This is a genomic window from Bradyrhizobium sp. USDA 4516, assembly GCF_054055915.1.
The window spans coordinates 280,766-337,021 of the sequence record NZ_JBSRXT010000001.1 but is presented as its reverse complement, the minus strand read 5'-3'; the positions used below and the strand labels follow the sequence as shown (position 1 = coordinate 337,021).

The 56,256-nt window shown below is 65.4% G+C and carries 50 protein-coding genes and 1 other RNA gene (2 of these 51 only partly in view); 29 read left to right on the top strand and 22 right to left on the bottom strand.

Annotation, left to right across the window (positions count from 1 at the left end):
• Nucleotides 1-2,368, top strand: partial view of an alpha-mannosidase gene (locus ACVI1L_RS01575; RefSeq protein ID WP_456782111.1) — the 3' portion only. Its footprint begins 701 nt before the window's first position; the window shows 2,368 of its 3,069 coding nt (coding positions 702-3,069); its start codon lies beyond the left edge, outside the window; its stop codon occupies nt 2,366-2,368.
• A gap of 119 nt (nt 2,369-2,487) precedes the next feature.
• Here the strand turns inward: ACVI1L_RS01575 and ACVI1L_RS01570 are convergent, their stop codons facing one another.
• The 3 genes from ACVI1L_RS01570 to ACVI1L_RS01560 all read right to left on the bottom strand — a co-directional run bounded on the left by ACVI1L_RS01570 (nt 2,488) and on the right by ACVI1L_RS01560 (nt 6,422).
• Nucleotides 2,488-3,702, bottom strand: a complete 1,215-nt coding sequence (locus ACVI1L_RS01570) for an ABC transporter substrate-binding protein (protein ID WP_456782110.1) — start codon at nt 3,700-3,702, stop codon at nt 2,488-2,490.
• Nucleotides 3,703-3,973: 271 nt separating this feature from the next.
• The gene (locus ACVI1L_RS01565) at nt 3,974-5,542 is read right to left on the bottom strand and encodes a DUF4403 family protein (protein WP_456782109.1); all 1,569 of its coding nucleotides are present in this window, start codon (nt 5,540-5,542) and stop codon (nt 3,974-3,976) included.
• 190 nt (nt 5,543-5,732) lie between these two features.
• Nucleotides 5,733-6,422 (bottom strand): L,D-transpeptidase, encoded by a 690-nt coding sequence (locus ACVI1L_RS01560; protein ID WP_076824069.1) that lies wholly within the window; start codon nt 6,420-6,422, stop codon nt 5,733-5,735.
• Between the two features lie 253 nt (nt 6,423-6,675).
• Between ACVI1L_RS01560 and ACVI1L_RS01555 the strand changes: the two genes are divergently transcribed.
• On the top strand, nt 6,676-7,896 hold the full coding sequence (locus ACVI1L_RS01555; RefSeq protein WP_253589609.1) for an acyltransferase family protein: 1,221 nt from the start codon (nt 6,676-6,678) through the stop codon (nt 7,894-7,896).
• 23 nt (nt 7,897-7,919) lie between these two features.
• Here the strand turns inward: ACVI1L_RS01555 and ACVI1L_RS01550 are convergent, their stop codons facing one another.
• Together ACVI1L_RS01550 and ACVI1L_RS01545 are read right to left on the bottom strand one after the other, a co-directional pair.
• The gene (locus tag ACVI1L_RS01550) at nt 7,920-8,702 is read right to left on the bottom strand and encodes a sulfite exporter TauE/SafE family protein (RefSeq protein WP_456782108.1); all 783 of its coding nucleotides are present in this window, start codon (nt 8,700-8,702) and stop codon (nt 7,920-7,922) included.
• 117 nt (nt 8,703-8,819) lie between these two features.
• Nucleotides 8,820-10,202 (bottom strand): TAXI family TRAP transporter solute-binding subunit, encoded by a 1,383-nt coding sequence (locus ACVI1L_RS01545; RefSeq protein WP_229191587.1) that lies wholly within the window; start codon nt 10,200-10,202, stop codon nt 8,820-8,822.
• A 138-nt stretch (nt 10,203-10,340) separates the two neighbouring features.
• Between ACVI1L_RS01545 and ACVI1L_RS01540 the strand changes: the two genes are divergently transcribed.
• The 3 genes from ACVI1L_RS01540 (at nt 10,341) to ACVI1L_RS01530 (ending at nt 12,966) form a co-directional block, all read left to right on the top strand.
• The gene (locus ACVI1L_RS01540) at nt 10,341-11,396 is read left to right on the top strand and encodes a glycosyltransferase family 4 protein (RefSeq protein ID WP_028332589.1); all 1,056 of its coding nucleotides are present in this window, start codon (nt 10,341-10,343) and stop codon (nt 11,394-11,396) included.
• Nucleotides 11,397-11,429: 33 nt separating this feature from the next.
• Entirely contained in the window at nt 11,430-12,119 is a 690-nt protein-coding gene (locus tag ACVI1L_RS01535) for a class I SAM-dependent methyltransferase (protein ID WP_316393684.1), read from the top strand.
• A 229-nt stretch (nt 12,120-12,348) separates the two neighbouring features.
• Nucleotides 12,349-12,966, top strand: coding sequence for a hypothetical protein (locus ACVI1L_RS01530; protein WP_057014961.1), 618 nt, complete (start codon nt 12,349-12,351; stop codon nt 12,964-12,966).
• 399 nt (nt 12,967-13,365) lie between these two features.
• On the opposite strand, the gene ACVI1L_RS01525 is transcribed toward ACVI1L_RS01530, so the two are convergent.
• On the bottom strand, nt 13,366-15,030 hold the full coding sequence (locus tag ACVI1L_RS01525) for an aminotransferase class III-fold pyridoxal phosphate-dependent enzyme (protein WP_456782107.1): 1,665 nt from the start codon (nt 15,028-15,030) through the stop codon (nt 13,366-13,368).
• 34 nt (nt 15,031-15,064) lie between these two features.
• On the opposite strand from ACVI1L_RS01525, the gene asd reads away from it, so the two are divergent.
• Together asd and ACVI1L_RS01515 are read left to right on the top strand one after the other, a co-directional pair.
• Entirely contained in the window at nt 15,065-15,931 is an 867-nt protein-coding gene (gene asd / locus ACVI1L_RS01520) for an archaetidylserine decarboxylase (RefSeq protein ID WP_456782106.1), read from the top strand.
• Between the two features lie 122 nt (nt 15,932-16,053).
• The gene (locus ACVI1L_RS01515; protein ID WP_456782105.1) at nt 16,054-16,854 is read left to right on the top strand and encodes an NUDIX hydrolase; all 801 of its coding nucleotides are present in this window, start codon (nt 16,054-16,056) and stop codon (nt 16,852-16,854) included.
• Here the strand turns inward: ACVI1L_RS01515 and ACVI1L_RS01510 are convergent, their stop codons facing one another.
• A complete protein-coding gene (locus ACVI1L_RS01510; RefSeq protein WP_456782104.1) occupies nt 16,855-18,660 on the bottom strand; it encodes a winged helix-turn-helix domain-containing protein in 1,806 nt (601 codons plus the stop codon).
• A 163-nt stretch (nt 18,661-18,823) separates the two neighbouring features.
• Between ACVI1L_RS01510 and ACVI1L_RS01505 the strand changes: the two genes are divergently transcribed.
• The 3 genes from ACVI1L_RS01505 to ACVI1L_RS01495 all read left to right on the top strand — a co-directional run bounded on the left by ACVI1L_RS01505 (nt 18,824) and on the right by ACVI1L_RS01495 (nt 20,562).
• On the top strand, nt 18,824-19,129 hold the full coding sequence (locus ACVI1L_RS01505; protein WP_057014965.1) for a nickel-binding protein: 306 nt from the start codon (nt 18,824-18,826) through the stop codon (nt 19,127-19,129).
• 78 nt (nt 19,130-19,207) lie between these two features.
• A complete protein-coding gene (locus tag ACVI1L_RS01500; RefSeq protein WP_141341958.1) occupies nt 19,208-19,615 on the top strand; it encodes a hypothetical protein in 408 nt (135 codons plus the stop codon).
• A 119-nt stretch (nt 19,616-19,734) separates the two neighbouring features.
• Nucleotides 19,735-20,562, top strand: a complete 828-nt coding sequence (locus ACVI1L_RS01495; protein ID WP_076824088.1) for a class I SAM-dependent methyltransferase — start codon at nt 19,735-19,737, stop codon at nt 20,560-20,562.
• A gap of 91 nt (nt 20,563-20,653) precedes the next feature.
• Here ACVI1L_RS01495 and ACVI1L_RS01490 read toward each other — a convergent pair whose 3' ends face one another.
• The 3 genes from ACVI1L_RS01490 to ACVI1L_RS01480 all read right to left on the bottom strand — a co-directional run bounded on the left by ACVI1L_RS01490 (nt 20,654) and on the right by ACVI1L_RS01480 (nt 23,423).
• Complete coding sequence (locus ACVI1L_RS01490) at nt 20,654-22,180, bottom strand: FecR domain-containing protein (RefSeq protein ID WP_456782103.1); 1,527 nt, start codon at nt 22,178-22,180, stop codon at nt 20,654-20,656.
• Nucleotides 22,181-22,340: 160 nt separating this feature from the next.
• A complete protein-coding gene (locus tag ACVI1L_RS01485) occupies nt 22,341-22,664 on the bottom strand; it encodes a hypothetical protein (protein WP_057015101.1) in 324 nt (107 codons plus the stop codon).
• A 144-nt stretch (nt 22,665-22,808) separates the two neighbouring features.
• Nucleotides 22,809-23,423, bottom strand: a complete 615-nt coding sequence (locus ACVI1L_RS01480) for a septation protein IspZ (RefSeq protein WP_253589615.1) — start codon at nt 23,421-23,423, stop codon at nt 22,809-22,811.
• Between the two features lie 740 nt (nt 23,424-24,163).
• Here ACVI1L_RS01480 and ACVI1L_RS01475 point away from each other — a divergent pair.
• From ACVI1L_RS01475 to ACVI1L_RS01455, 5 genes are all read left to right on the top strand, one after another.
• Nucleotides 24,164-25,798 carry a beta strand repeat-containing protein gene (locus ACVI1L_RS01475; RefSeq protein WP_456782102.1) on the top strand — a complete coding sequence of 545 codons (1,635 nt, stop codon included), beginning with the start codon at nt 24,164-24,166 and terminating at the stop codon, nt 25,796-25,798.
• 5 nt (nt 25,799-25,803) lie between these two features.
• Nucleotides 25,804-27,786 carry an autotransporter outer membrane beta-barrel domain-containing protein gene (locus tag ACVI1L_RS01470; RefSeq protein WP_456782101.1) on the top strand — a complete coding sequence of 661 codons (1,983 nt, stop codon included), beginning with the start codon at nt 25,804-25,806 and terminating at the stop codon, nt 27,784-27,786.
• A gap of 124 nt (nt 27,787-27,910) precedes the next feature.
• Entirely contained in the window at nt 27,911-29,146 is a 1,236-nt protein-coding gene (locus ACVI1L_RS01465; protein WP_456782100.1) for an extensin-like domain-containing protein, read from the top strand.
• Between the two features lie 113 nt (nt 29,147-29,259).
• The gene (locus tag ACVI1L_RS01460; protein ID WP_050425581.1) at nt 29,260-29,643 is read left to right on the top strand and encodes a response regulator; all 384 of its coding nucleotides are present in this window, start codon (nt 29,260-29,262) and stop codon (nt 29,641-29,643) included.
• Nucleotides 29,644-29,702: 59 nt separating this feature from the next.
• A complete protein-coding gene (locus ACVI1L_RS01455; protein WP_016845814.1) occupies nt 29,703-30,401 on the top strand; it encodes an ABC transporter permease in 699 nt (232 codons plus the stop codon).
• Here the strand turns inward: ACVI1L_RS01455 and ACVI1L_RS01450 are convergent.
• The gene (locus ACVI1L_RS01450; RefSeq protein WP_456782099.1) at nt 30,375-31,193 is read right to left on the bottom strand and encodes a substrate-binding domain-containing protein; all 819 of its coding nucleotides are present in this window, start codon (nt 31,191-31,193) and stop codon (nt 30,375-30,377) included. The genes ACVI1L_RS01455 and ACVI1L_RS01450 overlap by 27 nt on opposite strands.
• Nucleotides 31,194-31,333: 140 nt before the next feature.
• On the opposite strand from ACVI1L_RS01450, the gene ACVI1L_RS01445 reads away from it, so the two are divergent.
• Both ACVI1L_RS01445 and ACVI1L_RS01440 read left to right on the top strand, forming a co-directional pair.
• Entirely contained in the window at nt 31,334-32,038 is a 705-nt protein-coding gene (locus ACVI1L_RS01445; RefSeq protein WP_057014974.1) for an SDR family oxidoreductase, read from the top strand.
• Nucleotides 32,039-32,449: 411 nt separating this feature from the next.
• The gene (locus tag ACVI1L_RS01440) at nt 32,450-35,122 is read left to right on the top strand and encodes a flavin-containing monooxygenase (RefSeq protein WP_456782098.1); all 2,673 of its coding nucleotides are present in this window, start codon (nt 32,450-32,452) and stop codon (nt 35,120-35,122) included.
• Nucleotides 35,123-35,304: 182 nt separating this feature from the next.
• Here the strand turns inward: ACVI1L_RS01440 and ACVI1L_RS01435 are convergent, their stop codons facing one another.
• Together ACVI1L_RS01435 and ACVI1L_RS01430 are read right to left on the bottom strand one after the other, a co-directional pair.
• Complete coding sequence (locus tag ACVI1L_RS01435; protein WP_229193520.1) at nt 35,305-36,147, bottom strand: GNAT family N-acetyltransferase; 843 nt, start codon at nt 36,145-36,147, stop codon at nt 35,305-35,307.
• 267 nt (nt 36,148-36,414) lie between these two features.
• Nucleotides 36,415-37,056 carry a TetR/AcrR family transcriptional regulator gene (locus ACVI1L_RS01430; RefSeq protein ID WP_229193519.1) on the bottom strand — a complete coding sequence of 214 codons (642 nt, stop codon included), beginning with the start codon at nt 37,054-37,056 and terminating at the stop codon, nt 36,415-36,417.
• Between the two features lie 188 nt (nt 37,057-37,244).
• On the opposite strand from ACVI1L_RS01430, the gene ACVI1L_RS01425 reads away from it, so the two are divergent.
• The 3 genes from ACVI1L_RS01425 (at nt 37,245) to ACVI1L_RS01415 (ending at nt 42,470) form a co-directional block, all read left to right on the top strand.
• Nucleotides 37,245-38,531: an HlyD family secretion protein gene (locus tag ACVI1L_RS01425; protein WP_456782097.1), complete on the top strand. Its 1,287-nt coding sequence runs from the start codon at nt 37,245-37,247 to the stop codon at nt 38,529-38,531.
• Between the two features lie 47 nt (nt 38,532-38,578).
• Entirely contained in the window at nt 38,579-40,168 is a 1,590-nt protein-coding gene (locus ACVI1L_RS01420) for a DHA2 family efflux MFS transporter permease subunit (RefSeq protein WP_076824108.1), read from the top strand.
• Between the two features lie 502 nt (nt 40,169-40,670).
• Complete coding sequence (locus ACVI1L_RS01415; protein ID WP_456782096.1) at nt 40,671-42,470, top strand: ABC transporter ATP-binding protein; 1,800 nt, start codon at nt 40,671-40,673, stop codon at nt 42,468-42,470.
• 64 nt (nt 42,471-42,534) lie between these two features.
• Here ACVI1L_RS01415 and ACVI1L_RS01410 read toward each other — a convergent pair whose 3' ends face one another.
• The gene (locus ACVI1L_RS01410; protein WP_456782095.1) at nt 42,535-43,278 is read right to left on the bottom strand and encodes a sulfite exporter TauE/SafE family protein; all 744 of its coding nucleotides are present in this window, start codon (nt 43,276-43,278) and stop codon (nt 42,535-42,537) included.
• Nucleotides 43,279-43,484: 206 nt separating this feature from the next.
• Here ACVI1L_RS01410 and ACVI1L_RS01405 point away from each other — a divergent pair, with 206 nt between their 5' ends.
• Entirely contained in the window at nt 43,485-44,213 is a 729-nt protein-coding gene (locus tag ACVI1L_RS01405) for an alpha/beta fold hydrolase (protein ID WP_253589625.1), read from the top strand.
• Here the strand turns inward: ACVI1L_RS01405 and ACVI1L_RS01400 are convergent.
• From ACVI1L_RS01400 to ACVI1L_RS01390, 3 genes are all read right to left on the bottom strand, one after another.
• Complete coding sequence (locus ACVI1L_RS01400; protein WP_168859075.1) at nt 44,194-44,415, bottom strand: DUF2721 domain-containing protein; 222 nt, start codon at nt 44,413-44,415, stop codon at nt 44,194-44,196. The two genes, ACVI1L_RS01405 and ACVI1L_RS01400, sit on opposite strands and share 20 nt — an antisense overlap.
• Before the next feature lie 316 nt (nt 44,416-44,731).
• Nucleotides 44,732-45,259 carry a hypothetical protein gene (locus tag ACVI1L_RS01395; RefSeq protein WP_456782094.1) on the bottom strand — a complete coding sequence of 176 codons (528 nt, stop codon included), beginning with the start codon at nt 45,257-45,259 and terminating at the stop codon, nt 44,732-44,734.
• A gap of 184 nt (nt 45,260-45,443) precedes the next feature.
• Nucleotides 45,444-45,623 (bottom strand): hypothetical protein, encoded by a 180-nt coding sequence (locus tag ACVI1L_RS01390; RefSeq protein WP_057014983.1) that lies wholly within the window; start codon nt 45,621-45,623, stop codon nt 45,444-45,446.
• A 230-nt stretch (nt 45,624-45,853) separates the two neighbouring features.
• On the opposite strand from ACVI1L_RS01390, the gene ACVI1L_RS01385 reads away from it, so the two are divergent.
• Both ACVI1L_RS01385 and ACVI1L_RS01380 read left to right on the top strand, forming a co-directional pair.
• On the top strand, nt 45,854-46,873 hold the full coding sequence (locus ACVI1L_RS01385; RefSeq protein WP_057014984.1) for a patatin-like phospholipase family protein: 1,020 nt from the start codon (nt 45,854-45,856) through the stop codon (nt 46,871-46,873).
• Between the two features lie 4 nt (nt 46,874-46,877).
• Complete coding sequence (locus tag ACVI1L_RS01380) at nt 46,878-48,329, top strand: GntP family permease (protein WP_229191808.1); 1,452 nt, start codon at nt 46,878-46,880, stop codon at nt 48,327-48,329.
• Nucleotides 48,330-48,498: 169 nt separating this feature from the next.
• Here the strand turns inward: ACVI1L_RS01380 and rnpB are convergent.
• Nucleotides 48,499-48,913: RNase P RNA component class A (gene rnpB, locus ACVI1L_RS01375), an RNA gene on the bottom strand.
• A gap of 146 nt (nt 48,914-49,059) precedes the next feature.
• Here rnpB and ACVI1L_RS01370 point away from each other — a divergent pair.
• Together ACVI1L_RS01370 and ACVI1L_RS01365 are read left to right on the top strand one after the other, a co-directional pair.
• Complete coding sequence (locus ACVI1L_RS01370; protein WP_456782093.1) at nt 49,060-49,959, top strand: LysR family transcriptional regulator; 900 nt, start codon at nt 49,060-49,062, stop codon at nt 49,957-49,959.
• Between the two features lie 105 nt (nt 49,960-50,064).
• Entirely contained in the window at nt 50,065-50,499 is a 435-nt protein-coding gene (locus ACVI1L_RS01365) for a PAS domain S-box protein (protein ID WP_456782092.1), read from the top strand.
• Between the two features lie 236 nt (nt 50,500-50,735).
• Here the strand turns inward: ACVI1L_RS01365 and ACVI1L_RS01360 are convergent, their stop codons facing one another.
• Both ACVI1L_RS01360 and ACVI1L_RS01355 read right to left on the bottom strand, forming a co-directional pair.
• A complete protein-coding gene (locus ACVI1L_RS01360) occupies nt 50,736-50,936 on the bottom strand; it encodes a hypothetical protein (protein WP_057014987.1) in 201 nt (66 codons plus the stop codon).
• Nucleotides 50,937-50,943: 7 nt separating this feature from the next.
• Nucleotides 50,944-51,099 carry a hypothetical protein gene (locus tag ACVI1L_RS01355; protein WP_456782091.1) on the bottom strand — a complete coding sequence of 52 codons (156 nt, stop codon included), beginning with the start codon at nt 51,097-51,099 and terminating at the stop codon, nt 50,944-50,946.
• Nucleotides 51,100-51,327: 228 nt separating this feature from the next.
• Here ACVI1L_RS01355 and ACVI1L_RS01350 point away from each other — a divergent pair, with 228 nt between their 5' ends.
• Entirely contained in the window at nt 51,328-51,681 is a 354-nt protein-coding gene (locus ACVI1L_RS01350; protein ID WP_168859070.1) for a YciI family protein, read from the top strand.
• Nucleotides 51,682-51,775: 94 nt separating this feature from the next.
• A complete protein-coding gene (locus ACVI1L_RS01345) occupies nt 51,776-53,011 on the top strand; it encodes an RNA polymerase sigma factor (RefSeq protein ID WP_456782090.1) in 1,236 nt (411 codons plus the stop codon).
• Between the two features lie 80 nt (nt 53,012-53,091).
• Here ACVI1L_RS01345 and ACVI1L_RS01340 read toward each other — a convergent pair whose 3' ends face one another.
• On the bottom strand, nt 53,092-53,319 hold the full coding sequence (locus ACVI1L_RS01340) for a hypothetical protein (RefSeq protein ID WP_016840052.1): 228 nt from the start codon (nt 53,317-53,319) through the stop codon (nt 53,092-53,094).
• A gap of 120 nt (nt 53,320-53,439) precedes the next feature.
• A complete protein-coding gene (locus ACVI1L_RS01335; RefSeq protein WP_456782089.1) occupies nt 53,440-54,303 on the bottom strand; it encodes an N-acetylmuramoyl-L-alanine amidase in 864 nt (287 codons plus the stop codon).
• Between the two features lie 580 nt (nt 54,304-54,883).
• Between ACVI1L_RS01335 and rsmH the strand changes: the two genes are divergently transcribed.
• Both rsmH and ftsL read left to right on the top strand, forming a co-directional pair.
• Complete coding sequence (gene rsmH / locus ACVI1L_RS01330) at nt 54,884-55,879, top strand: 16S rRNA (cytosine(1402)-N(4))-methyltransferase RsmH (RefSeq protein ID WP_456782088.1); 996 nt, start codon at nt 54,884-54,886, stop codon at nt 55,877-55,879.
• Nucleotides 55,880-55,881: 2 nt separating this feature from the next.
• Nucleotides 55,882-56,256, top strand: the 5' portion of a protein-coding gene (gene ftsL / locus ACVI1L_RS01325; protein WP_057014992.1) for a cell division protein FtsL. 75 nt of this gene lie beyond the right edge of the window; only the first 375 of its 450 coding nucleotides appear in the window; the start codon lies at nt 55,882-55,884; its stop codon lies beyond the right edge, outside the window.

Here is a 56,256-nt window from a genome sequence, read left to right as displayed (position 1 = left end):
CGATCCCGACGATCGCGCGACCTGGCCGGCGGCGCGGGCGATCCTCGATGGCCTGCTCGCGGCACGAAATGGCAGCATCGCCCACGAGGTGTCGGCGATCGGCCACGCCCATCTCGACACGGCATGGCTGTGGCCGCTGGCGGAAACCCGGCGCAAGGCGCAACGCAGCTTCTCCACGGCGGTGGCGCTGATGGAGCGCTATCCCGATTTCAAGTTCGCCTGCTCGCAGGCCTATCAGTATGCCGTCATCGAGCAGAATGACCCTGACCTGTTCGCCCGAATTCGCGCCAAGGCCGCCGCCGGCCAATGGATTCCGGTCGGCGGCAGCTGGATCGAGCCGGACTGCAATCTGCCGTGGGGCGAGTCGATCTGCCGTCAGTTCCTCTATGGTCAGCGCTATTTCGAGCAAACGTTCGGCGCGCGCTCCAGCGTGTTCTGGAATCCCGACGTGTTCGGCTACGACGCCCAGCTGCCGCAGCTGATGCAGTCCGCGGGGATGTCGCGCTTCCTGACCCAGAAGCTGTCGTGGAACAAGTTCACCTCACCGCCGCATCACAGCTTCCATTGGCGCGGACTGGACGGCAGCACAGTGCTGGCGCATTTCCCCCCGGCGGACACCTACAATGGATCGGCGCAGGTCGCGGAGCTCCGCTATCACGCCGCCAATTACAAGGACGCCGACCGTTCGTCCGACGCACTCTATCTGTTCGGCTATGGCGACGGCGGCGGCGGTGCCGACGAGACGATGCTCGAGACGTTGCAGCGCGCAAGGGACTTGCAGGGGCTGCCGCGGATCCAGATTCGCTCCGTCGACGAGTTCTTCGACCGCCTGGCGGTATCGGCGCCGGATCTGGCGACGATCGAAGGCGAGCTCTATCTCGAATATCATCGTGGCACCTACACCACGCAGACCGAGACCAAGCGCCTCAACCGCGCTTGCGAGGCCGCCCTTCAGGCACTCGAATTCGTGACCACTGTCGCGGCTGCCTGCCGGCAACCGGCACCATCCGCACAGGAGATCGAAGCGCTATGGCGCACGTTGCTGGTCAACCAGTTCCACGACATCATTCCCGGCAGCAGCATCCGCGAGGTCTATGAACGTGCGGAGGTCGAACTCGCTGGCGTGGCGGAGGAGGCCGGGCGTCGCACGCAAGCCGTGCTGGCGACACTGTGCGATCCCGAAGACGGCAATTGGACACCCGTCAACACGCTGGGCTGCGCGCGCGCCGAGGTCGCGTCCGACCCCGACGGCGAGCTTCGTCACGTCGCCGCCGCGCCGTTTGCGGCGGGTGAAACGACGACGACCGACGATCGCGTTGTGGTCGCCGCCGATCTGGACGGCTTCGTGCTGTCGAACGCGCGGCTCGAAGCGCGCATTGATCGCAGCGGGCTCGTTCGGTCGCTGCTGCATGTTGCGACCGGCCGCGAGACCTTCGCATCGCCGGCAGCCCGGCTGCTGCTGCTCGATGACCGGCCGCTCGATTTCGAGGCATGGGATATCGATCCGTTCGCGCTGGAGACCGCGCGCGAGGTGACAGGAGATGTGAGCTGCGCCGTGCTGTCGGATGGCGGACTGCGCGGCGAAGTCCGTTTCGAGCGCGGGCTCGGACGCGCGAGCCGGCTCGCGCAGGTGATCCGCCTCGATGCCGGCGCCGATCATCTCGAATTCGAAACCACGGTCGATTGGCAGGAGCGCAAGACGGCGCTGAAGGTCATGTTCCCCATCGCCTGCCGTGCATCGAGGGCAACCTATGAAACCATGTTCGGCGCAACCGAGCGGCCGACCCATGCCAACACGGATGCCGATGCGGCCAAGTACGAGGTGCCCGGGCATCGCTGGGCCGATATCGCCGAGCCGGATTTCGGCGTGTCGCTGTTCAGCGACTGCCGTCACGGCTATTCGGCGTTCGGCAACCAGCTCGCGCTGACGCTGCTGCGCGGCTCCGAATTGCCTGATCCCCAGGCCGATATCGGGCGGCACCGGATGCGCTATGCGATCTATCCCCACCACGGCGACTGGCGCAGTGCGGACACGGTCGGGCGCGCCTTGCGGTTCGAGCGTCCAGTGCTGTGGACCAAAGGGCGCGCTGGCGCGCTGTTGCGACACTCGCTCCTGACTGCGTCCCCGGCCAATGTGATCGTCGATACGATCAAGCCCGCCGAGGATGGCAGGGGCTGGGTGGTGCGGCTCTACGAGAGCGCAGGCATTCGCACCGCCGCGACGCTCGATTTCGGCGTCGACATCGCGTCGGTGTGGATCAGCAACACCCTGGAAGACCGCATCGAGGCCTTGCCGACCGAGGATCGGGGATGCCGCCTGGCGCTGCGTCCATTCCAGATCGCAACGCTGCGGGTCTTCCAGGCGTAATGCCTGCAGTGACTTTCGCTCCGGCTTGCGGGGTACGGCATGGCAGCCGCGGAATTCCGTCTGCGATGCGCGGAGAGACCGGATCGCATCGCCAGATGCGATCCGGTGTGGAGTAGCCGTCAGTTCGACTTCACCAGCGGACAGCCGCCCTTGTCGAGCGGGCGGAACGCCTCGTCGCCGGGCACGGTGGCGATCAGCTTGTAGAGGTCCCACTCGCCCTTGGATTCCTCGGGCTTCTTGACCTCGAACAGATACATGTCGTGCACCATGCGGCCGTCGATCCGGATGTGGCCGTTCTTGGCGAAGAAGTCGTTGACCGGCGTGGCGCGCATCTGGGCCATCACCTTCGGCGCCTCGTCGGTGCCGATGGCCTCGATCGCCTTCAGGTAATGCATGGTCGCCGAGTAGAGGCCGGCCTGGATCATGGTCGGCATGTGGCCGACCTTCTCGTTGAAGCGCTTCGAGAAGGCGCGCGTCTCGTCGTTCATGTCCCAGTAGAAGGCGTCGGTGACGATCAGGCCCTGGGTCGCCTTGATGCCGAGCGAATGCGTGTCGGTGATCTCCTGCAGCAGCGCGATCATCTTCTGGCCGCCCTGGGTCAGGCCGAACTCGGAAGCCTGCTTCAGCGCGTTGGTGGTGTCGCCGCCGGCATTCGCCAGCGCCACGACCTTGGCCTTGGAGGCCTGCGCCTGCAGCAGGAAGGACGAGAAGTCCGACGAGTTGAGCGGATGACGCACGTCGCCCAGCACCTTGCCGCCGCTCTCCTTGACGACATTGGCGGCATCGCGCTCCAGCGCCATGCCGAAGGCGTAGTCGGCGGTGACGAAGAACCAGGTGTCCTCGCCGCGCTTGACCATCGCCTTGCCGGCGACGTTCGATAGCGCATAGGTGTCGTAGGTCCAGTGCACCGTGTTGGGCGAGCAGGCGGTGCCGGTGATATCGGAGGAGCCGCCGCCGGAATTGATGTGGATTCTGTTCTTTTCGCGCGTCAGCGCCGAGATCGGCAATGCGACCGACGAGGTCGGCACGTCGAGGATCGCGTCGACCTTGTCGTTGTCGTACCAGTTGCGTGCGATGTTGACGCCGACGTCGGGCTTGTTCTGGTGGTCGGCTGCGATCACCTGCACCGGCTTGCCTTTCACCTTGCTGCCGTAATCGGCGACCGCCATCTCGACGGCGGCGACCGAGCCCTTGCCGGTGGCGTCCGCATAGAGGCTCGACATGTCGGTGAGCACGCCGATCTTGACGACATCGTCGGAGATCTGGGCGTTCGCCGCGGTCGCTGAGACCGCGAGCGCGAGGCCGGCCGCCGCTGCGGCCAAGAGTGTTTTCATCGTGTTTTTCTCCCTGACTTTTTCGTTGAGGGTTGCTTCCACCGGGGCGTTCTAGCCGCTGCGACAAGCTGTCGCAAAGACGACTTTTTGAGCATGCGCGCGGCAAGTGTTCCCCCTCTCCCCGCTCTTCGCGGGGAGAGGGTTGGGGTGAGGGGCCTTATCCACGGGTGGCGATTGTCGTGAGACCTGTACCCCCTCACCCGGATTGCTTCGCAATCCGACCTCTCCCCGCAAGCGGGGCGAGGTAAGAGCAATCCGCTCGGGCAGTGTCCTACAGCGCCGGTAACGTGGTGACGGCGGCCTTGATGCTACCGTCGGTTTCCACGATCACCCGCAACGTCTTGGAATCGAAGTCGATCCCGGCCAGCCGGATGCTGTTGACCTCGGCGTCGACGCGGATGCCCTCCTCGTTCTTCTGCAGGTCGGCGATGGCGGCGGCGACCTTGCGCTGCGCGTTGGTCGCGAATGGCTTCAGGTCGACCACCAGCCGGTCGTTGAGGGTCTGCTGCATGTGCGGGATCGCCGCGCGTGCGGCGGCGCCGAGCAGGCCGAACGCGGCCTCGGATTCCACCGCCAGCTCGACGTCGGTCAGCCGCAGCGTCTGCGACGGCTGGTCGAGCCGCGGCCGGCCCCAGATGTGCACGGTCGCCTCGGCGCCCAGCCCGAACCAGCTGGCCTTCTCCTTGGCGTGCACCAGGAGCGAGATAAGAAGCCGGTCGCCGGAGGCGGCGATGCTCGCGCTCTTGACCGTCACGTCGACCGGACCGGAGCCGTCCTCGGGGAAGGTCTTGCCCTTGAGCTGCGCCTCGACCAGCTGGCTCAGCGTGGTGAAGGACAGGTCGACAGGCAGGCCGATCGCGACCTGGCTCGGCATCGGCGGCACGATCGAGAGTTTTTCGGGGAACGGGCAGTTCGGGGTGGTCTGCGCCTCCGTGATCCGCGTCTCGGCCTCGATCCCCATCGTCAGGATCAGCGAGGACGCATCGACTTTCGGCTGCGCGGCGATCGCGCGGGTCGGTCGCAGCTCGAGCCACATCGGCGGCATCGAGGTGGTGCCGCCGGTGCCTTGCAGCGGGATCGAGCGGCAGGCCTTGGCCCATTGCGTGCGGGCGTTGTTCTGGAACCCCGGGTCGTTGTGCAATCGGGCCTCGACCACAGAAATCTGGTCGGCGACCGCCTTGTCGATGACAGGCTTGACCTGGGCCGGCACGCTGATGCGGACGCCGGCCGTCGACAGGCTGGTGTCGCCGAGATTGACCTGTGCCTGCAGGTTCGGCTCGATCCGCCAGGACGCGCCGAGCTTCGGCCGCGCGGTGAGGGTGACGTTGCCCCTGATCTCGGCGTTGGCGTTGATGTTCTTGATGTTCACGGCGCCGATCTGCTTGGCGACATTGCCGCCGAGCAGGCTGCCGAGCGCGTCGTTGACCGCGCCGGTTGCCTTGGCGGACAACGCGCCGGTGACCTTGAGCGTGCCGTTGATCGGGGTGGTCAGCGTCAGCACGTCCTGCGCGCCGGTGGCGGCGATCGGCCCGCGCGATGCGGTCCAGCCGATGTCGGCATTTTGCAGGATTTGCTGGACCGGGTTGTCGGCCTTGCCGCCGAACGTCTTCGGCGCGCCGCGTTCGGCGGCGTCGCGGATCGCCGACAGCGCGACCGAGACCTGCGCCACGATCGTCGAGGAACGCGGCGCCTGCGGCAGCGGCGACAGCTCTGCGAGCTTCGGCTTCTGCACGGTGACGCTCGGCGCGAGCCAGTCCATTGCCTTGAGGCTGATCACGAACGAGACCAGCACTACCGCGGTCCCGAGCGCTATCGTCCTTGGATGCATCGGTAGACGCATCATTCCCCCGGATGAAAATCAACTTGACGGCTTGTACAGGCCCCCCGACGAGGGCGCCAGTGTGGCGGGATCAAGCTGCTTCAGGGGCGGAAGGCGTTAAGGTTGATGAACGCGACAACGGCCCCGGCATGAGAATGCCGGAGCCGTGGTCGAGGACGCCTTTGTTAAGGACGCCTTGGAGGGGAGGGGCTTAGCGGACGGCCGAGCCGAGATCGGCGCGGCGGTCGGTCATCGGCAGCACGATCACCTTGGTGCCGACGCTGACCCGCGAATAGAGGTCGGAGACATCTGCATTGGTCAGGCGCAGGCAACCGGAGGACACGCGGGTGCCGATCGTCTCCGGCGCGTTGGTGCCGTGGATGCGGTAGATGGTGCCGCCGAGATACATGGCGCGGGCGCCGAGCGGGTTGCCGGGGCCGCCGGCCATGTGGCGCGGCAGATAGGGTTGGCGGGCGATCATTTCCGGCGGGGGCGTCCAATCCGGCCACTCCGCCTTCTTGGTGATGGTCTGGGTGCCCGACCAGGTGAAGCCGTCGCGGCCGATACCGATGCCGTAGCGCATGGCCTGGCCGTTGCCGAGCACGAGATAGAGATAGGTGTGCGGGGTGTCGATGATGATGGTGCCGGGCGCCTCGCGCGTCGGATAGGCGACGACCTGGCGGCGCAGGCGGGCGGGCAACTCAACCGAACGGTCTTCCTCCTGCGTCTGCGGCATCGACTGCACCGGCGGCTGCACGGCCTCGGTCGGCGGCGTCAGGATGAAGGGGAACATCGGCAGCGGAGCGGCCGCGGCGGAATTCGAAAAAGCGACGGTGCCAATCGCCAGCGCACCGAAGGCGGCGGCAGCGAGACGTGAGTTCAGCTTGATGGAATTGAACATTGTCGACCCCTGTTGTTTGCGCCCTGCGCGCCAGTTCCGGCGCGTCGTTGGGTCAAAGCAGTACAGGTGAGGCGTTTCAGGACGTTTGCACGAAATCGCGAAAATGGTTTCGTGCCGTTAGGGAATTGTTTCGTGCGTGTTTCGTCGCACGGTTAAGGCCGGGTTGCCGGGAAGGGGGTGTCCCGCCGCAAGACAGTCTTCCTGGCACGGTGCTTGCTGTCCCAGCGCATTGTTTCGGAATGGAGTGGAAATGATGCTGGGGCACACGATCGGCAGCATGCTGGATCGGCAGAAGGGCTTCGGCCCCGGGTTCGATTTTCTCCGTATCGCACTGGCGATTTCCGTCGTCGCCGCCCACGCGCCCTATGTCGCGAGCGGCAGTGGCGACGGCGAGCAGGCGTGGATCGCCTGGTTTCCGCACTACGCCATTCTCGTGATGTTTTTCGCGCTGAGCGGCTTTCTGATCGCGGCGAGCGGCCTGCGGCTCTCCCTAAAGGAATTTCTCACCAATCGCGGCATGCGGATCATTCCGGCGCTTGCGGTCGAGATCGTGCTGTCGGCACTGATCCTCGGGCCGATCTTCACCGCGCTGCCGCTGTCGGACTATTTCGCCAATTTCGGCACCTACAAATACTTCACCAACATCATCGGCCTCGTGAACTACGTCCTGCCCGGCGTGTTCAGCGGAAATCCCGCGCCGGAGGTCAACAGCTCGCTGTGGACGGTGCCGTTCGAATATGGCTGCTACGCGCTGATGACGGTGTTCATCCTGTTCGGCCTGTTGCGCAAGCCGCCGCTCATCGTGCTCGGTGCGCTCGTGCTGGTCGGCATCGGCCTTGCGCTCGTACTCGCCGGGCATGGCGCGCAACCCTCGCAACTGCCCGCCGGGGTCGCCGGCACGCTGCATGACAGGATCTTCAGCACGGCGCCGTTCCTCGGACGCGGCGCGAAGCTGCCGGTCGCGTTCATGCTCGGCATCGCGATCTATCTCTATCGTGACCGCATTCCCTACAACGGATGGCTTCTCGCCGCGTGCTGCGCGCTCTGCGCGGGCGCCGCGCTGCTCGGTCCGGCGGACTGGATGAGCCAGCCGGTGCTCAATCTGCTGATCGCCCCGGCGCTGGTCTATATCACCGCCTATCTCGGCGTTTCGAAGCTGCCGCGGCTGCCGCTGATTTCGCGCGGCGACTATTCCTACGGCATCTATCTCTACGGCTTTCCGGTGCAGCAGGTGGTGCGGGTATGGCTGCCGCACGCGCCCGTGATCGTTCAGTTCGCGATTGCGCTGCTGCTGATCACGCTGTTCGCCGCGTTCTCCTGGCACTGGATCGAGAAGCCGATCCTGAAGCTGCGCAGCCGCTTCTCCTTCGTGGCGCGCGAGCGCCTTGCACCGGACGACGCGGCCGCGCCGCGCCAGGACATTGCGCCTCTTGCCGTTGCCGCGAGCGCCGTCCGCAGCAGGCACTCCTCCTGACGAGGAGCCAGCACCTTCGCCGTTCAGGAGCTGAGATATCCGGCCGATCCGTCCCACAGCAGCTTGGCCGCGGTGATGACCAGAATGGCGTAGCAGGCGCGGTACAGCGCGCGCTGGTCGAGACGTTCGTGCAGCCGCCATCCGGCCCAGACGCCGACCGGCACCGCCGGCACGCAAAGCGCCATCAGCATCCACAGGCTGCGCGACGGCGTGGCGAGCACGAGCCACGGGCCGGCCTTCAAGAGGTTGCCGACCGTGAAGAACAGGCTGGTGGTGCCGGCGTAGAGCGCCTTCCGCATGCCGAGCGGCAGCAGATAGATCGCAAGCGGCGGCCCGCCCGAATGGGCCACCATCGTGGTGACGCCGGAGGACAGGCCGGCGAACGTCGCCTTGAACGTCGAGCGCGGACGCGGCTTGATCTCGCCGCCGCCGAGAAGCCACAGCGCGGCGAACACCAGCGTCACCACGCCCATCACGATCTCGACGGCATGCCGGTCGAGATCGCGCAGCACGAAATAGCCGAGGCCGATGCCGACGACGAGCGCCGGCAGCAGCATCGCGAGGTCGATGCGCGACCACGTGCTCGGGCGCCAGAACCGCAGCGCGGTGACGTCCATGACGACGAACAATGGTGCCAGCAGCGCGCCCGCCGCGATCGGGTCCATCGCCAGCGACAGCAGCGGGATGCCGACGATGGCAAAACCGCCGCCGAACGCGCCCTTCATGAAGGCGATCAGGAAGACGCCGGCGAAGGCAACCGCGAGCACGAAAGGTCCGGGCAGGTCAGCGACGATGGACGTGATCATGGTGTCGTGCGAAGCGTTGTGGTCATGTACTCAACATGGCCACGCGCGCCTGCATGCGCAATCCAAACATTGCTCTCGGTGCACATTGCTCTCGGTGCAATTCGGCGTGCACGCGGCCTAGCCGGCGCGCATCCGCGGCAGGCCCGGCTTGTCGCCGTTGATCACGGCGCGGCGGTCGGAGACGGCGTGATGGAATTGCTCGAGCGTCAGCCCGATCACCGAGAGATCGCCTTCCTCGATCGCGCCGTCGTCGTAGCAGTCGAGCGCCTCGCGCAACAGGGCATCCGCGTCGCCCTGCATGGCGGCGAGCTGTTCCGGCGTCTCGGCGCCGCGCACCTGCGAGATCAGGGTCAGCAGATTGTCGCGATGGGTGATGTAGTGCTCGCGCTCGTCGCGCTTCACGTAGTGGCGCAGCCAGGCGCCGGCCGAGCCGAGGCCGGAGAGCAGCAGGATGCCGCCCCAGATGTAGTCGGAGTATTTTTCGAGGAAGGTGCGCTCGGTGCCGTCGATATAGGCGGCCGCGCCCTGATGCGCCGGCAGCGCGGCGTCCTTGTCGGTGTCGGGCTTCTCGATCTTTGCCGCCGCCGGCAGATCGCGCGCGACCTGGAGGCGCAGCGTGAACAGCTGCCGGTCGAGCGCGCCGACGGTCGCCTCGCTCAGCGCATGCTGCGCGATGATGAGGTGATTGACGCTGACGGTCTCGACCTTGTCCTCGGGCCGCGCCGGCGACGAGGAGAAGATGCTGCCGGCGATCTCCTCGGACTCATAGCGCGGATGCTTCTGCGCGATTGCCTCCGAGACATCGACCGGGAGGAAGACCGGCTCGCCGCGCGCCGCCGCCGTCGCCGTAATCGCTTCCGCCGTTATCTTGCTGTCGAGCGGGCCGACGGTCATGTAGGCATCGAGCGAGGGGTCGCGCGCGAGGTCGGCGATCTTGTTGACGGCGAACTGGCTGACCGCGACCTTGTCGGGGTTGACGCCGGACTCGGTCAGGATCACCCGCAGCAGCGTGACGTTGGCCTGGGTGCTGCCGATCACACCGACCTTGTGGCCGGCGAGATCGTCGATGCTCTTGATCTTCGCGGACCGCCGCTTGCCTTTGGCGCCCGAGGGCGCCCACAGCACGACGACATTCTTGCGCAGGATCGCAACCGACTCGGCGCTCGCGGGCAGATCGAGGTCGCCGCGCACCACCGCGAGGTCGACCTTGTTCGCCGTGAACAGTGCGATGCTCTCGGCGGAGCCCTGCGTCGTGACCGGCTTCAGCCGCACCGAGCTGCCGTCGTGCGTAAAGACCTGGGCGAAGCCCTGGATCAGCTTGACGTCCTCGCTGCCGGTCGGGCCGACCGCGATCGCGAGCGTCACCGGACGCAGCGCGTAATACAGCGCGCCGGCGGCGAGGCCGAACACAAGCATGCCGGCCGCAAGGATCAGCAGCGACGAGTTTCGCCGCCTGAGCCTGCGGCGCTTGGCGCCGGGATTTTCACTCTGCTCTGACATCTGGCTGTCACGTTACACGAAAAACCGGCCGTTTGCCGTGAAAAACAACCTAACATTTCGATGACGTCATACGTTTGAAACATCCATGTCAGAACGTCGTGCGAGCAGAATCAAGATTAACGATTTGGATCTCCTGCAATGCGCATACTCGTTGCGACCGATGCCTGGCATCCGCAAGTCAACGGCGTGGTCCGGACGCTGACGTCGCTTGCGCGCAGCGCAGCCGGGCTCGGCGCCGAGATCGAATTCCTCACTCCCGACGGTTTCCGCTCGGTCGGCGTGCCGACCTATCCTGGCCTGCGCGTGGCGCTGCCGAACCGCCGCGAGATCGCGCGCCGGATCGAGGAGGCCGCGCCCGAGGCGATCCACATCGCGACCGAAGGGCCGATCGGCTGGGCGGTGCGCGGCTATTGCCAGCGCAACAAGCTCGCCTTCACCACATCCTATACAACGCGCTTCCCGGAATATGTTTCGGTTCGCACCGGAATTCCCGACAGCGTCGGCTATGCGGTGCTGCGCCACTTCCACGCCGCCGGGTCGATGACGATGGTCGCGACCGACTCGCTGCGCAGCGAGCTCGCCGAGCGCGGCTTCCGCAGGCTCGGCTTCTGGACCCGCGGCGTCGACACCAGGATCTTCAATCCGGACCAGCCGGCGGTGCTCGATCTGCCGCGGCCGATCTTCATGACCATGGGCCGCGTCGCGGTCGAGAAGAATCTCGACGCCTTCCTGTCGCTGGACCTGCCGGGCTCCAAGGTCGTGGTCGGCGACGGCCCGCAAAGGGCGGCATTGGAACAGAAATATCCCGACGCGATTTTCCTCGGCGAGAAGAAGGGGCAGGATTTGACCTCGCACCTCGCCGCCGCCGACGTCTTCGTGTTCCCGAGCCTGACCGACACCTTCGGCGTCGTGCAGCTCGAAGCGCTGGCCTGCGGCACGCCGGTCGCGGCATTCCCGGTCACCGGCCCGAAGGATGTCATCGCCAACCATCCGATCGGCGCGATCGACAACGACCTGCGCAGCGCCTGCCTGCGCGCGCTGACGATGTCGCGCGCCGACTGCCGCAATTTTGCGCTGGAGCGTTCCTGGGAAAACAGTGCGCGTCAGTTCATCGGCAATCTGGCCACGCTGCAGCCGAGCCGCGCGCCGCGGCCCGCCCGCCGCGTTGCCGGCCGCAGCGCGGTTCCGAATTAACAGCTCAATCGAACGAGAGACGAGAGACGATCTATGGCTGAAATCATCAAGCTGGGTGCCGACCGTTCCATGGACTTCGACCGCGACACGGTCGAGCAGGCCTATGACCGCTGGGCGCCGATCTACGACCTCGTGTTTGGCGGTGTGTTCAGCAAGGGCCGGCAGGCCGCGATCCAGGCCACCAACAAGATCGGCGGCCGGGTGCTCGAGGTCGGCGTCGGCACCGGCATCTCGCTGCCGCTCTATAGCCCGAACGTCCGCATCTTCGGCACCGACATCTCGGAAGCGATGCTGGAGAAGGCCAAGAAGCGGGTCGCGGAGCGGGGCCTGAAGAATGTCGAGGGCCTCGCGGTGATGGACGCCGAGAAGCTCGAATTCCCCGACAATTCGTTCGACGTGGTGATGGCGCAGTACGTGCTGTCGGCGGTGCCGAACCCGGAAGCCGCGCTCGACGAGTTCGCCCGCGTGGTGCGTCCGGGCGGCGAACTGATCATCCTGACCCGCGTCAGCGCCGATGCCGGCGTGCGCCGCTTCATCGAGCAGAAGCTGCAGCCGGTGGTGCGCCCGCTCGGGTTCCGGACCGCCGAATTCGCCTGGTCGCGCTACACCAAATGGCTCGCCGGCGCGCGCGGCATGGAGCTCGCGGAGCGCCGCCTGATTCCGCCGCTCGGCCACTTCTCGCTGGTCCGCTTCCGCAAGGCGGATGTCGCCAAAGCCGCCTGAGGCGGCCCAGCCCGCCGCTCCTCCCGGGTGAGGTAGCGCACAGCGCGCCCGAAGCCGGGAGGCTACGATCTCCTTCGCCTGATCTCCGCAGATTTCGTCGGGATGAGGCGAGACCCTGCTCCGGTTGCGTCAAGGCGTCGCTCCGCATTGTCATATGTCATTATGATGATGTCACACGCGATACATCGAATCCCTGTAAATCCTGTTTCGAAAGATGTTGGGGGAACCAATGATCAAGAATTTCCTGCAAGAGCTGCGTACCCAGCGTTGGGATGACCATCGCTTCTACCATCACAGCCGGATCAACCAGAGCCTGCACTTCGTCAGCGCGCTGAGCTTCCTGTTCGCCTATGTGATGCTGTTCTTCGATCCGGTCGTGTCGGCGCTGGTCGGCTGGCTGGTCTCGATGACCTCGCGCCAGGCCGGTCACTTCTTCTTCGAGCCGAAGGGCTACGACCACGTCAACCAGGCGACCCATGAGCACAAGGAAGACATCAAGGTCGGCTACAATCTGCAGCGCAAGGTCGTGCTGATGGCGATCTGGGCGCTGTCGCCGATGGTGCTGTACTTCGATCCGACGCTGTTCGGCCTGTTCAAGCCCTGGGTCACGATGGGCGACTTCACCCGCCAGGTGGCCAAGATCTGGCTCGTGGTCGGCATCGGCGGCCTCTTGTTCCGCACCATCCATTTGTTCTTCATCCGCGACGTCGAGACCGGCCTCGTCTGGATGACCAAGATCGTCACCGACCCGTTCAACGACCTGAAGCTCTATCACAAGGCGCCGCTGTTCCTGATGAAGGGCGAACTGATCGATCCGGGTCTCGAGAAGCACGTCAAGCACGCCTGATCGGTTGCCCTCAGAGTCTTCAAGCTGCGTCATGCCCGGGCTTGTCCCGGGCATCTACGTCTTAGGATTACGGCGGATCATCACTTGAGCGCCTTCGACCGCGCGTACACGTCACCTCGCCCCGCTTGCGGGGAGAGGTCGGATCGCGCCAGCGATCCGGGTGAGGGGGGCTCACCACGAGTCCGTCCATTTCCGATTTTATGGATGCAGCCCCTCACCCCAACCCTCTCCGCGCAAGGGCGGGGCGAGGGAGCAGGGGGGCCGCGCGTTGCCTCAGCGCCTGAACTTCACGGTGACGACCTAAACGCCGTCATTCCGGGGCGATCGCGCCAGCGAGCGAACCCGGAATCTCGAGATTCCGGGTTCGATGCTGTGCATCGCCCCGGAATGACGGTGTGCTCAGCGGCCGAACCTCACGGCGACCATCTCCTTCAGGATCTGCCGCTTGATGTTCTTGTTGGTGAGGCCGGCCTTGTGCCACCACCAGCCGTCGCGCTTCATCTTCTCGGCTGCGGCGACGAAGCGGTCGCTGACCTCGGCGAAGTCGGCGTCGGTGTAGTTCAGGGTGAAGATCAGGCGGCCGGTGCCGACCCAGCTCAGCGCCAGGCCCTCGGCCCGCAGATAGTATTGCAGCATCCAGTTGTAGCGGGACGGCTCGGTGTAATAGACGGTCCAGATCGACGAGATGTTGCCGACGCGAACCGGCAAGCCTTGCGCGGCGAGGCGGTCGTTGAGCGCCTTGGCACGGCCGTTCCAGGTCTCGTCCAGCCCGTTGTAGATCGAGCGGAAGTTCGGGCTGGCGAGCCGGCTCAGGAACTCGTCCATCGCCGTCATCACATAGGGATGCGAGTTGAAGGTACCGCGGGCGAAGCAGATGTCGGCCGGGCGGTCGTCGCGGAAGCGCCGCATCAAATCCTTGCGGCCGCACACCACGCCGACCGGAAGCCCGCCGGCCAGGCTCTTGCCGTAGGTCGCCATGTCGGCCTTGACGCCGAAATATTCCTGGGCGCCGCCGGCGGCGAGGCGGAAGCCGACGAACACCTCGTCGAAGATCAGGACGATGCCGCGTTCGGTGCACACCTCGCGCAGCTTCTTCAGCCATTCGGTGTAGGCGGCGCGGTCGTATTTGGAGGAACGCGAGGAGTCGACCAGCGCGGAATCGCCGGGCGCGTTGGAATTGGGATGCAGCGCCTGCAGCGGGTTGACCAGCACACAGGCGATGTCGCTGCGCGTCCGCAGCACGTGCAGTGTCTTCTCCGACATGTCGGCGAGCGTGAAGGTCTCGTGCGGCGACACCGGGTTGCCGACGCCGGGCTGCACGTCGCCCCACCAGCCGTGATAGGCGCCGGCGAAGCGCACGAGGCGCTTCCGCTTGGTGTGGTAGCGCGCGAGCCGCACCGCCTGCATCACGGCCTCGGTGCCGGACATATGGAACGAGACCTCGTCGAGGCCGGACAGCTCGCAGAGCCGCTTGACGTTGTCGGCAATGACCGGGTGATAGGGGCCCAGCACGGGGCCGAGCGCGTGGGCGCGCTTCTCACCCTCGGCGATGCACTCCTTGTAGAAGTCGTTGCCGAAGATGTTGACGCCGTAGGAGCCGGTCAGGTCGTAGAAGACATTGCCGTCGACGTCGGTGACGGTGACGCCGCTGGAGGCCTCGACGAAGGCCGAGGTGCCGAGATGCTCGCGCACCAGGCGGCTGTACTGGAACGGCACGCGGTAGGTTTCGGTGAACTGCAGGTCGGAGATGCGCTCCGTGACCTCGGCGGTCAGCGCGCGGCCCTTGGGGTAGCGATCCCCGTAGAGGCCGGCGAGGCGGAAGAAGCCGTCCTGGCGCTGCATCGCGACGTCCTTCGGCGCGCCGTCGGAGCGGAAGAAGTCGTCGATGTCGAATTCGTAGTGCGGGACCATGCGCGCGACCATCTTGGACATCTTGGAATGTCCGGTCAGCGAGCGGTGTTTGGCGCGCGACAGCGCGATGCGGGCCTGAATTTTGGGGAAAGCTGCGGCGGCGCCGGCAAGCGCGGCGGCGGACAGCGAGAGAATCGGAAGGGATGTTTCCATGACAGAAGCGCTAGCCTCAGCACCTAACAGATTCATGACAGTCAAGGGCCTGATCTCGGCATTCACCCAGCAGGAAGACCTCAATTTCCTGCTCACCAACCGGATTCCGCGGGCCGCGCTGACCCGCTTCATGGGCTGGTTCTCCAAGGTCGAGAACCCCCTGGTGCGCGACGCCTCGATCGCCTGCTGGAAGCTGTTCTCCGACCTCGATCTGTCGGAGGCCAAGAAGACCGAGTTCAGGAGCCTGCACGATTGCTTCACCCGCGAGCTCAAGCCCGGCCTGCGTCCGGCCGCTGCCGATCCTGCCATCATCGCGAGCCCGTCGGATGCGATCATCGGCGCGCATGGGCGGATCGAGGACGGGCAATTGTTCCAGGTCAAGGGCGCGCCCTATTCGCTGCTCGATCTGGTCGGCGATCCGGCGCTCGTGGAGCAGCACCGGAACGGCCGCTTCGTCACGCTGCGGCTGACCTCGAGCATGTACCACCGTTTCCACGCGCCCTATGATCTTGCCATCGACAAGGTGACGTTCATTCATGGCGACGTCTGGAACGTCAATCCGATCGCGCTGAAGCGGATCGAGCGGCTGTTCTGCAAGAACGAGCGCGCGGTGCTGCGCGCCAAGCTGCCAACCGGCGAGGCACTGACGCTGGTTCCGGTCGCGGCGATCCTTGTCGCCAGCCTCCGCCTGCATTTCCTCGATATCACGCTGAACGCGCAGTCGCGGGGCCTAGTGGATTTTTCCTGTAACGCGCATGTGAAGAAGGGCGATGAACTCGGCTGGTTCGAACACGGCTCGACGATCATCGTGCTGGCGCCCGGCAATTTCGAATTACCTGACAACGTCGCGGAGGGAACGCGGATCAAATGCGGCGAGCCGCTGCTGCGGAAGCCTTTATAGCCTTGTTTCCATAGCGCTCATCGTTTGAGCATGAAAACCGGTTTCCACTTTTTCCGATCATGCTTTAGAGTAGCCGGGATCGTCGTGCGACGATCCTAAATCGCAAACCTGATGGACACGAGATGGCGCGGACGCCTGTTCTGGCGGCGGGAGGCATTGTGCTGCGGCGGGACGCACCGCAGCGCTTCGCCGTGGTGCGGCTGCGCAAGCGCAATGAATGGGTGTTGCCGAAAGGCAAGCTCGACGACGGCGAGACGCCGCGCGCCGCTGCCGAGCGCGAGGTGCTCGAGGAAACCGGCCATGACGTCGACGTGCACGAATTCCTCGGCACGCTGGTCTATGATTCAGGCGGCCGATCCAAGGTGGTGCATTACTGGCGCATGGATGCCGGCGGCAAGCCGGTGCGGGCGCTGATGAGCGACATCCGCGAGGTGGACTGGCTGCCGCTCGATGCGGCACTCGAGCGTCTGTCGCGCGGCTACGAGCGCGCGTTCCTGGAAAATGTCGGACCGATCGCGTTGCAGGCCGCGGCGCTCACCGAGCGCGAGCGGCGCGCGCGGGCGAGAGCCGTGGCCGCAGAGCGCCGGCGGATTCGCGAAGCCGCAGTGCCACAGGTCATCGACGAGCAGGAGGTCACCGACGCGCCTGATGTTGCCGATGCGGCTGCGCCGGCGGAGACGCCGGCCATCGATCAGCCGCCACTCGCGCAAAGCGAGCCCGATCCGCCGGCCATGGCGCCGCAAGACGTTCCGGTGGCCGCACCCGATGCAACTGCCGAGACCGAGCGGGGCGCCGAGACGGTCGTCCCTGACCAAGCGCCGCAATTCGTGCACGAGGTCGTGCCGGCCGGCGCGGCACCTCAGGCCACGCCGCGCAAGAATCTGATCGAACGCGTGCGCGACTGGCTGCGCCGCGCGGCGTGATCACCCGCACATCTGACGTCGCGCCGTTGGCTGCCAGGCCTCAATGTCACGCTGCAAGGCAAGACACTCGGCAAGACGCTTGGGCGAGCCCAGGTCACGGGCCAGAAGCTGTGCCGCATGAACTTCGGCCATGGCGCCGCGAACATCTCCATGCTCCAGCTGGAGGCTGGAGATCTGAAGCCGCAGCCGCACGATCTGGACCCGCCCCTCGATGCTGGACCACAGCTGGCGGGCGAGATGGAGATGCCGCATGGCTGTTTCATGGTCCTGCCGGGAAAGCGCGAGGATCGCCTGTGCTTCGTTAGTGAGTGCGCGGATCGAGGGCATCGGCCAGCGATCCGGACTTCCCGACAGTTCGCAGATCAATGCCTTCGCTCGAACGGTCCGATGCGTGTGCGCGGCAACCAGCGCCAGATGCGCGAGCAGGATTCCGCGTCGCTGCAGCGTCCACCAGGTCTTGCCGATCAGGCTCCGCTCGAGGCTTGCATAGGCGGCCTCCGCTTCCCCTCTTGCGAGCAGCAGCATGGCGCGGCCCGGCTCCGGACACCAGCCCAGCGTGTAAGCCCTGTCATAGGCTTCGAGCGCTGCGTCGTCATTGCCGATCGCCGCCTGAATATCGCCCAGCACCCGGTTGGCATCGCCAAGAGACCAGGGCGCATCGCTGGTCAGGCGTCCGAGCGCGTCCTGAATGCGCGACAGCGCTTCGTCGAGCGAGCCTCGGATGCCGAGCACCTCGGAGCGGTGCAGCTGGCACGAGCCCGTCAATTCCATGCCGCTGCCCGAGCAAAAGTTCTGGTAGCTCCGCGTCCACTGGTCGGCGCGTGCCCAATCTCCGAACATCCGGGCCGCCCAGAGGATGTTGCAATAGAGGTTGCCGCCCATGATCGGGTCCAGATTGTTGCTGGACAGGGCAACCGCGGCGGCATGGTCCTGATCGGACAGTCCTCCGTGTGTGTCGCCGAGGCACAGCCGATAGAAGCCGCGATAGGCCAGGCTCAGCGCTTCGATATTGATCGCATCCTTGTATCTGACGGCGGTGTAGGCAGCGTCGGCCAACGCGAGTGCCTGTTCCGGCTCGCCATCGAAAGCAGCCAGTTTCGACTTCATCCATAACACCAGGGCCGTCGTCGGAGGATCGTCGAGCGTTGAAGCCCAATCTTCCGCCCGCGCGAGCCAGCCCTTTCCGATCGCGGCCTGGCCGCTTTCGAAATGCAAGGCCGAGAGCGCTATTGCGTCGACCGTGGCGCCAGCAGCGTCACCGGCCTGGCTGCGTGCGGCGACCGCGCGAACCAGAATCGGAATCGCTGCCGTGGCCCTGCCGAGGCACTGCAGGGCAAGCGCCCAATCGTGCAGATCTTCAGCGTTGAGCTGGCCGCTTTCATCCGCGCTCGCGAACAGGGTCGCTGCCTGCAACCACAATTGTCCGGCCGCTGCGCGTCGGGCGAGACCGATTGCACCGACGGTGCCATCGACTTGCTTGGGGTCGATGCGTTCCGGCTGCCGGATCCCGGACTCGAGGAAGAAGCGATAGCCTTTGCCCGGCAGATTTCGGATCGCGCCGTCCATGCCGCCGTTGCGCAGCGCGGCGCGCAACGCACTCACCGCCCGCTGCAGCGAGTTGTCTGTGACCGTCACATCCGGCCAGACGGCTTCGAGGAGTTCTTCCTTGGGGATGACCCGGTCGCGGTGTCGAACCAGATAAATCAGCAGATCGAACACACGCGGCTGCAATGGGACCTCTTGGCGCGCGCACAGCAACACGCGTCCAGCTTCATCAAGCTCGAACAGTCCAAATGAGAATGCCATGTGTATGAGTGCGGGCTCGGCGGAAAAGGTTCAGGCAAGGATCAGACAAAGATCAGGCAATGATCAGTCCGCGGTAAGGACAGTCGGCATCGACAGCGCCTATAGCTGATCATGGCTCGCCATGAGCGCCGGCCGTTCAATAATTGCAACCGAGGAGATTTCGATGGAACTCTATGTCATTCGCCGTCCGAGCGCCTGGGCGAACATGAGCGAGCTGGAACTCGCCGGCGCAACATCCGCAAGGGTCGGCGACGAGCAGATGCCGGACCGTGTCCGCTGGATCCGCAGCTATGTGGTGCACGAGGCGGATGGTCGCATCGGCACATTCTGCATATACGAGGCGCGTGACGGTGACTCGATCCGGGAGCATGCGCGCTGCGTCGGCATGCCGGGCGAGGAATTCTACAAGGTCGCGGCAACCGTGGTGGTGCGTGGTGATCCGGTCCAACCACCCATTGCAGCCGAATGACGCCTGCGCGGCGTCGCATGGCGTATCCCGACCAAACCTGATCCGGAGCGCCATCACACTTCGATCAAGGAAACAATTATGTCGATTTCATTCATGGAATCCATTTCAAGTCCGGTACGAAGGCATTTTTCCTTCCTGCTTTTGCGGATCCGCCGGATCGTCAATCAATCGGTCGCAGGCATGCTCGCCCATCGCGAGCGGCAGGCCAGTCGCCTGATGCCGCGCGACGCCGGCGGCCAGTCGAAGGGCGCCGGGAACCGCTGCTCACGGCCGATCGGGCGAAGCGCGCTGCTCGGGCTGGTGATCGCGGGTTTGTCCTCGCCCGTGTTCACCCGAGCGGAGGAACCTGTCGTTCTGGAGCATCGTGCAGCTCCGGCGCAGCAGGCCGCCTTGACGCAGCGTAGCAGCCACGGCTGCAGGCATCGCTCGGACTGGAGCATAGTTGCCGCATCGACCATCCCGGTCCTGCTCGACCGCCGCACATAGCGCGCAGCACATTTGAAGTCATTGCACTGCTCGACGCCGTTTTTTGACGCAACCCGCGGACTTTCGGCGAAGCCGGCGGCCTCGCCGCGAGCCGCACCACATTTTCAAAGGAGATGCACATGAACGTTCAGACCGAAATGCCGACCATCGATCTTGCCGCCGTCAAGGCGCGCCAGCAAGCCACCTGGAGTGCGGGCGACTATGCGATCGTCGGCACCACGCTCCAGATCGTCGGCGAGATGCTCTGCGAGGCAGTCGACCTGCGCAGCAATCAGATGGTGCTCGACGTCGCCGCCGGCAACGGCAATGCGACGCTGGCTGCGGCGCGGCGCTTTGCCGACGTGGTCTCGACCGACTACGTCGCGGCGTTGCTCGAGCGCGGCCGCGAGCGGGCGGCGGCGGAGCGTCTGCCCATCACGTTCCAGGAAGCGGACGCGGAGAAGCTGCCGTTTGCCGATGCCAGCTTCGATGTCGTGCTGTCGACCTTCGGGGTCATGTTCACCGCCGACCAGCAGCAGGCGGCGAATGAACTGCGCCGCGTCTGCCGCATCGGCGGCAAGATCGGCCTCGCAAGCTGGACGCCGGAAGGTTTCATCGGCCAGCTGTTCAAGACCATCGGGAAGTATGTGCCGCCGGCGCCGGGCGTGAAGTCTCCCGCGCTGTGGGGCACCGAGGCGCATCTCGGCGCCTTGTTCGGCCCGCAGGCGACGCTCGATGCCAGGCGCAGGCACTTCAATTTCCGTTACAGGTCGCGCGAGCATTTCCTCGAGATCTTCCGCACCTATTACGGGCCCGTGCTGAAGGCGTTCGGGGCGATCGATCCGGTCAAGCAGCAATTGCTCGCCGCCGACATGTTCAGCCTGATGGACCAGTTCAATATCGCCAGGGACGGCACGCTGGTGATCCCGAGCGAATATCTGGAGGCCGTGATCACCAGGCGCGGCTGACCTGCCGCTCGGCATTGGTCGATCTGTGCATGGCGCCGGCGTAACTCGCCGGCGCCATTCGCTCGTTTGATCGACATTGCTGTGATCTCAGTTACTGGCGCTTGTCCCTGGGTGGAGGCTTCGCGCCGCGCGGCGGAGGCGGCGCGCGCCGTTGCTGGAAGCCTGGCCGCGCCTGCACCGCGGGCCGTTGTATGCCCGGTGCGGCTTGCTGGATGCCGGGTCGGATCTGGCCGGGCGCCTGCGGCACGGGCTGCGCGGTGCCTTGTCGCGGCGCGCCCGGTTGACCCGGCTGGGCCGCTGGTGGTCCTGGCTGGCGCACGCCGCCCGGCGCCTGGGTGCGGCCGGGCTGCAGACCGCCTTGACGTGCCGGCGATTGTTGTCCGCCGGGTTGCGTCGTGCCGCCTTGGCGTGCGGGCTCTTGCGTGGGGGCTTGGCGCGTTGGCTGTTGTCCCGCCGGCTGTTGTCCGGCTGGCGTCTGGACGCCGGGCGCGTGCGGCAGCGTCGCGCCGCCGGGTTGGCCGGGTAGCGCATGCTGTGCGCCGCCTTGCTGCTGCGTGCCGGGCCGCTGCTGCGAACCTTGCCGGCCAGGCGTGACCGGTTGCTGGCCGGGACGGTTCGGCTGGCCGGGCTGCTGCGGCGCGTTGCGGCCCGGCAGGCCGTTCTGGCGCTGCGGGTTCGGCTGCACGGGCTGGCCGCGGTTCGGATAGGGCGCGGCCGGATTGGCCCTGCGGAAATCGGGATTGGCGCGGCGGAAGTCGCGCTGCTCGGTCACGACCTGGCGGCCGAGCGTCTGCGCGCTATGGACCTGGCGCACAAAGCCCTGGTCGCGCGTGATCTGTTGCGGCGAGATCGTCAGCGGCACCGCGGCGAAGCGGGCACCGCCGGTGCCCGGACGAATCGCAAAGCCGCTGGCGCCGCGCGTCAGCACGCCGAGCGAGGCACCGCTGCGGTCGTTGACCTCGATGCGGCCGACATGTCCGTCGGCGTCGGGATAGAGCTTGATGCCGACATTCCTGCTGGTCGCGGTGGCGCCTTCGGGCACCTCGACGAGGCCGGTGGTGCCGCGGATGCCGAGCGTCGCGGTCGGGGTCGAGATCTTCATGTCGCCGGTCTTGGCGACCGCGGCGGCAACGAAGGCCGCCGTTCCCTTGGTGACGTTGAACAGCGCACTGTTCTGCTGGCCGCCGTCCTCATAGACATAATTGTCGATCGTGATCCTGGCATTGGCGCGCAGGTTGAAGGTGGTGCCGTCGTTGAAGGTGATGCCGAGCGAGGAGGTCGCTGATGTCGCGACCTCGTCATTGGCAAAGATGTCGTCGCGGATCTGCAGCGGCGTCGCGGTGTTGTTGCGCGTGACGGTCGCGGTTCCTGTCAGTGTTGCCACGTTGCCGACCGGCTCGGGCGCCGCGGGCTGCGCGCTCGCGGCCGGCGCCGGCGTTGCAGGCGCGGGTGTTGCAGGAGCGGGCGTAGCCGGCGTCGCACTCGGCGCCGGGGCGGGCGCCTGTGCAGGCTGCGCCTGTGCGAGCCGCGTCAAGTCCGGCGCGGCATTGGCCGCTGATTGCCAACCGATCGTGACGCCGGCGCCAAGCAGAAGCGCAAAGAGAAGGCTGCGGCGCATCGCCATCGATTCCCGGGGGAGGCAGTGGGGACGGCAATTGAGCCGCGTCAGGCTGAATGCCGGATGAACGGTCGTGCCTTGTTGTCATGGCGGACCGAAACGATCAAGCACCGCGCTCCGTTGCCGGAAGCGCGGTGCCTGGTCGCTGTTGGGGTTTTGCTTAGCCGCGCTTGTGAGGAGTGATATTGAGCGGTTTCGCCGGCTTGGCCGCGGGCGCATAATTCGCGGGTTGCGCAGCCGCCGGCGGCACGTAGTGGAACACCGCCTTGCAGCCGTCGCTGAGCAGCGCGCGCTGACGGATCATGCAGGCGGTGACGCGATCGACGTCGGGGATTTCCGAGCTGCACAGCCGCATGGCGTCGCTGGTGCACATCTGCTGCTGCTCGTCGGTGTAGGCATAGGACGCCGAGGTCAGCAGACCGAGCGTGAACGCGGTTGCCGCCAGCAGTTTGCCGTGACGAAGCGCGGAAGCGGTGAAAGCCATCATGTCCCCCTTGTGATCGCGCCGAAGCAGCGCGTTGTCGAACCGATCACTAGGCAGGCTTGGTTTCGGCAATTCTTCGTTGTCACGGCAAAATGGTTTCGTCGCGCGGGCCGTTTGTTTCGTCGACCACACCCCGGTCGGGGGCTACGGCGCAGCTGGCGCCGGTGCCCCTTCGAGCGCGAGCACGGCCTCGCGCTGCGTCTCCGGCATGGCGCGGATGCGGCGCCTCGCGGTGAGGCGGAGCGCGGCAAAGCCGCCGAGGAACACCACGATCTTGCTCACGATGCCGAAGATCGGCATCACGACGGCCCATGTCGTGATCTCGCAGGTCAGCGCGACGATGGCGTTCACCGCGGCGGAGATGAACATCAGGGCGGCCCAGGCATAGCCGACCTTGACGGCGACATCGGGCACGACCTTCTGTGCGATCTCGGGCAGGTAGCGGTTGAGCCAGCCGGGCTTCAGCATCACGACGCCGACGATGGCGTAGATCACGCTCGGCTTGAACAGCACGAAGCGCGGGTCGTGGGTCAGCAGCGTGGCGGAGCCGGCGGCGACGACCAGGAACAGGCTCAGCCATTCCATGGTGTCGATCCGTTTGCCGCGCACCATCTGGACGCCGATCTGCACGACGCCGAACGCGATGCCGAGGCCGACCGCAAGCGCGGTGTTGTGCGTCAGCAGGAACAGAACAAGAAAGACAAGCGTCGAGGCGAGATCGAGGGCCAACAGCCTGGCCGCGGTGAGGAAATGCTTCATTGGTCGCCGGTCGCCCGCAGGTTCAATTCATTTTCGACAATGCGGCTCTTATAGCGGGTCCGGGGACCCACATGAAGCGACCGCCGGGCAGATACAAGCCATTACCTGAAGGCGACTCGCAAAACTCGCCTCACCGTTGCACGACGCAGCGCTGCACGCGCATCGCATTCGAGCCCCTCATCGCGATCGTCGAGCTGTAGTTGTGGCGGAGTGAACGCAAAACAGCAAAGCGCCGGCGGGGGCGGCCGCCGGGCGCTGAACTCATGCCTGTCGAATGTCCTAGAACACGCCGAGAATAATGGCGCCGACGAAGGCTAACGCGATGTACGCGGCCACAATGCTCAGCTTGCTCAGCAGAGGACTCGCGAAATCCATTGGGGAAACTCCCTCGGTTCACACAACGCTGCCCGCATTAACGTCAAAGCTAGCAAGGGGTTCCAGGCCGAAAAAGGCAGTCTTGTTGTCAGGCTCGCTATTCGCGGCAATGCCGCATTGCGATGCGCGGCTCAAATAGCCGCCGAATCAAGGCGTTGACGCGTCGCAAATATATTCGGCGGCGCCGCCGGTTCCAGGCGCCGATAGCAGTACCCGCTTGGATGTCCGTCGGTTGCTCTCGCCCCTGTGTCGTTGCGCCGCAAGGCAGCATCGTCATTTGTTGTGCGCCTGTCACAAACCATACCCAGATTGCCGCCCGCAATGACCGGGGCTCTACCCCGGTAATAAGTACTTGGGGGCGTTACGTGAAATCTGAGTTTCTGAGCCGCGCAAGCCGGCTTGCGCTGGCTATTTCTGCGACTTCGTTGGGGTTCTCCTGTCCGGCACTGGCCGCAAGCTTCAGCACTCCTCCCAACAGCACGACGGCGCAGACCGTCTCCAACAATGATACCGGCTCGGTCGCCGCCGGCAGCAGCCTGTCGGTGACGGGCACCGCGATCACCTGGATCACCGGCCTGTCGTCGCCCGGCGTCGTCATCACCAACAACGGCACCATCTCGGCGACCTCGCGCGGCATCGACACCTCGAGCAGCGCCATCAGCGGCAATCTCACGCTGATCAACAATTCCGGCGCGCTCTTCACCGCGTCCAATGATGCATTCCGGATCAATGGCGGCCTGAGCGGCGGGTCGGTCACCGTCGACAATGCGGGCACCATCCAGTCGACGGGCAACGGCCGCGTCTTCGACTTCGTCAACGCGACGTCGAACACCACCGTGTTCTCGATCACCAACCAGAGCGGCGGCATCATCAAGTCATCAGGCAGCGACGTGATGCGGATCGGCGGCGGAACCACCACGATCACCAATTCCGGCATGATCGACGCGACCAATACGGCAGGGTCTCGCGCGATCCGCGCCACCACCAATCTCAACAACGTGATCTCGCTGTCGGTCGTCAACAATGCGGGCGCGACGATCCAGTCGGCGGACGACGCCATCCAGATCAACGGCGCGTCGGGCAGCAACAGCACGACCGCGGCCAGGTTCTCGGTCGACAATGCCGGCACCATCAAATCGGCGACCGGGCAGGCGATCGACTTCGACAATCTCATCTCGACCGCCGCGAGCGTTCACATCACAAACCGCGCGACCGGCCTGATCACTGCGGCCAATGCGGACGCGATCCGTCCCGGCGAAAACTTCACGATCGACAATTACGGCCAGATCATCGCCAATGGCACGATCGATCCCGCAACCGGCCGGCCCAGCGCCGATGCGATCGATCTTCAGGGCGGCCACAACGGCACCGTCAACAACTATGCCGGCGGCCTGATCTCGGGTGCCAAGAACGGCACCGCCGGCGATGCCGGCACCATCACGGTCAACAATTTTGCCGGCGCAACCATCATCGGCCGCAACGGTGCGGGCGTCGGCGGCGGCAACGCCATCGTCACCAACTACGGCACCATCACCGGGGCGATCGATGGCGTCTCGACGCGCAGCGATGGCGACGGCATCGATATCGACAATGTCCTGACGCTGACCAATTACGGCATCGTCCAGGGCACCGGCGCAACCGGCGCCGATGACGGCGGCCGCTTCAACAACAGCGAAGGCCTTGCGATCGGCGGCGGCACCATCCGCAACTACGGCACCATCAGCGGTGCCGCGGCGGGCATCGTCGTCAACAACGATTCAAATCCGGACCATTCGCGCAGCGGATCGGCGGCGCTCGACTTGATCAACTATGCCGGCGCCACCATCGTCGGCAATACAGCTATGCGATCCGCTCCGAGAACAAGACCGGCAATGCCGCCGTCGACAACGACAGGATCGTCAACTACGGCACTATCATCGGCAACGGCACGATTCCCGATCCCAACGGCGTCACGCTGCTGCAGAACGGCACGCCCGATACCGGCTCGGTCGGTACGCTGAACGGCGTGACCTATACCGGTACCGGCTCGACCCGCTTCATCCGCGGCGACGGCGCAGCGATCCAGGCCGGCGAGGGCGCCGACGTGCTCTCCAACTACGGCACCATCATCGGCAATACCGGCCGCGCGATCAGTATGGAAGGCGGCGACGACGGGCTCAATCTCTATGGTGGCTCGACCATCACCGGCCGGATCGATGGCGGAGTCGGCACCGACACGCTCAATCTGTTCGGGCCAGGCTCGGGCACGCTCTCGAATGTGATCAATTTCGAGGTGCTCAACGTGCAGGGCGGCGTCTGGACCGTGACCGACGCGCAGAGCTACCAGGCCGGCGCCACCATCGGCTCCGGCGCGACGCTGTTGGTCAATGGCTCGCTTGGCAATGCCGTGACCATCAATGCCGGCGGCACGCTCGGCGGCAATGGCAGCGTCGGCAATGTCCTGGTCAATGGCGGCACGCTGTCGCCGGGCAATTCGATCGGCACGCTCACGGTGCAGAACAGCCTGACCTTCACCGCCGCATCGACCTATCTGGTCGAAGTGACGGCCGCAGCGTCCGATCGCACCAACGTGACTGGTGCGGCGACGCTCGGCGGCGCCATGGTCAACGCGTCCTTCACCGGCACCACGTTCCAGAAGCTGTACACCATCCTCAACGCGTCCGGCGGTGTCAGCGGCAGCTTTGCCGGGCCGGTCAGCAGCAATTTGCCATCGAACTTCATCTCCAGCCTGAGCTATGACGCCAACAGCGTCTATCTCAATTTGGCGCTGAATTTTGCCGCAGCCTCGAAGCTCAACGGCAATCAGGCCGCGGTCGGCCATGCGATCAGCAGCGCCTTCAACAGCACGGGCAGCATTTCCGCCGCGTTCGGCGCGCTGACGCCGGCGGGGCTGACGCAGGCGTCGAGCGAACTCGGCGCCGACTCGCAGCAGACCACGTTCGACGCCATGAACATGTTCCTCGGCGTCATGACGGATCCTTTCACCGAAGGGCGCGGCGGCGTGCCTGCAAATAGCGGCGCGTCGCAATTCGCTGATGACACCATGAGCTACGCGTCGACCGGCATGTCGCGAGCGAATGGCGCGCGCGACGCCTATGCCGCGATCTATCGCAAGGCACCGCCGCTGCAACAGACGTTCGAGCAGCGCTGGAGCGTCTGGGCGGCGGGCTTCGGCGGCGGGCAGAGCACTGATGGCGCCACCGCCGTCGGATCGAATTCGACGACGAGCCGCATTTTCGGTGTCGCTGTCGGCGCCGACTATCGGATCTCGCCCGACACGATCGCGGGCTTTGCGCTCGCCGGCGGCGGCACCAATTTCACCGTGGCCAATGCACTCGGCGGTGGACGCTCCGATCTGTTCCAGGCCGGCGCCTTCATCCGTCATGGATTCGGGCCGGCCTATCTGCTGGGCGCGCTGGCCTATGGCTGGCAGGACGTCACCACTGATCGCACGGTGACGATCGCCGGCATCGACCGGCTGCGCGCGCAGTTCAACGCCAATGCGCTGTCGGGCCGGATCGAAGGCGGCTATCGCTTCATCACGCCGTGGTCGCTGGCGCTGACGCCCTATGCCGCCGGACAGTTCACGACCTACGATCTGCCGTCCTATGCCGAGCAGGTGCTGTCGGGATCGAGCGCGTTCGCGACGGCCTATGGTGCCAAGACCGTCACCGCCACGCGCAGCGAACTCGGCGTCCGCAGCGATCGCTCGATCGCGTTGCAGGATGGCATTCTCAGCCTGCGCGGCCGGCTCGCCTGGGCGCACGACTACAACACCGATCGCAGCGTTGCCGCGACATTCCAGACGCTGCCGGGCGCGTCCTTCGTGGTCAACGGTGCGGCGCCTGCGAGCGACGCGGTGCTCACCACCGCGAGCGCGGCGATGAACTGGACCAGCGGCTGGTCGGCGGCGCTTACCTTCGAAGGCGAGTTCTCCGACGTCACGTCGTCCTATGGCGGCAAGGGTGTCGTTCGCTACACGTGGTGATGACATCATCTCGGCAGGGCGCGTGTTGCCCTGCCGGGTTCCGCTGCATGGTTAAGGACAGCTGAAAACAACGCATCGAAATGCGTTGAAGAGTCTTTAATCAAATTCGCAGAACCTCCGCGCCATGACGCGTGGAGTTCGTTTGTATCTCGTCGGCTCCCTTGTCCTTGTGTCGCTTGCTGGTTGCGGTCGCGGTCTGTTTCAGACCGCCGAGCGCGAACCGTGGCGGGCCGAGGCCGAGGCCGCATGCCTGAAGTCGGGCGCGGTCAAGGAGAGCGCCGACCTCGTCCGCATCGATCCGATCTCCGGTCCCGGCGTCTGCGGCGCCGAGTTCCCGCTCAAGGTCGCCGCGCTCGGTGAAGCCAGTTCGGCTTACGGATTTGCCGACGACAGCCTGCGCCCGCCGGCATCAGTCGGCAACCAGCCGCGCTGGCCGATCAACCGCCAGCTGCCTCCGCCGCCCGCGCAGGCGCCGTATTCCAATCAGGCCGTCGGCCAGCCGAGCTATGGCAACGAGCCGGGCTATGGCAGCCGTCAGAATGGGCCGGTCTCGCTGTCGGCGCCCGGTGTTCCGCCGCAGCAGGACGAGATCGATTTGCCGCCGGAAGGCTCGCCCGACGCCAGGGGCGAGCGACCTTATTATCCCGGCCTGCCATCCAATCCGCAGCGCGACAGCGCGGCCGCGCCCTATTCACCGGCACCGTATTCCCAGCAGCCGCCCGGCGCGCCACCGCCGCCGCGGCTCGGTCCCTCGAGCGGCAATCCGGTGGTGACGGTCGGCCCGGTCGCAGTGAAGCCGGCGGCAACGCTGGCGTGCCCGATCGTCTCGGTGCTCGAGCGCTGGCTCGCCGATTCCGTACAGCCGGCGGCGCAGCGCTGGTTCGGCGCGCGTGTCGTCGAGATCAAGCAGATCTCGGCCTATTCCTGCCGCGGCATGAACGGCAATTCGCACGCGCATATTTCCGAGCACGCCTTCGGCAATGCGCTCGACATCGCAGCCTTCACGCTGGCTGACGGTCGCCGCATCACCGTGAAGGATGGCTGGAAAGGCCTGCCGGAGGAGCAGGGCTTTCTGCGCGATGTCCAGGCCGCCGCCTGCCAGCAATTCACCACGGTGCTGGCGCCGGGGTCCAACGTCTATCACTACGACCACATCCATGTGGATCTGATGCGCCGGGCCAGCCGGCGTCTGATCTGCCAGCCCGCCGCCGTCTCGGGCGAGGAGGTCGCGGCGCGTGCCGGCGGCCGTAACCCCTATGCAACGCGCGAACCTTATGTCACAGGATCGCTCGGCGGCAGAAAGCCGGCCCCGCGGGGTAAGGCGGGGGTCAACGAAGAAGACGAATTCGCCGACGAATAGGGACGCGTCTGATACCCGTATTTTTACTGGGTGACACCGTGCAAACGGTAGCCACTTTTATGCTGCATATGCTTCGGAGCCGGGCGCACCCGGCTGATTTCTGGGGGATAGCTTTGCAAGACGCGCCGATCATTCTCGTCATCGAAGACGATCGTGATCTTCAGATGATGGTAGAGGACGCCCTGAGGGACGGCGGCTATGAGCCGGCGATCGCGGGCTCGGGCGAGGAAGCGTTGACGCTGCTGAAGGCGTTCCGCACCAAATACTCAGCACTGGTCACCGACATCCGCCTGCTCGGACGGCTAGACGGCTGGCGCGTGGCGCGCGGCGCCCGCGAGATCGACCCGTCATTCCCGGTGCTCTACATCACCGGCGGCGGCGGCGACGAGTGGCCGACCCGGGGCGTGCCGGACAGCGTGCTGCTGAACAAGCCGTTCTCGCCCGACGAACTGGTCGCGGCCGTGGCCAAGCTGCTCAAGAACGGCGCGCCGGCCTGAGCGACTGATCGTTCCTGCGATTTGACGATGCGCACGTTGTGCGGGCAAAACGTGCCGGCATGAATGATTTCGCACAGTCGATCACGGCGGCGGCATCGCTGATAGCCGGTCGCGATCCGGTCCTGCTTGGGATCGTCGCATTGTCGTTGCGCGTCAGCCTGCTGGCGAGCCTGCTCGCGCTTCTGATCGGCGCGCCGATCGGCGGCTGGCTTGCGATATCGAGGTTTCGCGGACGGCAGGTGGTGATCGTGCTCGCCAATGCCTGTCTCGGCCTGCCGCCGGTCGTGGTCGGCCTCGGGCTTTATCTGCTGCTGTCGCGATCCGGACCGCTGGGCTTCGCCGGGCTGCTGTTCACGCCGACGGCGATGGTGGTGGCGCAGGTCATCCTGGCGACGCCGATCGTGGTCGCGCTGGTGCATCGTCCGGTCGCGCTGCTGTGGGCGGAATATGCCGATTTGATCCGCACCGACGGCCTGTCCCGCCTGCGCAGCCTTGCGCTGGTGTTCTCGCTCGGCCGCGCCTCGCTGCTCACCGCGTTCCTCGCCGCGTTCGGCCGCGCCATCGCGGAGGTCGGCGCCATCATCATCGTGGGCGGCAATATCAGCGGCTATACGCGAACGATGACGACCGCGATTGCGCTCGAGACCAGCAAGGGCGAGCTGGCGCTCGGTCTCGGGCTCGGCGTCATCCTGCTTGCGCTGAGCGTCAGCGTCAGCACGATCGCGTTTCTGCTAGTGCGCGGCGTTGGGGAAAAATAGCTGCTCGCCACCGGCCTTGTAGCCGGCGATGGCCGACTGCCCGGCCTGCGAGACCAGCCAGTCGATGAAGGCCTCGCCGTCCGCGGCCTTCACCGTCGGATGTTTCGCCGGATTGACCAGCATCACGCCGTACTGGTTGAACAGCCGCCGGTCGCCTTCGGTCAGCACGGCGAGCTCGCCGCGGTTCTTGAACGACAGCCAGGTGCCGCGGTCGGACAGCACATAGGCATTCGACGCGGATGCCATGTTGAGCGCCGGACCCATGCCCTGGCCGATCTCGCGATACCACTGGCCCTTCGCTGAGCCGAGATCGACGCCAGCCGCCTTCCAGAGCCGCAGCTCGGCCTCGTGCGTGCCGGAGTGGTCGCCGCGCGAGATGAAGGCCGAACTGGTCGCAGCGATCTTGCGCAGGGCATCCGCGACATCCTTGTCGCCGGCGATATGCGCCGGATCGGCCTTCGGGCCGACGATGACGAAATCGTTGTACATCACGTCATATCGTTTGGTCGCAAAGCCCTCGGCCAGGAATTTCTCTTCGGCCACGCGATCATGCACGAACACGACATCGGCATCGCCGCGCCGTCCGATGTCGAGCGCCTGTCCGGTGCCGACCGCGACCACCTTCACGGCAATGCCCGAGGTCTCCGAGAACCGCGGCAGCAGATAGCCGAACAGGCCGGACTGTTCGGTCGATGTCGTCGAGGCGACGGTGATGGACCGGGTCTGCGCGAGCGCGGGACCGGCGAACAGCATCACGGCGGCGATGACAAGGTGTCGAAGGAGGGATGTCATGTGAATACTGCGTAGCGGAGAACGATGTCGGTCACCATGCCGCATTTCGTCCGGTGACGCAAAGCAGGCGCGATGTCGCGCGCTGCGGTCGGCGGTGGTAGGGTCGCCTCGAACGAAGCAATAAGAAGGGATATCAGGTCATGGCTTTGGAGAAGGTCGCGCTCGTTACCGCGGGCGGCAGCGGCATGGGAGCGGCGGCGGCGCGGCGCCTCGCGGCCGATGGTTTCCGCGTTGCGATCCTGTCGTCGTCGGGCAAGGGCGAGGCGCTGGCAAAGGAGCTCGGCGGCCTCGGCTTCACCGGCTCGAACCGTTCCAACGATGATCTGAAACGCGCCGTCGACGGCGTGGTGGAGCGTTGGGGCCGCATCGATGCGCTGGTCAACAGCGCCGGCCACGGCCCGCGCGCGGGTGTGCTCGAACTGACCGACGAGCAGTGGCACACCGGTCTCGACGTCTACCTGATGAACGTGATCCGCCCGACGCGTCTCGTCGCGCCTCACATGCAGGCGCAGAAGTCGGGCGCGATCGTCAACATCTCCACCGCCTGGGCGTTCGAGCCGAGCGCGATGTTTCCGACCTCGGCGGTGTTCCGCGCCGGGCTCGCCGCGTTCACCAAACTGTTCACCGACAGCTACGCCGCCAGCAATGTGCGCATGAACAACGTGCTGCCAGGCTGGATCGACAGCCTCCCGGCAACCGACGAGCGCCGCGACAGCGTGCCGATGAAGCGCTACGGCAAGGCGGAGGAGATCGCCGCAACCATCAGCTTCCTCGTCTCCGACGGCGCGGGCTACATCACCGGCCAGAACATCCGCGTCGACGGCGGATTGATGCGGTCGATTTGAGGCAACTGCTAAACCCGTCATCCCCAGGGCCTGACTCATAGACAGACTCTGAGGAGCAAGTGAGCTTGTGATTCACAAGCGGCACCAAATATTCGGTGTCGTCCCGGCGAAAGCCGGGACCCATAACCACCGATGGTCATCGTTGCGCGTCGATGGAACGACGAGTCCCGTCCACAACATCCGCCGCGGAGTATGGGTCCCGGCTTCGCCGGGACGACATCAAAGTGTGCGGCGCCGTTCGTACCCGTTGCGTCGCCACAACTTACGTCACCAGTTGCGTCTACGCGCTGCGCGGCGCGCTCCAGGCCGCGGGCGTCACAATTGCGGCGACCTCTGATTGCGTTTGTCGTGATGACAAACTGAAGGCGCAGGGCTAGCCTTCCGTCAAATCAAAACATACGGAGGAATGGCATGCCAGACGCAGCAGTTGCAGCACGCGCTTCAGACTCCACGCAGAGCGGAACCACGCAGCAGGTCGACGTTGCGGTGGTCGGCGCCGGCTTCGCCGGACTTTACCTGCTGCATCGGTTGCGCAAGGCGGGCTTCTCGGCGATCGCGCTCGAAGAGGGCGCCGATGTCGGCGGCACCTGGTACTGGAATCGTTATCCCGGCGCGCGCTGCGACATTCAGACCATCGACTACAGCTACACTTTCGATCCCGAGCTCGATCAGGCCTGGACCTGGTCGGAGAAATACGCGACCCAGCCGGAAATCCTGCGCTATCTCCGCTTCGTCGCCGACCGTTACGATCTGCGTCGCGACATCAGGTTCGGCACCAAGGTCACGCAGGCGACCTGGAATGATGCGACCTCGCGCTGGCAGATCTCGACCAACAACGGCGCCGACGTCTCGTGCCGCTACTACATCATGGCGACCGGCTGCCTGTCGTCGCCGAAGCCCCCGGAGATCGACGGCGTCAAGGACTTCAAGGGCGAGATCTATTTCACCGGCCGCTGGCCGCATCAGGGCGTCGATCTCAAGGGCAAGCGCGTTGCCGTGATCGGCACCGGATCGTCGGGCATTCAGTCCATACCGATCATCGCCGAGCAGGCCGCGCAGCTCACCGTGTTCCAGCGCACCCCGAACTTCGCGCTGCCCGCGGGCAACGGCCCAGCGCCCGAGGATCGCAAGACCTATTTCGAGAGCGACCGTGCTGCCTATCGCGACCAGGCGCGCTGGTCGATGGCCGGCGTGCCCTATCCGCAGCAGACCGTGGTGAGCTGGCAATTGAGCGACGCCGAGCGCCGCGAGCGGTTCGAGAAGGCGTGGGCGGCGGGCGACCTCGTCCACATCCTGACCCAGCTCTGGGCCGACCAGGCGGTCGATGTCGACGGCAACAGACTGGTCGCCGACCTGATCCGCGAAAAGATCGGCGCTGTGGTCAAGGATCCGGAGACGGCGGCGGCGCTGGCCCCGCATGATCATCCGTTCGGCGCCAAGCGTCCCTGCCTCGATACCAACTACTATGCGACCTACAACCGTCCCAACGTGACGCTGGTGAATCTGCGTCAGGAGCCGATCAAGGGGATCACCACCAGCGGCATCTTCACCAACGGACGCAAGTTCGACGTCGACGTCATCGTGTTCGCCACCGGCTTCGACGCGATGACCGGGGCGATCATGGCGGTGCATCCGATCTCCGGCCGCGGCGGCAAGTCGCTGTCGGATGTCTGGGCGCACGGACCGCAGACCTATCTCGGCGTCACCGTCGCGGGCTTTCCCAATCTGTTCATGATCACCGGTCCCGGCAGCCCGTCGGTGCTGTCGAACATGGCTGTCTCGATCGAGCAGCACGTCGATTGGGTGGTGGAGCGGATCGCCGCGCTGCGCGACGCCGGCTTCACCACGATGGAAGCGACCGAGACCGCGCAGGCCGGCTGGGAACGGCACATGGCCGATTGCGCGACGCTGACGCTGCACCGGCTCGCCAACACCTGGTACACGGGCGCCAACGTGCCCGGCAAGCCGCAAGGCGTGATGCCTTATACGGGCGGCGTCGGTCCGTATCGCAGCATCTGCAACGAGGTGGTCGGCCGCGGCATGCTCGGCTTCAAGCTCTCGGGTCCCGGCGTTGCCGAGCAGTGCAATGACGGCGAGATCGTGCGCCTGCAGCCGGATGTGCGGCTGGTGCTGAACCTGCTCGGCGAAATGAACCTGCCGCCGCTCGAGACGATGGGGGCGCAGGGCGCGCGCGACTTCCTCACCGAATTCAACAAGGGGCGTCCCTTTGGCCGCCCGGTCGGCGAGGTCGGCAGCGGCATGCTGCAGGGCGCGGACGCTCCGCTGCCGTACAAGCTGTACCGGCCGGCGACGCCGGGGCCGCATCCGATCGTGGTGTATTTCCACGGCGGCGGCTGGGTGCTCGGCGACGAGATGTCGGACGATCCGTTCTGCCGCGACCTGTGCCGGCGCACCGGCATGATCATCGTCAGTGTCGGCTATCGCCATGCGCCCGAGCATCGCTTCCCGGCCGCGGCCGAGGACGGTTTTGCGGCGACGCGCTGGATCGCGGCCCATAGCGCCGAGCTCGGCGGCAGGGCAGGGCCGCTGCTGGTCGCGGGCTGGAGCGCTGGCGGCAACATCGCGGCCGTCACCTGCCAACTGGCGCGCGATCGCGGCGGGCCCGAGATCGCGGGCCAGCTCCTGATCTGTCCGGTCACCGATTCCACATTCGACCGGCCGTCCTATGTCGACAACGCGACCGGCTATTTCCTGACCCGCGGGCTGATGTACTGGTTCTGGGACCTGTACTGCTCGCCGGCCGACCGCACCGACCCGCGCGTCGCGCCGCTGCGCGGCAAGCTCGAAGGCCTGCCGCCGACGTTCATCGCGACCAGCGAGTTCGATCCGTTGCGCGACGAGGGCATCGCCTATGGCGACGCGCTCGCCAAGGCCGGCGTCAAGGTCGAGCAGCTCAAGGCGCAGGGCCACTTCCACTCGTCGTTCGTGATGGTCGACGTCATCATCACCGGCGTTGCCGGCCGCGTGAAGATGGCGAAGGCGCTGCGGCGCTTCGCCGGCCTGCCCGAGGAGGTCGAGCAGGACAACGTCGCTACGCCGGAGGTCAACGCGGCGGCGAACTAGCTCGGGTTTGAATTGCAGCCGCGCTCCCTCTCCCGCTTGCGGGCACTTGCGGGGGAGGCGCGTTGCGAAAATATCGAAAACAACCCCATGCAAAGGAGCCGGCGGTGGCAGGCGTTCGACCTAGCCACTTGACACGTCGGGCAACTCACGGATATATTTCTAATATTCCGAAATCTCTCGCTCTAACCGAGCTCGAACGTCGTGACGCCGAACACGCGATCGATCCGGAGTGGCGGGATCGCGCCGGTATACATCCGCGCGGTCTCGAACACCGGCGACAGCCCGAGGCCTTGCGCCAGCGCGACGGCGTCGCGGTTGACCGCGGGGACATCGAGGAAGACCTCGCCGCTGCCCGCGCTCGCGAGCAATGCCGCGACAACGGCCTCGGCGCCGGCACGGTCATCGGCAACCAGCGGACCGATCTTGCGGCCGGTCCGGCACGGGCGGATCACGCCCCAGCCGGCCAGCCTGCCGTCGCGCATCAGCGCGCGCCCGACATGTCCTGACGTGTTGATCCAGGCGCGCAGGAATGCCGGCCGCGGTGCGGGAAACACAGTGGCGTCATCGGCCTCGATCAGCGCCATCGGCAGATCGGTCAGCGCGACGGTGCCGTCGCTCGGCGCGGATGGTGCGGCGACAGTGCCGCCGTAGCGCACATTGGCGTAAGCGAGCGCGAAGCCGGACTTCTGGTAGTTCGCCTGCTGCGCCACCACGCCATCGAGCCCGATCACGCGCGGGCGCGCATGCGCGATGGCCGCATTCCAGATCTTCAGGCCATGGCCGCGGCCGCGCAGATCCGGACGCACGATGTAGAAGCCGAGGAAGGCAAATTGCGCGCCGTAATTGACGCAGGAGATCACCGCGGCCGGCTCGCCATCGAGCTCGCCGATGAAGAAGCCCTGCGGGTCATCGGCGGCAAAGCAGGGCGCATCTGCGAGACCAGGATTCCATCCCTCCGCCGCGGCCCAGTCCACCGCGAGCGCGATCTCGTCCGGCTGCATCTGTCGGATGGTGAGGTCGTTCATGGTCGATCGCCTCGTCGTGCTGGAGTTATTGATCGTGCACATCGACGGCTGGAGAACAATACCCCCCGTGACGATCTAAAGAACGTAGGTCCGTCATGTTGATGAGGCTGCCAACGAGTCCGCGCAAAGCGCGGCCGGATGATAAACTCTTGGCCGTCTCCAAGCACGACGGCCACCAGCCGGGCCGCGCATGCTTCGAGGCTCGCTACGCGAGCACCTCAGCATGACGGGATGAAGAGCGCGTTGGTCCGCGATGAGACGTCGATCTCACCCGGCCTTCGGCCGGTACGCCGCGAAGAACACGCGCGTCGCGCTGTCGACGACGGTTGCGATCCGCTCCGGCGAGGGCGACGGCCTGGCCTGGAAGATGAACGCCTGGAACAGCGTCGCCTGGCACATCTGCATGAATTGCCAGGCCGCGAGCTGGTAGTCGTCGATCACGAGCTCGCCGAGCGCGGCGCGTGCCTCGAGATAGGCGGCAAAGCGGTCGACGGTGTGGGCGATGACGTGGGTGTAGAACCGGCTGCCGAGCTCGGGCATCCGCTCGGCGATCGCCATCACGGTGCGGATCGCCGAGCCGCCGCCGGGCCGGCACAACACCGCGACATAGGCGCGGCCGAATTCGGGGAGGGTGGTGTCGACGTCGCGCGCCGGATCGAAATTGAAGGCGACCTTGCCCTGCTCGAGCTTTTCCTCCTCGACGATTGACGCGAACAGCCCGGCCTTGTCGGGGAAATAGACGTAGAGCGTGCCCTTGGAGACGCCGGCAGCGCGCGCGATCTCGCCCATGCTCGCGCCGTCAAAGCCGAGCTCCAGGAATACCTTGCGGGCGCCGTCCAGGATCTGGCGGCGTTTCGACGATTCCTCCTCGCCGACGGACTGGAGGGAGGTTCGGGGCGCTGCAACCATTGAATTAGCTTCTCGGGAAAGAACTCAACCCAGAGTAGGAAAGGGAAGAATCGAAGCTTTATAATCTAGCGGACGGGAATATAGATTGACCGAACCGTTCGGTCAATGATATCTTGGGAGTGACGATGCGCCGCACGGCCCTTATTCCGCCATCGCGCGCGTCAAGATTTTTGTGGGGAGCCTCGGCCATGGCCGCAGCACGGGATCAGGCTGCACGCATTGTTCGTTCCGAGCCTGAGATGGCCGAGGACGCGATCGCGCGCGATGCATCCGCCGATCTCGGCGAGCAGGGCCGAGCTGAAGAAGCCAAGCGTCCCGCGGAGGCGCCGCCCGCGTCTGCGCCCGAGCAGCCCGCGGCTTCGCCCGCGGCGGCGCCGGCGCCGAAATCCGGCAAGCGCAAATTCGTGATGATGGGCGTGGTCGGCCTGCTCGCGCTCGCTGCCGCGGGCTATGCCGCCTATTACCTGATGGTCGGGCGCTTCTACGTCTCGACCGACGATGCCTATGTCCGCGCCAACAACTCCATGCTCGGCGCCCGCGTCGCGGGCCATATCGCGGCGATCCTGCCCGGCGACAACGCGCTGGTGCACGCTGGCGACGTGATCTTCCGGATCGATGACGGCGACTACCGCATCGCGGTCGACGCCGCGCGCACCCGGATCGCGACCCAGCAGGCGACGATCGAGCGCATCGGCCGCCAGGTTGCGGCGGCGGCGAGCTCGGTCGAGCAGGCGCAGGCCCAGCTGGTGTCCGCGCAGGCCGGCCTGAAGCGCGCCGATCTCGATTTCGACCGCCAGCAGGCGCTCAGCACCAAGGGTTTTGCCTCGCGTGCCACCTTCGAAGTCTCGGAGGCCGGCCGCGATCAGGGCGCGGCCAGCGTGCGGTCCGCGCAGGCGGCCTATGATGCGGCCAAGGACAATGTCGAGGTGACCAAGGCGCAGCAGGCCGAGGCCCGCGCCCAGTTCGCCGAATTGCAGACCCAGCTCGCCAAGGCCGAGCGCGATCTCGAATTCACCAATGTCCGTGCGCCGGTCGACGGCACCTTCTCCAACCGCCTGGTCAACACCGGCGACTATATCAATGTGGGCCAGCGGCTCGGCAACGTGGTGCCGCTCGACGGCGTCTACATCGACGCCAACTATAAAGAGACCCAGCTCAAGCGCATCCGCACCGGGCAGCGGGTGACGATCAAGGTCGACGCCTACGGCTTCCGCAAGTTCACCGGCCTCGTCGACAGCATTTCGCCGGCGGCGGGCTCGGTGTTCACGCTGCTGCCGCCCGACAACGCCACCGGCAACTTCACCAAGATCGTGCAGCGCCTGCCGGTCCGCATCCGCGTGCCTGCCAGCGTCGCCAAGCAGGGCCTCTTGCGCGCCGGCATGTCGGTCTACACCACCGTCGACACCCGCGAAGGCGCGGCCGATGCCGACGCCGAAACTGATCTCGACGCGCCGATGATGATCCATCCGCAGTGATGTCTTGAAGCTTCGGACAGAGTCCGAGGCTCGGAGCCGATGAGCCCATGGCTGATACGACCACTGCTTCGCCCTCGATGATGACCGGCGCCCCGGAGTCCGAGCGCATCCAGCCGAAGCGGCTGGTTGCCTTCATCATCATGGTGTTCGGCATGTTCATGTCGATCCTGGACATCCAGATCGTCTCGGCCTCGCTGTCCGAGATCCAGGCCGGCCTGTCGGCATCCTCGACCGAAGTGTCGTGGGTGCAGACCGCCTATCTGATCGCCGAAGTGATCGCGATTCCGTTGTCCGGATTCCTGTCGCGCGCGCTTGGCACGCGGCTGTTGTTCGCGATCTCCGCGTTCGGCTTCACCGCCTCGAGCCTGCTGTGCGGCTTCGCCTCCTCGATCGAGCAGATGATCCTGTGGCGCGCGCTGCAGGGTTTTCTCGGCGCCGGCATGATCCCGACGGTGTTCGCCTCGGCCTACACGATCTTCCCGCGCACCAAATTCCACATCGTGGCGCCGATCATCGGCCTCGTCGCGACGCTGGCGCCGACCGTTGGACCGACCGTCGGCGGTTACATCACCGACCTGATGTCGTGGCACTGGCTGTTCTTCATCAACATCGTGCCCGGCGTCATCATCACGGCGGGCGTGCTGGCGCTGGTCGATTTCGACCAGCCGAACTTCGCGCTGCTCGAGCGCTTCGACTGGTGGGGCCTGATCTTCATGGGCGGCTTCCTCGGCTCGCTTGAATATGTGCTGGAGGAGGGGCCGCAATATGAGTGGCTGCAGGACACCTCGGTCGCGGTCTGCGCCGCGATTGGCTTCGTCTCGGCGGTCGCGTTCTTCTGGCGCGTCTTGACCGCGGAGGAGCCGATCGTCGATCTCTACGCCTTCAGTAACCGCAACTTCGCGGTCGGCTGCGTGCTGCAGTTCTGCATCGGCATCGGGCTCTATGGCCTGACTTATGTCTATCCGCGCTATCTCGCGGAGGTTCGCGGCTACAGCGCGCTGATGATCGGCGAGACCATGTTCGTCTCCGGCGTCACCATGTTCTTGATGGCGCCGGTGGTCGGGCGGCTGATGCAGAAGGTCGATTTGCGCTACATCATCGCCTTCGGCCTCGTCACCTTCGCGCTCGGCTCCTGGCAGATGACCTGGATCACCCGCGACTATGATTTCTACGAGCTGCTGCTGCCGCAGATCCTGCGCGGCATCGGCATGATGTGCGCCATGGTGCCGACCAACAACATCGCGCTCGCGACGTTGCCGCAGGATCGCGTCAAGAACGCCTCCGGCCTGTTCAACCTGATGCGCAACCTCGGCGGCGCGGTAGGTCTCGCCGTCATCAACGAGGTGCTCAACGACCGCACCGATCTGCACATCTCGCGGCTGCATGACCGCGTGACCTGGGGCAACACCACCGCGGTCGAGACCCTCAACATGTTCACCCAGCGCATGCAGGGCATGGGCGATTCCGCCGTCATGGCGATGAAGCAGCTCTCGCAGATCGTGCACCGTCAGGCAGCGGTGATGGGCTATGGCGATGCCTTCTTCATGCTGTCGCTGTTCTATGTCGCGCTCAGCCTTCTGGTGCTGTTCGTCAACAAGCCACCGTCGATGACCGCGAGCGGCGGCGACGCGCATTAGGTGTCATCGGTTTTCGTATCCCGCATGAGCGAAGCGACATGCGGGACCGATCTCGGCAGTTCATCACTGAGCGTGACGCGGCCCCGGATATCGCTTCGCTCATCCGGGCTACGAAAGTGTGCCGTTGTCGCCGGGCTGAGTGCATCGCATCGGCGCGCGGGCTGCGCCCGGTCCCGTGAATAGCTGATATCGCCGACACATTGACGCACTCACGCCGATGTTACCTTGCCAATCGCGCGTGATGCATTTATAAGCAGCGCTTCCTTACTCGAACCGGGGAGATGCGCATGAAGTCGTTTATTTCGCAGATCGCGCGCCCGCGTTCGACGGTGCTGGACGCGTTTAGGCGTTAGCTCCCGGCGCTGACCGGGCCTGATCCCCGATCAGCAAAACTTCCCAACACGCTATCGACAATTTCCAGCGGCGCTCGCGGTCGGATTCTGCCCGCACGTCGCCTCAGATGGAGCCGGCACGCGCTGCAAAAGCGTGGCCGGAATGTGCCATGACCTCTCTGACGACCAAGCGGCCGGCCGCAATCCGGATCGTGCTTCCCTTTGTCTTCCGCCATTGGCTGGAACAGCCGCTGCGTGCCTCCGCGGTGACGGCCGGATTCCTCGGCGCAACCGCGGCCGACCTGTTCATGCCGGTGTTTTCCGGCCATCTGGTCGACGCGCTGACCGCGGGCGCCATCAATGCGGCCGCGCGCCATGCGGCGATGCTGGCGTTCGGCGCCATCGTCGGCCTCGGCGCGCTGTCGCTGGTGCTGCGGCTGGTCGGCATCCAGACCATCGTGCCGTTCACGCTGAAGACGATGTCCGATGTCGGGCAGCAGGCCTTCATGCGGGTGCAGCGCTTCTCGACCGACTGGCACGCCAATTCGTTCGCCGGCTCCACCGTGCGCAAGATCACGCGCGGCATGTGGGCGCTCGATTTGCTGAACGACACCATCCTGATGGCGCTGCTGCCGTCGGTCGTGGTGCTGGTCGGTTCGATGATCCTGCTCGGCGTGCATTGGCCGCAGCTCGGCGCGGTGATCGCGGTCGGCTCGGTGATCTATGTCGCGATGACCATGGTGTTCCAGGTGCGCTACGTCGCGCCTGCCGCGCGCGTTTCCAATGCGTGGGACACCAAGGTCGGCGGCACGCTGGCCGACGCCCTGACCTGCAACGCGGTGGTGAAGTCGTTCGGCGCGGAGACGCGCGAGGACGTGCGGCTCGACGGCGTCATCAGCCGCTGGCGCCGACGGGTGCGGCGGACCTGGTTCCACTACAATCACACCTCGACGGCGCAGCTCGTGGTGCTGCTGTGCTTCCGCGCCTCGGTGATCGGCGGTGCGATCCTGCTGTGGGCGCAGGGCCGCGCCACCCCGGGCGACGTCACCTATGTGCTGACCAGCTACTACATCATCCACGCCTATCTGCGCGATGTCGGCATGCACATCAACAACCTGCAGCGTTCGGTGAACGACATGGAGGAACTGGTGCAGATCCATGGCGAGCCGCTCGGCATCGTCGATGCGGATGATGCTGGGACGATCGACATCCAGGGCGGCCGCATCGTGTTCGACGACGTCACGTTTCACTATGGCGGCCACCGGCGGCCGCTCTATGACGGGCTGTCGGTCGACATCGACGCCGGCGAGCGGGTCGGCCTGGTCGGGCGCTCCGGCTCCGGCAAGACGACCTTCGTCAAGCTGGTGCAGAGGCTCTACGACGTCTCCGCTGGCCGGATCCTGATCGACGGTCAGGACATCGCCAGGGCGACGCAGCAATCGCTGCGCAGCCAGATCGCGATCGTGCAGCAGGAGCCGATCCTGTTCCACCGCACGCTGGCGGAGAACATCGCCTATGGCCGGCCGGGCGCCGGCATGGAGGCGATCGAGCAGGCGGCGCGGCTTGCCAATGCGCACGACTTCATCATGCGGCTGCCGAAGGGTTACGGCACGCTGGTGGGCGAGCGCGGCGTCAAGCTGTCGGGCGGCGAGCGGCAGCGCGTGGCGCTGGCGCGCGCCTTCCTGGCCGATGCGCCGATCCTGATCCTGGACGAGGCGACCTCGAGCCTCGATTCGGAATCCGAGGCGCTGATCCAGCAGGCGATGGAACGGTTGATGAAGGGCCGCACTTCGATCGTGATCGCGCACCGGCTGTCGACCGTGCGCAGCATGGATCGCATCCTGGTGTTCGACCGCGGCGAGATCGTCGAGCAGGGCACGCATGAGGTGCTGGCCGCGCGTCCCGGCGGCATCTATCGCGGCCTGTTCGAGCGCCAGGCGACCGAGTTCGGTCAGGCCGCGGCTGAGTGAGATGGCGCATGGCTGGAGCGCCGGTTCTGATTGGATCAGCACCGGCGCTCCCGTATCGCCCGCGCTATTTCGGCGCCAGTCCGTTCCACACCAGCGCGACGCCGGACAGGAACAGCAGCAGCAGCACGACGTCGGAGAAATTGCGGTCGCTGAGCGCGTGATAGAGCCGCGCGCCGAGCCAGGCGCCGAGCAGTGTCCCCGGAAACGCGCACGCCACCAGCCAGATCAGCTCGGGCTTCGCCAGGCCGCTTGCGATCTGCACGCAAAGCGCGGCCGCCAGGATCGTGAAGTTGAAGATCTGGAACACGCCGCGGCGCTGCTGTTTGCCCCAGCCGCGCACGCTGGCCCACAGGATCGGCAGCGGGCCGGACAGTCCGGCGAGGCCGCCGAGGATGCCGCCGGCAAATCCGATCGCGCCGTCGGCCCATTTGCCGCCGAAGGCGATCGACATCGGCTTGCGTTGCAGGAACAACGCGGTCGGAAACACCAGCAGGAAGACGCCGATCGTCAGCTTGAAGACCTCGGGGTCGGCCCGCGCGATCAGCAGGATGCCGATCGGCACGCCCGCGAGGCCTGCGATGACGAACGGCCAGACCAGACGGAAATCGATGCTCTTCCAGATCGACGGCAAGGTCGAGAGCTGCGCGATGACCGAGCAGACCAGCACCAGCGGCACCGCGAGTGTCGGCGGCAGCACATAGAGCCAGATGCCGAGCGCCATCAGTGCGGTGCCGAAGCCGGCAAGACCGGAGACGAAACCGCCGGCAAGCGCGCCGAAGAACAGGATCGCATAGCCTGCCGGGGTCATTTTTTCTCCTTCGTCATTCCGGGATGGTCCGAAGGACCAGACCGCAGGTGCGCAATCGCGCACCGGGGAATCTCGAGATTCCGGGTTCGATGCTGGCGCATCGCCCCGGAACGACGGTGGTGTTTGGCGCCACGTTTACACAACGCGTCTCGCAGGTACTATTCAAAATCGCGGCTCATCAACGATAATCGGAACGGAAGCATCCCATGACTTCAGGCTCGCCTGCGAATTCGCAAAAAACCTTTCTGGTCTGTCACGGCGCCTGGTCGGCAGGCTGGGCATGGAAGAAGATGCATCCCCTGATGCAGGCCGCCGGCCATCGGCTGGTCACGCCGAGCTACACCGGGCTTGGCGAGCGCGCGCACCTTGCGCATCAAGGACTCGACCTCGAGGCGCATATCCAGGATGTGCTCAGCGTCATCAGTTACGAGGACCTGCACGACATCGTGCTGATCGGGCACTCCTATGGCGGCATGGTCGCGACCGGCGTCGCCGACCGGGTGCGCGAGCGCATCGCGCAGATGATCTATATCGACGCTTTCGTGCCGCGCGACGGCCAGTCGCTGTTCGATCTCAACGAATCGGCCATCGAGACCATGCGTGAGTTCGTGAGCGACGGCGACGGCTGGCGTATTCCGCCGATGCCGGTGCCGCCGGACACGTCGCCCGCCGACGTCGCATGGCTGAGCGCGCGGCGCGTCGACATGCCGATCAAATGCTTCGAGCAGAAATTGCGGTTGAAGCACGGCGAGACCAGCCTGCCGCGCAGCTACATCTACGCCACCCGCGCCACGCAGGCCGACACGTTCGGCCAGTTCGCCCGGCGCATCAGGAACGAAGCCGGCTGGCGCTATTTCGAGATCGACGCCAGCCACTCGCCGAACGTCACCGCACCGGAGGCGCTGATGGCGATGCTCATGGAGATTGTTTCCTGAGGCGATCTCTAGCGATCCAGATCGTATTCGTGCACGGCAATCCTCGTTCACGGACGAGATCTATCAGCGCTGCGGTGAAAGATCCGAGCGCTACGATAAAAAGTATGGCGACACCATATTCGTGCCGCAGCTGGAAATAGGTACTGACGAATGCCACGATCACCAGCAGGCACGTCGGGATGGCGCTTATTGTGGAGAACATGATAGGCGATTGAGGAGCTCGGCGCGGCGCCTCAGCCGGGGCATGTCTCTCTTACGCCCTGTTTTGGCATCATCGCCGTCCGGGACCGCATCAAGAGCTTGTATCCGGTCGGTCACGCGGTTCATGCGGGAGATCAGCGTCCGGATTGGGTTTGAGGTTCTGGCGGGCACTGATCGACTGGCGGTTGCATTGACCAATGCCGCTGAAACGCCGCGCCCTGTCCGCTTCAGCATGCGGGAGGCCGCGCGCAACCGCGATGGCTGGCGCATCCCGCCGACGCCGCGTCGAAATCAATCAGACGCGCTTGTTGCCCGGGTCATGCACCGCGTGCGTCGCGGACGGCCTGAGCGACCTTTGTCGCCTGCGACACGCGTCCGATCTTCGCGCCTGCAATGATCTTTCGCCGGCGTTCCCTCGGCTTCGGCGCCATGCCTTCGCCCGCGGTGGCTCCAGCCGGGGGACGCGTCGTGAAGTTCGCGGCCCGGTGCAGTGCGAGGGCCTTTCGAGCCGCTTCGACATGTGCGGTCCGGGCTGCCAGATTGTGCTGACGCCTCAGCTCCGTGTTGACCCGTTTCAGCGCTGCCGCGAACACCTGTTTTCGCTCTGACGCATGCTTGGCGGTTCCTGGAAAGCTCGTGCCGCGAGCCTCGGCCTTTCCGCGGCTCTCTCGCTGCTTCTGTCGGCCGACCGTTCGCTCCTTGTCGCGCATCTTGCGCAAGCGGGGTCGCATGGCCTCGAGCTCGCTCACCTCGACGCCGTAGATGGCGGGATGATGCGTCAGGCGGATTGCTTCATATTCTTCATGGCTGAGGATGCTGCGTTCGAACTTGCAGGCGACCGACATTCCTATTCCTCCTTTTGATCTTCTTGAATCTCGGGGCAGAAGGACACGTCCAGCTCTGGCGGATCATAGCTGCAATGCCGCCGGATGACCAATCTGCCACTATCCAAACTCGGCCAGCGCTTCGATCGCAGTGATCGATTGTCTTGCTGTGGCGTCAAAGCACAGTGGCTCCTACTTTGGGCTCCTACTTTTCTGCTTCGTCGTCCTTGAGACGAATCCCCTCAGTGCGCAGAGCCGCAAAGAGAGCCGCGATATCTTCGGGCTCCATATTGTTGGGGCACATCCCGTTCAGTTGCTCGGTCGTGATCGTGCCGGTACTGCTGGCGATGTCTCTTGCCTTCGCCATGATCTTCTGAAGGTCCATCTGCGATCCTCCGCGCGAGGCATACTCTACGCCCGCCACCCCATGCATGTCGCCTTTTTAAGAAACGTGGGCCTGTGGCGGCACTGAAGCGATCGGTTCGCTTCGCTTCGAGTTGAGATAATATCGTTCGAAGTTCGCCATCGGAACCATGCAGCGACCGCAACTTTGTCTCGCATGTTCGGTTGAACTGCGACATAATGAGTGTCTCGCGTGCTGGTGAGCATGGATTCATGAACCGCAGCCCCGTGCTCGTAGACCTGGCGCTCCAAGGCGGGGGATCGCACGGTGCGTTCACGTGGGGTGTCCTGGATCGGCTTCTCGAAGAACCTTGGTTTCAGATTGCGGGCATATCCGGGACATCGGCCGGAGCGATGAACGCAGCCGTGCTGGCGGATGGTTGGACCGCGGGCGGCGCTGCCGGCGCACGCGAAGCGCTTGAAAAATATTGGCGAAGCGTCTCGCGCGCCGCCGCATTCAGTCCGTTGCAACGGTCGCCGCTCGACCGCCTGATGGGACGCTGGTCGCTTGACAGCTCCCCGGCCTATCTCTTTACCGATTTGATGTCGCGGATGCTTTCACCCTACGACCTCAATCCGCTTGGCTTCAATCCGCTACGCGACATATTGAACGACAGTATCGATTTCGAGCGTCTTGCACGCGCGCCGATCAAGCTCTTCATCACCGCCACGCGCGTGCGTACGGGCCGCGGACGGATTTTTCGCAACGCGGAGATTACCGCGGAAGTCCTGCTCGCGTCGGCTTGCTTACCAACGATGTTTCGCGCGATCGAGATCGATGGCGAGCCCTATTGGGACGGCGGCTACGCGGGCAATCCCACGATTACACCGCTCGTCCGCGAGACCGACGCGCGCGACACCGTCGTCGTCCAGATCAACCCGACCGAGCGTCCGGAGCAGCCGCGCACGGCCGCTGACATTCTCAACCGGCTTAACGAGATCTCGTTCAACTCGCCGCTGGCAAAGGAGCTGCGGATGATCGCGTTGCTTCGCCAGGTCGCCGATCCCGGTACAGGGGAAGGCGCCCGCTGGGCGCAGATGAAGACGCACCGGATCAAGAGCGACATGCTCGCGACGTTCGGTTCGTCATCCAAGCTCAATGCCGAATGGGCGTTCGTGGCCAAGCTGCACGAGGAAGGGCGGCGAGCCGCCGGCGAATTCCTCGACGCCCATGGCGCCGATCTCGGTGAGCGTTCGACGGCGGATCTCGATATTCTGCTGGCGGAGTGCTGAGACGATGGGTCTTCTCGGCATTCTCGTCGGGCTTGGACTGCTGGTCTGTCTTGCTTTCCGCGGTTGGAGCGTGCTGCTGCTCGCGCCGCTCTGTGCGCTGGTGGCCGCAGCCTTCGGCGGCGAGCCGCTGCTTGCCAACTGGACGCAGACCTTCATGGGTAGTGCGTCGGAGTTTCTCGCGCAGTTCTTCCCTATTTTTCTGCTTGGCGCCGTGTTCGGAAAGCTCATGGATGACAGCGGCGCAGTCGCGGCGGTCGCGGGCTTCATCTCCCGGTGCCTGGGCGAACGCCGGATCATCCTTGCGGTCGTGCTCGCAGGCGCACTGGTCACCTATGGCGGCGTCAGCCTGTTCGTCGCCTTCTTTGTCATCGTTCCGATGGCGCAGTCGCTGTTTCGCACGGCGGGGATTCCACGTCGTCTGGTACCGGCGGCGGTCATTCTCGGGACTTCGACCTTCACCATGTCGGCGCTGCCGGGCACGCCGTCGATACAGAATGCGATACCGATGCCTTTCTTCGGCACGACCCCCTTTGCCGCACCGGGCCTCGGCGTTGTCGCATCGATCATCATGCTGGGCGTCGGGCTGTGGTGGCTGCTTCGCGCGGAGAAGGCAGCGCATCGCGCAAAAGAGGGATATGGCGACGAGCCGCCGGTGCCGGCGGATGCAGCCGACGATGAGCTGTTGCGCGAGCGGGCTACGACGGCGCGGGAATTCGACCCGGCGGAGCTCCGCCACGGATATCACAGCGACGCCGCTGTCCCGATTTTCAACGCCATCCTTCCCCTGATCGTCGTCGTCGCCGTCAATCTGGTGATGTCGCTGGTTGTGCTGCCTCGGCTTGATTTCTCGTTCCTGGCCGAACAGCGGTGGGGAAATACATCACTGGCTGCCGTGGCCGGTGTCTGGTCAGTTGTCGTGGCGTTGGCGGGAGCGATCGTGACGGTCATCCTCTGCAACTGGACGCGGCTGCCCGCACTGCGACGAACGATGGATGCCGGTGCCAACGCGTCGGTCCTGCCGGCGCTGAGCGTCGCAAGCCTTGTCGGATTCGGCGCCGTTATCGCCTCGCTTCCCGCCTTCGGCGTGGTGCGGGACTGGGTGTTGCGAATTGAAGGCGGTCCATTGGTGTCGCTCGCGGTCGCGACGAACATCCTTGCCGCGCTGACGGGGTCGGCTTCCGGCGGCTTGACGATCGCGCTCGATGCGCTGGGACGGACCTATATGGATCTTGCCGCGGAGGCGGGTATTGACCCCGGCCTGTTGCATCGCGTCGCGGTGATCGGTTCGGGAACGCTGGACATTCTACCTCACAACGGCGCTGTCGTTAGCCTGCTTGCGATCTGTGGGCTCAAGCATCGCGATAGCTATCTCGACATTGTCATGGTCGGCATTGTGAGTTCTGTCATTGCTCTCGCAGCGGTGATTGCGATCGGCACCGCATTCGGGTCGTTCTGACGCAAGACGATGGGTTGGCTCTACTTCCCGCCGGCGCGCGTAGCTGGAACGACGTTGATCTGAAACTGGCGAGGGGCCCGGCGTGTCGCGCCGAGCCCCTCATGGTCCATCTTCAAGACGCGTTTTCTTCACGCGAACCGGAAATCCACTTCGCTCGAAAACGCTTTAGAATATCAGCCGGCCTGTAAGCCGGGTTCTGTAGGGCACCATTCTCGCGAATGGTACGCGACGGCCATTCCTCTGGGACAAGGTTTGCACCTTGCCTCGGGCAACCTACCCGGACAGCGGGCCTGACATCGCCCTGCGGTGTTATCGCGCGTGCGCGAACTAACCGCGTTGCCGTCCCTATTCGGTTTTGCTCCCGGTGTGGTTTGCCATGCCGTCTCCGTTGCCGGAAACGCGGTGCGCTCTTACCGCACCTTTTCACCCTTACTTCCTCCGAGGAGGGAGCGGTTCGTTCTCTGTGGCACTTTCCCTGGGGTCGCCCCCGCCGGATGTTATCCGGCACCGCATGTCGATGGAGCCCGGACTTTCCTCCCCCGCGGCCTTTCGGCGCTTGCGGGAGCGGCCGTCCGGCCGACTGACGGGTTACGCATGCGGGCTTTGGCCGCCCGCGTCAAGCGATTGCGATGGTTAACCCCTGGCCCGGCGCCCGGCGGGTCCTCGATTTTGACATTCGCAGAGGAGGGGCCTTTGATATCGATTTGATCGATCCAAAGGTCGAGGCGCCATGGATACCGAACTGGCCCGGACGTTCCTGTCGGTGGTGAGCGCCGGCAACTTCATCACCGCGGCGGAGCGGCTGCATGTCAGCCAGTCGACCGTCAGCACCCGCATCCACACGCTCGAGCAGCAGCTCGGCTGCGTGCTGTTCGTGCGCAACAAGGCCGGCACCACGTTGACGCCGGCCGGCCGGCAGTTTCAGCGCCACGCCTCGGTGCTGGTCCGCACCGTCGAGCAGGCGCGCCATGATGTCGGAATCCCCAAGGGATTTTCCGCGACGCTGGTGGTCGGCGGCCGCATCGGACTTTGGGAAGAGTATCTGCTGCGCTGGCTGCCGCTGATGACGCGGGCGCATCCCGACATCTCGATCCGCGCCGAGAGCGCGCTCGAGCCCGAGCTGATGCAGGGGCTGGTCGAGGGACGCATCGACATCGGCGTGATGTACACGCCGCAGAGTCGCCCCGGCCTCAAGGTCGAGCAGCTGTTCGAGGAGCAGCTCATCCTGGTGTCGACCGATCCGAAAAGCGCACCGGAGCCGGGACCGGGCTATGTCTATGTCGATTGGGGCCCCGAATTCTACGCGCGTCACGCCACGCTGTTTCCGAATTTCGCCGGCCCCGCGCTGACGGTGAATATCGGCTGGCTCGGATTGCAGCATCTTTTGGAGAATGGCGGCTCTGGCTTCTTCGCGCGTCGTATCGTGGAGCCGCTCCTGAAGGCGCGGCGGCTGCACGCCGTCGCCGGCGCACCTGGCTTTGCGATGCCCGCCTATGTCGCCTATCCGGCTGACAGCCAGGACGATCATCTGGCGCGCGCGGTCGAGACCATGCATCGGCTTGCCGCGTCGCAGGTTAATGCGAGCGCGGACCTGCCGCGGGCCAGGCCTGCCGCGCGGCGGCGGCGCTGACCGCGATTTCTATCGGCATCTCCGATCGATTCCATCGGCTTTCTTCGCTTGTCAGCGCCAACGTCCGCGTTCACAGCAGGATCGGGATCAGCAGGAGGTCAAACGATGGATATTGCGGCAGAAGTGGGAGACGCGTTGCTCAAGGGCGCCTCCGACGCGATCGTTGCGACCGATGTCGAAGGCCGTATCACCTTGTGGAATCCCGGCGCGGTCAGGATGTTCGGCTTCGGCGCCGAGGAGGCGATCGGACAATCGCTCGATTTGATCATTCCGGAGAATCTGCGCGCGCGTCACTGGGCCGGCTTCCGTCACACGATGGCGACTGGGACGAGCCGCTACGGTCAGGGCGATCTGCTGTCGGTGCCGGCGCTGACCAGGCACGGGACGCGCATCTCCGTCGAATTCACCATCGAGATGCTGCACGATGCGGCGCACAAGGTCGCCGGCACCGTCGCGGTGATGCGCGACGTGACCAAGCGTTTCGAGGAGCTCAAGGAGTTGCGGCGCCGCGCCGCGCAGCAGGCCGCGACATCGTCGTAAAGGCTGGGAAGCCATGCCGTCATTGCGAGGAGCTCGCGACAAAATTGCGAAGCAATTTTGCGCTGAAGCGACGAAGCAATCCATCGCTCCGCACCTGCGACGGATGGATAGCTTCGCGGAGCCTGTCATCGGGCGCGCGTTCGCGCGACCCGGTGGCTCGCAGTGACGCGGATAAGGCTACAAGCAAATGCCAGGTTCTCGGTCATCCCCTCCGGAGCCGATCACGGCCGCTGGAGTTACTTTCCCGATCGCAGGCGGGTCTCCGCCAGCGCGGTCACAAGGCCGATGACCAGCATCGAGGCCACGATGTCGGCTTCCGCACCGAAACCAAATGCGATCACCGTCGCTGCGGCTACCGCCGCAAGGATCGCGATGGTCAGCCCTTCGTCGGCGATCAGCTGACGCAACGCCTTCAGGCGCGTGATGCCCCGTTGCATTGCCTGCTCACACGCCGAGCGGATTGCCGCCCGCGGCGATGTTCGAGGCGACCTGACTGGCGTGGTGGCGCGGTTTCGCCACGATCCGGCTGCGCAGGATTCGGTACAGCATCGACAGCAGGAGCCGGCAAAGGCGTGTGGCTGTCTGCGGCAGTGGTGTCATGGCGAAGTCCTCCGGGCATCCGAAGGCTACGCGCTGCCATGAATTTAACAAACGAATAATATTGGCGGTTACTATCGGATTATCCGATATAAGCTAGCTCTGCGGCCCGCCGGGCCGGTGAGACATTCACGCCGGGCGGCCAAAATAATTTATCCTGACGATGTCGTCCTGCGTGTCGCCCGTTCGACTGGGTGTCGGCGATCCAGCCGATCAAGAGGAGTTCTCAAGATGCAATATCTGTTGCTGATCTACCGGAGCGACGCGGAATATGGCCGCATGAGTGCCGACGACCGCAAGGCCCTGTCGGCGGAATATGGCGTCTACACCCAGTCCATCATCCAGAGCGGACACTTCAAGGCGGGTGACGGGCTGCAGCCGGTGTCGACCGCGACCACCGTTCGGGTGCGCGACGGCAAGACGCTGACAACCGACGGGCCGTTTGCGGAAACCCGCGAACAACTCGGCGGCTATTATCTGGTCGATGCCAAGGATCTCGACACGGCGCTCGGCCTCGCGGCGCGGATTCCCGGCGCCAAGACCGGCTCGATCGAAGTCAGGCCGGTGATGATCTACGACAAGTGATGGTTTCGTCGTTCCGGGGCGTGCGAAGCGCGAACCCGGAACCTCGAGATTCCGGGTTCGATGCTTCGCATCGCCCCGGAATGACGGTGAGACCATGACCCCCAGCCAGATCGAAAAAGTGTTTCGCGAAGAGGCGGGCCGGGCGCTCGCAACGCTGATCCGTCTCGTCGGCGATTTCGACCTGGCCGAAGATGCGCTTCAGGATGCTTTTGCCGTGGCGCTGCAGCGCTGGCCGATCGGCGAATTCCCCTCCAATCCGCGTGCCTGGCTGGTCAATGTCGGCCGCAACAAGGCGATCGACCGCGTTCGCCGCGCGGCGACGTTTCGCGGCAAGCAGCAGGAACTGACGCATCAGATCCTGCTCGATGCAGAGTCCTCGCCCGAGCCGGCCGATGCAACGCTCGACGACGACATGCTGCGGCTGATCTTCACCTGCTGCCATCCGTCGTTTGCGGCGGAGGTCCAGGTCGCGCTGACCTTGCGCACGGTGTGCGGGCTGACGACGGTCGAGGTCGCGCGCGCCTTCCTGGTGAGCGAGGACGCCATGGCGCAGCGCCTCTTGCGCGCCAAGCAAAAGATAAAACTCGCCGGCATTCCCTATGAGGTGCCGGAGCGTGAGGCGCTGGAGCCGCGCCTCACCGGCGTGCTCGCGGTGATCTACCTCGTCTTCACCGAAGGTTATGCGGCGACCGCCGGCGAGGATCTGATGCGGCCCGATCTTGCCCGCGAGGCGATCCGGCTGGCGCGGCTGATCGATGCGCTGATACCGGCGCGCGGCGAGATCAAGGGGCTGTTGGCGCTGATGCTGCTGCATGATGCGCGCCGCGCCGGCCGCCAGACCGCCGGCGGCGATATCGTGCTGCTCGAGGAGCAGGACCGTTCGCTGTGGGATTTCCAGCAGATCGCCGAAGGCCTCGAACTGGTCGAGGAGGCGCTGCGGATGCCGGGCCGGCCGCAGTCCTACGCCGTGCAGGCGGCGATCGCCGCGCTGCACGCGCGGGCGCCGAGTTACAAGGACACCGACTGGCCGCAGATCGCCGGTCTTTACGAGGTGCTGCTGCGCATCAGCCCGTCGCCGGTGATCGAGCTCAATCACGCCGCCGCGGTGTCGATGGTCGATGGTCCGGCGCGCGCGCTCGACCTGATCGACGCGCTGGACGCGCGCGGCACTTTGAAGGGATATGACCAGCTGCCCGCGGTGCGCGCCGACCTGCTGCGCCGCCTCGGCCGCAAGGATGAAGCGCGGCAGGCCTATCTCGCCGCAACGGCAGCCACGCAACTCGAACCGCTGCGCCGGCTCTATGCGCGGCGCATCGCCGAGATGGGGTGACGCACCCCATCTCTTGCGTGGCCAGTGACGGCGCGCCATTCATCCACGATGGTCAGCGCGCCGTGAGGCGTTGAGCGTGCTCAGTACCCTGTCTTTGCCTTGGCGCCGGTGCTCGATTGCCCGGTCGTCGTCCCCTTCGACATGCCGGTCGTGGTGCCGGGTGCCATCTTCTTCTGCGCGTGATGGACCTTCTGGGTCTTGTGATGGGTCGACGACATGGTCTTGCTTTGGGTCGACATAGCGCCAGCGGCTGCCGGAGCGACAATGAGGCCGACGGCGGCGGCTCCTGCGATCAGTGCTTTGAACATGGACGAATCTCCACTCGGACCGCCCCACCTACAAAGACCGCTCATGCCGAAAAGTTCCAACGTGCACGCACACTTGGCCGGTAAATGCACCGCTCCTCGCGACGACGGACGGAGGCGAGCCTAGCTCGACGCGACCACCGTCGCATCCGGCGGCAGGCTCTCGAGCAGCGCGTGCAGTGTGGCCATGGTGGAACGGTCGGCGATCCCGTCGATGCGCTCCGGGCGGAAGTGGCGCTGGAAGGCGGTGACGACCTCCATGGTCGGGCCGTCGAACTTGCCGTTGGTCGGGATGTTGTAGCCGTAGCGCCGGAACGCGGCCTGCATGTTGGAGACGCTGTCGCTGATCGCACCGAGCTGCAGCGCGTCGCCGCGCACGATCGGCGCCGGCTGCACCCAGTGCCCGACGCCGGAATTGGCCAGCGAGTGCCACGGGAATTTCTCGCCGGGATCCTTCTTGCGCGCCGGTGCCACGTCGGAATGGCCGAGCACGCGATGCGGGACCACCTTGCGGCGAAGCATGATGCCGCGGCACAGCGCGATGACAGCCGCGATCTGGCGCAGCGGAAAATCCGGATAGCCCCAATCGTGGCCGCGATTGACGATCTCGACGCCGATCGAGCAGGAGTTGATGTCGTCATCGCCAGCCCACGCGGACACGCCGGCGTGCCAGGCGCGCTTGCTCTCTGGCACGCACTGCACGATGCGGCCGTCCTCGAGCACGATGTAGTGCGCCGAGACCTCGGTGCCGGCCGTGCACAGCTGGGTGATCGCACCCTCGACGTCGGGCATGCCGGTGTAGTGCAGCACGATCATGTCGGGTTGCCGGCCATTGGCGCGATCGCCGAAGTTCGCCGACGGGATCACGTCGGAGGCGATCGAGGAATCCGGCGTGAACGTCTTCGCGTCCGCCACCCCCTTTGGAACAGGGAGGGCGCGCTGACGCTTCGAATCAGCGTTGCCGGACGAAGACGAACTTGAAGCCATACGAATCACTCAAACCCGAACCAGGAGAAAGCATTTTGACATATGGATAAACAAATAGGCGTTTACTATTCCTTTACCGTGCGGGCCGCGCAATCGACCCCTGCCGGTTCCACGATCCGCATGATGCGCTGCGCCATTGTGCCCGGAGCGGGTCGCGAGGGTATCACTCGAATGCGGATCAAAGCCCCGCGATTCCGCTAACCGATCATCAACGTTTTCTTAACGTTAAGTGCCGTTACTGAGAGGTGAAGTGCCGAACCGGTTTCGGGGGACGGCCAAAGGACGCTGAGCCCCGCTGTTTGCGCGAAATCCCATGGAAACCCTCCCAATTCCGGTCGGATATCAGGATTTGCGGCCGAGAACGGGAGTTGGCGCTGGCGTCACGCAGCGGCTTTTTCACGCGTTTTCGAGCGAAGTGGATACCGGTTCGCGTGAAGAAAACGCGTCAAGACAGGAATCCAGAGCCCCGTTCCGATCCGATCGGAACGAAGAAGGCTCTGGGCGCGAGGATTCGAGGCGCAATGAGTCGGCGCGCACCCAGCTTGCATGCCAGTTACGCGGCCCCGCCCGGGAGCGGCGCATGAGCGAGCGTGCGCCGCGTCACATTTCGGTGCTGGGCCGCGAGGCGGTCGCGCATCTCGCTCCGCGCGCCGGCGGCACTTATGTCGACGCCACCTTCGGTGCCGGCGGCTACAGCCGGGCGATCCTCGATGTCGCCGAGACCCGCGTGATCGGCATCGACCGCGACCGCACCGCGATAACCGGCGGCTTCGATCTAGTCGACGGCGCGGGCGGTCGGCTGACGCTGGTCGAGGACCGCTTCTCCAACCTCGCCGAGGTCTGCGCGTCGCACGGGGTGGATAAGGTCGACGGCGTCGTGATGGATGTCGGCGTCTCCTCGATGCAGCTCGACCAGGCCGAACGCGGCTTCTCATTCCGGCTCGGCGGTCCGCTCGACATGCGGATGGCCCAGAGCGGTCCGACCGCGGCCGACGTGGTCGCGACCGCTTCCGAGAAACAACTCGCCGACATCATCTATATCTTCGGCGAGGAGCGGCATTCGCGCGGCGTCGCCCGCGCCATCGTCGCCGCGCGCAAGGACGCGCCGATCACGACGACCGACGCGCTTGCCGATATCGTCGCGAAGGTCGTGCGCGCCAAGCCGAACGAGATCCATCCGGCGACGCGGACCTTTCAGGCGCTGCGCATCTTCGTCAATGAGGAGCTCGATGAACTGCACGAGGCGCTCGCAGCGGCCGAGCGCGTGCTGAAGCCGGGCGGCCGGCTCGTCGTGGTTTCGTTCCATTCGCTGGAAGACCGCATCGTCAAGAATTTCCTCAGCCTGCGCGGCAAGGTCTCCGCCGGCTCGCGGCATTTGCCCGAAATGGCGCAAGCGGCGCCGAGCTTTCAGATCCTGACCAAGCGTCCGGTGACGCCCGGTGAGGCCGAGCTTGCCGCCAATCCGCGCGCGCGATCGGCCAAGCTGCGTGCCGCCGAGCGCACCGCGGCGCCGGTGCACGCCGACGACGACCTGCCGTCATGGCCCCGCCTGTCCGACCTGAAGCGGGGAGGGTGACGATGCGCCTTCTCCATCTCCTCGTCATCGGCATGCTGATCTTCGCGGCGTCGTATGTCTATCGCATCAAGATGGAATCGACCGCGCGCGTCGAACGCGTGCTGCAGCTCAATGCCGAGATCCGCGAGCAGCGCAATGCGATCGCCGCGTTGCGCGCCGAATGGGCCAAGCTCGATGCGCCGCTCCGGCTGCAGGGCCTCGCCGAGCGCCATCTGCCGCTGAAGCCGGTCAACGCCAACCAGTACGATTCCCTGAAGAACCTGCCGGAGCGGCCGCCGAGCTTCACGCGGCCCGGTTCGCGCGATCCGATCGGCGCGATGATCGACACCATCGAGGCCGCCGCGGCGCCCGACAGCACCACCGGATCGATCGACAAG

Excerpts from the sequence above, each read along its gene's own strand:
- ACVI1L_RS01490 (WP_456782103.1), bottom strand. The coding sequence starts at position 22,180 with ATGCGCCGCAGCCTTCTCTTTGCGCTTCTGCTTGGCGCCGGCGTCACG.
- ACVI1L_RS01455 (WP_016845814.1), top strand. The coding sequence starts at position 29,703 with ATGAATGATTTCGCACAGTCGATCACGGCGGCGGCATCGCTGATAGCC.
- ACVI1L_RS01465 (WP_456782100.1), top strand. The coding sequence starts at position 27,911 with ATGACGCGTGGAGTTCGTTTGTATCTCGTCGGCTCCCTTGTCCTTGTG.
- ACVI1L_RS01360 (WP_057014987.1), bottom strand. The coding sequence starts at position 50,936 with ATGCAACGGGGCATCACGCGCCTGAAGGCGTTGCGTCAGCTGATCGCC.
- ACVI1L_RS01530 (WP_057014961.1), top strand. The coding sequence starts at position 12,349 with ATGATCAAGAATTTCCTGCAAGAGCTGCGTACCCAGCGTTGGGATGAC.
- ACVI1L_RS01545 (WP_229191587.1), bottom strand. The coding sequence starts at position 10,202 with ATGTCAGAGCAGAGTGAAAATCCCGGCGCCAAGCGCCGCAGGCTCAGG.
- ACVI1L_RS01410 (WP_456782095.1), bottom strand. The coding sequence starts at position 43,278 with ATGACCCCGGCAGGCTATGCGATCCTGTTCTTCGGCGCGCTTGCCGGC.
- ACVI1L_RS01500 (WP_141341958.1), top strand. The coding sequence starts at position 19,208 with ATGTCGATTTCATTCATGGAATCCATTTCAAGTCCGGTACGAAGGCAT.
- ACVI1L_RS01405 (WP_253589625.1), top strand. The coding sequence starts at position 43,485 with ATGACTTCAGGCTCGCCTGCGAATTCGCAAAAAACCTTTCTGGTCTGT.
- ACVI1L_RS01340 (WP_016840052.1), bottom strand. The coding sequence starts at position 53,319 with ATGTTCAAAGCACTGATCGCAGGAGCCGCCGCCGTCGGCCTCATTGTC.
- ACVI1L_RS01355 (WP_456782091.1), bottom strand. The coding sequence starts at position 51,099 with ATGACACCACTGCCGCAGACAGCCACACGCCTTTGCCGGCTCCTGCTG.
- ACVI1L_RS01425 (WP_456782097.1), top strand. The coding sequence starts at position 37,245 with ATGGCCGCAGCACGGGATCAGGCTGCACGCATTGTTCGTTCCGAGCCT.
- ACVI1L_RS01560 (WP_076824069.1), bottom strand. The coding sequence starts at position 6,422 with ATGTTCAATTCCATCAAGCTGAACTCACGTCTCGCTGCCGCCGCCTTC.
- ACVI1L_RS01390 (WP_057014983.1), bottom strand. The coding sequence starts at position 45,623 with ATGGACCTTCAGAAGATCATGGCGAAGGCAAGAGACATCGCCAGCAGT.
- ACVI1L_RS01365 (WP_456782092.1), top strand. The coding sequence starts at position 50,065 with ATGGATATTGCGGCAGAAGTGGGAGACGCGTTGCTCAAGGGCGCCTCC.
- ACVI1L_RS01485 (WP_057015101.1), bottom strand. The coding sequence starts at position 22,664 with ATGGCTTTCACCGCTTCCGCGCTTCGTCACGGCAAACTGCTGGCGGCA.
- ACVI1L_RS01440 (WP_456782098.1), top strand. The coding sequence starts at position 32,450 with ATGCCAGACGCAGCAGTTGCAGCACGCGCTTCAGACTCCACGCAGAGC.
- ACVI1L_RS01350 (WP_168859070.1), top strand. The coding sequence starts at position 51,328 with ATGCAATATCTGTTGCTGATCTACCGGAGCGACGCGGAATATGGCCGC.
- ACVI1L_RS01380 (WP_229191808.1), top strand. The coding sequence starts at position 46,878 with ATGGGTCTTCTCGGCATTCTCGTCGGGCTTGGACTGCTGGTCTGTCTT.
- ACVI1L_RS01335 (WP_456782089.1), bottom strand. The coding sequence starts at position 54,303 with ATGGCTTCAAGTTCGTCTTCGTCCGGCAACGCTGATTCGAAGCGTCAG.
- ACVI1L_RS01415 (WP_456782096.1), top strand. The coding sequence starts at position 40,671 with ATGACCTCTCTGACGACCAAGCGGCCGGCCGCAATCCGGATCGTGCTT.
- ACVI1L_RS01430 (WP_229193519.1), bottom strand. The coding sequence starts at position 37,056 with ATGGTTGCAGCGCCCCGAACCTCCCTCCAGTCCGTCGGCGAGGAGGAA.
- ACVI1L_RS01370 (WP_456782093.1), top strand. The coding sequence starts at position 49,060 with ATGGATACCGAACTGGCCCGGACGTTCCTGTCGGTGGTGAGCGCCGGC.
- ACVI1L_RS01445 (WP_057014974.1), top strand. The coding sequence starts at position 31,334 with ATGGCTTTGGAGAAGGTCGCGCTCGTTACCGCGGGCGGCAGCGGCATG.
- ACVI1L_RS01570 (WP_456782110.1), bottom strand. The coding sequence starts at position 3,702 with ATGAAAACACTCTTGGCCGCAGCGGCGGCCGGCCTCGCGCTCGCGGTC.
- ACVI1L_RS01515 (WP_456782105.1), top strand. The coding sequence starts at position 16,054 with ATGGCGCGGACGCCTGTTCTGGCGGCGGGAGGCATTGTGCTGCGGCGG.
- ACVI1L_RS01480 (WP_253589615.1), bottom strand. The coding sequence starts at position 23,423 with ATGAAGCATTTCCTCACCGCGGCCAGGCTGTTGGCCCTCGATCTCGCC.
- ACVI1L_RS01565 (WP_456782109.1), bottom strand. The coding sequence starts at position 5,542 with ATGCGTCTACCGATGCATCCAAGGACGATAGCGCTCGGGACCGCGGTA.
- ACVI1L_RS01505 (WP_057014965.1), top strand. The coding sequence starts at position 18,824 with ATGGAACTCTATGTCATTCGCCGTCCGAGCGCCTGGGCGAACATGAGC.
- ACVI1L_RS01525 (WP_456782107.1), bottom strand. The coding sequence starts at position 15,030 with ATGGAAACATCCCTTCCGATTCTCTCGCTGTCCGCCGCCGCGCTTGCC.
- ACVI1L_RS01345 (WP_456782090.1), top strand. The coding sequence starts at position 51,776 with ATGACCCCCAGCCAGATCGAAAAAGTGTTTCGCGAAGAGGCGGGCCGG.
- rsmH (WP_456782088.1), top strand. The coding sequence starts at position 54,884 with ATGAGCGAGCGTGCGCCGCGTCACATTTCGGTGCTGGGCCGCGAGGCG.
- ACVI1L_RS01495 (WP_076824088.1), top strand. The coding sequence starts at position 19,735 with ATGAACGTTCAGACCGAAATGCCGACCATCGATCTTGCCGCCGTCAAG.
- ACVI1L_RS01540 (WP_028332589.1), top strand. The coding sequence starts at position 10,341 with ATGCGCATACTCGTTGCGACCGATGCCTGGCATCCGCAAGTCAACGGC.
- ACVI1L_RS01435 (WP_229193520.1), bottom strand. The coding sequence starts at position 36,147 with ATGAACGACCTCACCATCCGACAGATGCAGCCGGACGAGATCGCGCTC.
- ACVI1L_RS01535 (WP_316393684.1), top strand. The coding sequence starts at position 11,430 with ATGGCTGAAATCATCAAGCTGGGTGCCGACCGTTCCATGGACTTCGAC.
- asd (WP_456782106.1), top strand. The coding sequence starts at position 15,065 with ATGACAGTCAAGGGCCTGATCTCGGCATTCACCCAGCAGGAAGACCTC.
- ACVI1L_RS01550 (WP_456782108.1), bottom strand. The coding sequence starts at position 8,702 with ATGATCACGTCCATCGTCGCTGACCTGCCCGGACCTTTCGTGCTCGCG.
- ACVI1L_RS01555 (WP_253589609.1), top strand. The coding sequence starts at position 6,676 with ATGCTGGGGCACACGATCGGCAGCATGCTGGATCGGCAGAAGGGCTTC.
- ACVI1L_RS01420 (WP_076824108.1), top strand. The coding sequence starts at position 38,579 with ATGGCTGATACGACCACTGCTTCGCCCTCGATGATGACCGGCGCCCCG.
- ACVI1L_RS01450 (WP_456782099.1), bottom strand. The coding sequence starts at position 31,193 with ATGACATCCCTCCTTCGACACCTTGTCATCGCCGCCGTGATGCTGTTC.
- ACVI1L_RS01395 (WP_456782094.1), bottom strand. The coding sequence starts at position 45,259 with ATGTCGGTCGCCTGCAAGTTCGAACGCAGCATCCTCAGCCATGAAGAA.
- ACVI1L_RS01510 (WP_456782104.1), bottom strand. The coding sequence starts at position 18,660 with ATGGCATTCTCATTTGGACTGTTCGAGCTTGATGAAGCTGGACGCGTG.
- ACVI1L_RS01400 (WP_168859075.1), bottom strand. The coding sequence starts at position 44,415 with ATGTTCTCCACAATAAGCGCCATCCCGACGTGCCTGCTGGTGATCGTG.
- ACVI1L_RS01385 (WP_057014984.1), top strand. The coding sequence starts at position 45,854 with ATGAACCGCAGCCCCGTGCTCGTAGACCTGGCGCTCCAAGGCGGGGGA.